Source organism: Alteromonas sp. KS69, from assembly GCF_003989595.1.
GTDB lineage: Bacteria > Pseudomonadota > Gammaproteobacteria > Enterobacterales > Alteromonadaceae > Alteromonas > Alteromonas naphthalenivorans.
Window position 1 is genome coordinate 1 of sequence record NZ_PYHU01000047.1, and the last position, 46,968, is coordinate 46,968.

The window sequence follows — 46,968 nt, forward strand, 5'->3', positions numbered from 1 at the left end:
TAGCAGAACATAGCCTTATTATTTTATGCTTTTAATCAATTGCGCATCTATCAGGCTGCGTTTAACGCTTTTCGTCTTTCTTCTAGCAATTGTTGTAATCTTAGTGCACTGGCTTTTAACGTTCGTTTTTGCGTATCGTAATCAACGTAAATAATACCGAAGCGTTTCTCATAACCCAGCGCCCATTCAAAATTATCTAACAAGCTCCAAACAAAATAGCCTGTTATATTAACCCCTGCTTCAATGGCATCAGCTACCGCCTGCAAATGAGTGGTTAGATATCGAATACGCTGCTCATCGTTTACTGCCCCATCTTTTGTTAACGTATCATCACTGGCCAAGCCATTTTCAGTGATAATAAGCGGTGGTAGTGGGTAGTCATTATGCAACTGTAGCAGCAAATCAGTTAACCCTTGCGGGTAAACTTCCCAGCCCATTGCGGTAGTTTCACTTCCCTCTGGGGCTGGCAACTGACAAGGATCTTCAGAGCCATCATCGGAAACCTTAGCGCGAGTGTAATAATTCACACCTAAGTAATCTATTTTCTCAGAAATGATATCCATATCGCCATCGAGAATATCTGGCCGGTGCGCTGCCGGAATGTCATCGATAAGAGCAGGATAACAACCATGCATTAACGGTTTAATGTACCAGTCGTTGTGATGATCGTGCGCTAATTTTGTGGCACGAATATCTTTTTCATCATTAGAGTTTGGGTAAAACGGGGTAAAGTTAAGTACCACGCCAGACTCGATATTGGGTACATTTTTACGCAGTACGCGCATGCCTAAACCATGAGCCAGCAACAAATGGTGTATGGCTTTTTTACCAAACTCTTTACCCACTTTCCCTGGAGCATGAATGCCGACTTCATACCCTAAATAAGCACTACAAAAGGGTTCATTTAAGGTGGCGTATGAGAAAACGTTATCACCGAAAGCTTTACTCACCACATCCACATACTCAGCAAACGCATAGGCCGTTTTTCTATTTAACCAGCCTCCTTCATCTTCTAAATACTGCGGTAAATCCCAGTGATATAGAGTGACGTAAGGCTTTATGTTGTTTTGCTTTAGCTTGGCTAGCAAGGCAAGGTAGAAATCGAGGCCTTGTTGATTAACCGAACCATCTTTTTTAATAATTCGTGGCCAGCTAATGGAAAATCGATAAGCGTCTACATTTAACGAATCGATAATGCTTAAGTCTTCTTCCAAGCGGTTTACATGATCACATGCCACTAGGCCATGACTACCATCGGCAATCTTTCCAGGTGTATTGCAAAACGTATCCCAAATGCTTGGCTCTCTGTTGTCTGCATCGCCCTCTATTTGAAATGACGATGTCGCAACCCCCATAGTGAAATTTGATTGCATAAAAGGAGAGCCAGGTTGGGCTAAAATTTCCATGTGTACAAAACCTTATTCGAATGTGTGTATCAGCGCCTGTCTACAACAGACAATAAAAAATGAATATCACAGGCACTAACAATACTTAGATTGTGCAAAGCCAAGGTGTATTAGCGCTTTATATAAGGTGCGCTATTGGCAACTTATGTACAAAGCCGATTATATGGAACAAAGTGTAGCATTTTATGTAAGCGCTTTCATATAGAGACAAGGAGTAACAGAGAAGAATTTTACATTTTATTCACAGAAGAACACCCAGCTAAGCACTTCGCTGGGTGTCCAATAAAAGTAGGATATCTAGCACTTGCGGCGATAAAAGAACACGACGTTTCGATAACGCGAATCTTTTAGCTCGCTTTGGGTATGTTCAATGCCGTGCGTGCATCGTTAGTCAGTTTGACAAGGGCTTTTCGAACATCGGTGGAAGTTTCACAAATGGATTCAAATGGAATGAACCAGGTCGCTTCCTCGCTACCGCAATGCATACCTTCTGGAAATGCACTGTGCATAATAGGATGCTCAATATTCACGCCGATTTTATGCTGTAAAATTAACTGCATGGCATCTTGATGGTCTTCATTCATATGCGTGATCATACCGTCTGGCGGCTTATGCCACTCTTGCTCTTCAACCTGCCAGTACGCTTTATCTATCCAGTGGATTTTCCCGAACCCGCCAATAAATCGCACTCGCTCAGCGCGGATAACATAAAAGTTAAAGTCATGGGTTTGCTCATAACCCTTAGCCTGTGGAAACAATCTTAGATACTGTGCTTTCACATCCGTTTTGTTAGCGAGTTCTGCGTTGCCCATAATAGTCACTCGACCATTGGCTTGAGAATCATCTTCAGCAGCATCGAAGATGGTTAAACTGACTTTATCGTTCGCTTTAATATTACGAGTGTGCAGGGCAATATCACTAATGTAGATAATGGCATCACCGGCGGGCGTAAGGTAATAAGGAACGACCGAACCAAAGGGATACCCAGGCATTGACGTTGAATGGGTTCCTAGCACACCACTATGGTGAGTTCGGCTTAATTGTTTTGCTGAAAATGCAATGTCTTGCATGCTCATAAGAAACTCCGTCTTTTTAAATTAATGTGTAACAAACACATCGTGCTCTTGGTTACGAATAAGGTTTAATTGGGTGTGATAGCAGCGAGCTAATGTGTCTATGGTTAGCGCATTTTCAGGCCTATCATCGGCTATACACCCCTGCTCAGCCAGTAAAATCATTCTGCTGCAATAAGGTGAAATTAAATTAAGGTCGTGACTCACACATATTATGCAAAGCCCCTGTTTACTAAGACTGACCAATTGCTGCATCACCAACTTTTGATGCCGTAGGTCTAGTGCAGAGGTTGGCTCATCAAGCAGCAACAGTTTTCCAACTAAGCTGTCCTTTGGGTTTACCGGTAGTAACTGCAATATTGCTTTGCTTAAAAATACTCTTTGCCGCTCGCCCCCTGACAAGGTTTGAATATTTCGCGACAACAAGTGAGTAATGTCAAACTGCTCAGCAATCTTGCCGATAATATGATGTCGATTGTCAGGCGACTCAATAATATGATGACGCGCTAACTGCAATATTTCATCTACTACAAAGCCAAAAGGGGTAGACGCACTTTGCGCCATGACCGCGCGATAGTTTGCAAGCTTTCGCAAACCTATTTCACTTAGGGCCTCACCGTTAAACAAAAGCGTGCCTTTATCAAGCGGCGCTAGGCCGCCTATCACAGTAAGCAGGGATGATTTCCCGCAGCCGTTTTCGCCCGCAAGGGCAATAAATTCCCCCGCATTAAACACAAGATTAAGGTTGCACAGTAGCTGTCGTTTTCCCCTAATAACATCGACATCAATGAGGGTGAGTAGGGTTTCATGCGTCTGTGATTCAGCGTGGTTACAGCGAGCCATTAAATACCCCTTTTTGTTGCCATAGCAGATACAAGAAAAAAGGTGCTCCTATGGCGGATGTGACAATACCTATAGGGATTTCCATTGGAGTGAATAATGTACGAGCCAACGTATCGGCAACCGTTAACAACAGTGCCCCCATTAATGCACAAGCAGGAATGAGTACATTGTGATTGACGCCAAATAATGTGCGGCACATGTGCGGCACAACTAAACCCACAAACCCGATAATGCCGCACAGAGCGGTTGCTAAGGCGACAGCAAATGCCACCAACCACAGTATAATTTGCTTATAACGCGCTACATTCAGCCCCATGTAAGCCGCCTCGTTTTCACCTAGCGCCAATAAATTAAGCGCATTACGAGACATCATTAAACCTGTAATAGCGATAATGCCGGCTGCTGCCACCAGCGCGCATAAGGTCCAACTAGCGCCTGCTAAACTGCCCATAGTCCAATAGGTAATTTGGCGAAGTGCATCGTCGCTGGCCACATAGCTAATGGCGCCAATAATGGTGCCGGTGAAAGCATTTATTGCTACCCCTGCAAGTATTAGCGTAGCCACCGAGACACCTTGCGCACTATTAGCAAAACGTAACACGGTCCACACGGACAATAACGCCCCGCCAAACGCCCAAAGTGCCACCCAAACAGAGGCGAGCGCGGGTACGAGTGGCGGCACTATAGCCATGCTGACTGCTGCTGCAGCCGCGGCGCCACCGGCAATACCGATTAAACCTGGATCCGCCAATGGGTTTCTTACCAAGCCCTGCATAGCACAACCTGACACTGCCAATAGCGCCCCAATAAATAAGGTCATAATAACCCGTGGTAGTCGCAGTTCAGTAAGTACGTACCAATGCGTACTATTAAATGTAGTTGAAGCGCCAAGTGGCGTTGCCTCTCGATTAACGCCGCTTTCCTCAATAGAAGCCCCTTGAGAAAAAAACGGCCCTGTTAGCTCAGAGAGTTCATGCCACACCAACTCTCCCACATTAATCGATAAGCTGCCGCTCACAACGCCTACGTAAGCGCTTAGTACCAACAGTGCACCAAGAAGTGTTAGGCCATGCCGATTGCGCCTTGCTCTTGTTGAAAGCAGGTTTACCATGACGGCTGATACATTATTTTTCTGCATCTTTTCAGGCAGCGGGTTATTTGTCACCGGGGGCTTTGTCGGCGACGCTTTTGCCAGCGGCGAGCTAGTGGCAGAGCCGTGGGTTGAGGTAGACGCTGTCACTCGAACCTTCCCATACCCTGGGTGTCTGTCTTTGTGCTTTTATCTACGCCGGTACTTTCTGCAATAGGGCTTTTAGCAATACTCACTTGAATAGCCTGCTCTTGAATGACACCATTTTGAATTGCAGACTGGGAGCTCACCGGTTCTTGCATTGGGGTATCTGCCGCTTTGATAGATAAAGCACGTAAGCCATGTTCAGCAACGGCTTTTAGCGCAATCGCAAAACGGGGGGACAATCCTAGACCAATACTGCTATCCATTGCTTTGACCAAACAATGTTGGCCCGCAAATGTTGCGGCAATAGCATGGTGTGAACACAGAGAACTCAGGGCATTTTCGCCATGCAACATATGTCCTGCTGCAAACACGACATCGGGATTTCGCATAAGCACTGACTCGGCATCCATCAATTTGTAGCCATTGAGATCGCTTGCAATATTGGTCATACCCAAGGTATCAAACAGTGCTTGCGGTACAGTTTTGGCCCCTGCCACGGTAATGCCTCTATCATTATTCGCTACCACGAAAAGCGCATTAATAGTGTTGGGGTAACCTGTACTTGCGTAAGATGCTATTGCTTCGGAATATTGCCTTTGCTGAACGTCCACTTGACGATGTAAGTCAGTAACAAGCTGCTCGGCTTTCTCTACCGCCGACACTCTGTGACCAATATCAAACACCATCTCGCTTAAACCGTCTATGTCTTTTGAGACATGATAAACGTGTACATCAACCCCTGCTTTGGCAACTTGCTCTAACATGGGTTCTGGGCCTGTGGCACTCGCTCCTAATAGCAAAGAAGGCTGTTGGGCAAGCACGCCTTCTGTACTAAGTTGACGAAAATAGCCTAGTTTTGTTACCTCAGTCGCCGCCGCGGGAAACATACTTGTGCTGTCTGTTGCCACCACCCAATCACCCCGCCCTAGCGCGTAAATAATTTCCGTCACACTACCGCCCGCAGCAATAATTCGAGGCGTGTCAGCTTGCTGGTTTTCATGTACCGAAGATGCGGACTGTGCTGTGTGGGTATTAGGTGCTGAGGATGTAGCGGCAGCATACGCGCCGCCACTACCTAAACACCAAAATACACTTATCACGCTTAGCCTATGTAGCACCTTTTTCGTGCTAACTAAGCTGGGTAATTTGGTTTTAGCCATTAATTACTCCTCGGTAACAGGATCGGCGCGGAAGCTGTAAGCGCCGGACGTTCCGTCTTCATCGTAGTAGCTAGTAATTTGAAATTTAAATACGCTATCACCTGCCGATATCAGGTATACCCCGAACTGTGAGTACAACAAGTGACTTGTGCTGTCATAGTAGTACCAGTTGTTAGCGGTAAACGCGTAGTCACTGACAGTTTCAGCACTGAAACCATAAAATGCAGCGGCTTCGGTATCTATGCCTGCATAGGTATCAGCATCGGTGCGAAGTACGGTTGCATCTTCGGCAATAGATAAGGCAAATTCACCTGCGCCATCAGCACAAGGTATTGTGATGTCCCATGCATCGGTTTCTGTTACTTCTTGCTGCAAATCGAAATCGACGTAGATAGGCGACGTACACCCTACTGCGTTAACACTTAGCGGTACTTCTTCTGCAAACGTGGTTTGCCCATCAAGTACACTTTGATGCATTACGCCCAATGTAATTTCGCCGATACCACGCCCTTCAGTCACAATGTCAGTCACATGGAATTTGGTGTAATTTTCATCTGATGACACCACGTAGTAAGTATCGCTGGCCGCGGTCACTACATGGGTAGTGGTATCATAATTATAAAAAGTATCGCCAATAACGGCAGACTCGGTATCGGTAGAAAAAGCGTCGGTATCTGGCACATCGCTCGTTGTTACGGCTAAATAATCATCAAGCTCGCTATCAGCGGTCGCACTTAAAAATAAGTCTGCCACAGCTGCCCCACTATCATCGTAGAAGTCACTGTTGTTGGCAGTAAAGTAGACACTTACTGGCGTCTCTTGTGCTGTATTTAAAAATACCGACGTGCGTTTAAAGCCGATATCCCAAGTGGTGTCGCTCGCGGCTTCTTCTTCGGTAAGCGTAACCTGGGTTTGTGTATCTAAATCAAAATACACGGCAACCGGTTCAGATGTACTACCTGTGCTGTACGGCCCATAAATTGTAGCCACTTCATTACTGGTTTCACCTTCATCACCCGCGCTGTCATCGGTTTCGTCACCTGAATTATCGGCGCTGTCTTCACCACTATCTTCACCACTTTGATCAGGGGTTTCAATAACTGGATCGCTACTATCAGAGCCACCGCAGGCTACAAGCCCCAATGTCATCGCAAGTAATAATGCTAAATATGTTTTATTCATGTGTATGTTCCTTTTTAAGTGGTGTGTTTAGCCGTTGTTATTAATCGATTAAACGGCGCCTATGCTTACTTCTCTTATTTGCTTTTTTATTGTTAGGTTTTTCTGTCTTTAGGTAGTTGTTCTTAAGTGCTCGGTTTCTACAGACGAATTAGTATTGATAACTCACGCCTAAATAAACTCGGCGAGCTGAAATAGGCCGAGCATCAAAAGCCCCCGCCGAAAGTGAATCGGGTGAGCGATGTTCATCGGTAAGGTTTTCAACCCCCAAGCGGGTTTGCCAGTGGCGAGAAAAGTCATGCTGCACCACGGCATTTAAGGTGGTGTAGCTGTCTTTCGCGGTAACGGTGTAACCAGAGGTGGGAGAGACGTCGTTTTCATGCACGCCATACAATTGAACGCTGGTATCACTTTTATCAAATTGGTAGGTCACTGAGGCTTTCACTAAATGAGTGGGCCGTTCGGGCAAGCGCTCAGAATCACCATCTTCGGCATGTAAGTAGCTATAGTTAAGTTGCCACTGCCAGTTATCGTTTTGCGCGCTTACGCTCAAATCAGCACCGTAAAGCGTGGCTTCATCGAGGTTTTCGTACATAGAGATATCAAGTCCGGCCTCTTGTGATGCTTCTACATCTACCGCGGTGGTAATAAAGTCTTCTGCTTCTGTGTAATGAAAATCGATATCGGCCTGATACCACCATCGACTTTGTTTCGGAGTTAATCGCCCATTCAATCCTACATTGGCGCTCAGCGCCGTTTCTGGCACAAGGTCTTCATTGCCCAATACCATGTAACCTAGGTTGCTGTGATCGAACACGTAGTAACGCTCTTTTAAATTAGGTACTCGATAACTGGTACCACCGCCGCCACGTACTTGTAGTGTGATTTCATCAAGTTTCCAGCTTTGACTACCACTGAGCTTTGCCGCCGTATGCCAACCAAAATCAGAATCATTTTGTACTCGAAGGCCCAATAAGGCTTGAGTATCGTTTTGCTGCCAATTAGCTTGCAAGTACGCTTCGGTGCTTTCTCGGCTAACATCGTTAACTTCTACCGTTCCCGTTGCCACATTTTGCTGGTCTAAGTTATCAGCATGGGCTACCAATCCCCCTACCCACTCAACATCACCCAAAGATAGAATTTTCTGCGCCTCAATTTCCGCTAATTGAATATCGGTTTGGCGCAAGCCATTGGTATTACCGCTTTGTTCATCGTGAGACAAATAGCGCCCATTAACATGCCAATTCTGCTGTTCAGCAAGTTTTACATCGTGCTGCCATTGGGTAACGCTAGACACATAACTGATAATGCTAACTTGCCCTGGAATAGCGGACTGAGGTTTGTCTTTCTGTTCATCTAGCCATTGGCCTTTGTAACTAAAATCGAGGTCATTGATACCTGTTGATAAGGAAAACTGCACAAAGGATTTATCCACCGCACCACCATCTTGAGACACGGTATTAGGGTCATAATCGAAGCCGGGGTTCGTAATATGCTGTGCGGTCAATCCTAGCTGCCAGTGCTTTATCTCTTTAGCCGCACTAACCTTAGCCGTGTGCCCTAGGGTATCGCTGTCGAGCCCATCATCACTGTAGTGAGAAAGTTCATAGTCGGCGGATAACTGTGAGCCTTCTGGCACATCAGTAATAATATTGATAACGCCCCCCATGGCTGAACTACCGTAAAGAACCGATGCTGCGCCGCGTACAATTTCAATCTGGCGAATGTTGGCAACACTAATTTGGTCTAAGTCGACTGAAGAGCCTGTAGGAGAGATAACTGGCTGTCCGTTAATTAACACCAACACATGGTCGCCGTTAAACCCATTCAGCTGTACGTTGTAGCCGTCTTTTTGGCTGCGCCGAACTACCACACCGGGCATCACTTCTAACACTTGCCTTAACGTTCCCTTGCTAAGCCTGGAAATTTCCGCTTTATCTACCACATCGATTTTTACCGGTGATGCACCTAAAAGCTTGGGTGTACGTGTTCCCGTTACCACAACGCGTTCAACCGGCGCCTCGGTTTCGGCTAGGGCGTATGTTGGCAGTAGCGTGCTCGCTAATAGCAAAGTAACAGTGTAAGAATGATTCATTTAATTTACTTTCTAATCAATAATGCAAATGATAACAATTTGCATTTGATCTTATTTATTTGAAGAGAAAAAGCAAGTGCTATTGGTAAATAATATTAACTATGAAACGTCAAACTATTAAAAAGGCAGGAGAACACAGCAGGTATTTGTAATATTTAAATAAAAATGTAAACGCATACAATCAAACAATGTAAGCGCTTGCATTTTCATTTTCGCCCCCTATACTGACCAACAAAGTGTTAACAAATACCGAACCAATTCGTTAACGCAAAGTAACCAACAAGCCAAATGCGAACACGAAATTTCGTTTACTAACAAGTGAATTCAGGGCGTTACCTATGAATCAAACAATAAAAACCACGGCTGGGTCTACAACCACCAGTCAACTTGCGTTAGCTACGTTAACGTCGTTATTTTTTATGTGGGGTTTTATTACCGCACTGAACGACATCCTTATTCCTCATTTGAAAGCGTTGTTCTCGCTTTCTTATACTCAAGCTATGCTGGTGCAATCGTGCTTCTTTGGCGCCTACTTTCTTATTTCTATTCCAGCCGGAAAGTTAGTGAGTGCGACCGGATATCAAAAAGGCATTGGTGTGGGGTTAATTACTGCTGCAGTAGGCTGTGTGCTATTTATTCCTTCAGCGCTTTTCACTCAGTATTGGATGTTCTTAGGGGCATTGTTTGTATTAGCTTCAGGTATCACTATTTTGCAAGTGGCTGCAAACCCCTTGGTAACCATTATGGGTAACCCAGATACCGCTTCTAGTCGACTCACCATGACCCAAGGGTTTAACTCGTTGGGTACTACAGTCGCGCCAATTATTGGTGGCATCGTATTATTTGGTGCCCATGAAGGAATGGAAAACGCAGCAGTAGATGCAAATGCGGTAGTCCTTCCCTATTTAACATTGGCCGCTGTATTAGTGGCCATGGCTGTGGTTATGGTTAAAGTGAAGCTTCCCTCACCCACGCACAGTGAAATGGATGTCGCTACCACGACAGATACCGGTTTATTAAAACATCGCCACCTGTCATTGGGTGCGCTAGGTTTGTTTTTATACGTAGGCGCTGAAGTTGCGATTGGCAGCTTCTTGGTAAACTACTTTGGACTAGAAAGCATTAAAGGCATGAGCGAAAGCCAAGCGTCTAAATACATCGCCTATTATTGGGGTGGCGCTATGGTAGGGCGTTTCATTGGTGCCGCGGTAATGCAAAAAGTGGCCGCGGGCAAACTACTGGCCGTAAACTCATTTGCCTCATGCACACTTATAATTGTTTCGGTATTCAGCAGCGGTAATATCGCCATGTGGACTATATTAGCCGTTGGCCTTTGTAACTCTATCATGTTCCCTACCATTTTCAGCTTGGCATTAAAGGGCTTAGGCCAAAAAACCGCACAAGCTTCAGGCATGTTGTGTTTAGCCATAGTTGGCGGTGCTATTGTACCACTGCTGCAAGGTGTTATTGCTGACAACGTGGGTGTTCAACTTTCTTTCTTATTGCCGGTTATTTGCTATTTATATATTGCTTATTACGGGCTTCGTGGTGCTACCGTTAACTTGGCTGCTAGCCACAAATAAACAAGGGATTTTTATGAAACTAAGTTCATATTCATTAATTGCCGCAGCATTGGTTATGGCAGGTTGTCAGCCAGCGACAGACGAGGCTAGCACGCCGAAAACTGAGCTGACTGAGCAAGCATCACAAAAATCAGTACCCGACTTTTGGCCTGAAATTACCTTTAGTACAGAAAACAGCGAAGCGGTGGAAGCTAAAGTAGACGAAATCTTATCTACTATGACCCTTGAGCAAAAAGTGGCGCAAACTATACAGCCTGAAATTCGCGATGTGACTCTAGAAGACATGCGTACCTACGGGTTTGGTTCGTACTTAAATGGCGGTGGTGCATTTCCCAATAATGATAAGCACGCTACACCTCAAGATTGGATTGCCATTGCCGATGCCATGTATCAAGCATCAATAGACGACTCTGTTGACGGAAGCACCATTCCAACCATGTGGGGAACCGATGCAGTACATGGTCACAACAACGTCATTGGCGCTACCTTGTTTCCACATAATATTGGTTTGGGTGCGATGAACGACCCTGCCATTATCACTCAAATTGCCGAAGCGACTGCCAAAGAAGTACGTGCGACTGGCATTGATTGGATATTCGCGCCAACTGTTGCGGTAGCCCGTGATGATCGTTGGGGAAGAACCTATGAAAGCTATTCAGAAGACCCTGCCATTGTAGGCGCTTATGCCAAGGCTATTGTATCTGGCATGCAAGGCGATATTGCCAGTGGCAGCATTGACGATAACCATGTTATCTCAACGGTAAAGCACTTTATTGGTGATGGCGGAACACAAGGTGGCGACGATCAAGGTAACAACATTGCCGACGAAGAAACCTTATTTCGCATTCACGCACAAGGCTACGTTGAAGGCTTAAATGCTGGCTCACAGTCGGTAATGGCCTCATTCAACAGCTGGCATGGCAAGAAAATTCACGGCAGCAAATATTTACTTACTGATGTGCTAAAAGACAAAATGGGCTTTGACGGCTTTGTAGTCGGTGATTGGAATGGTCACGGTCAAATTGAAGGCTGTACTAACGAAAGCTGCCCACAAGCTATGAATGCAGGGCTTGATGTCTTTATGGTGCCTACCAGTGCTTGGAAACCTTTGTACGAAAACACCATTGCACAGGTCAAATCTGGTGTTATCCCACAGTCTCGTTTAGACGATGCGGTACGCCGCGTATTGCGGGTTAAAGTGCGCATGGGTCTGTTTGAGCAACCTTCTCCGGCTAACCGTGCGTTATCAGGCAATAGCGAGATTATTGGTGCACAAGCTCATCGCGATATTGCTCGTTCAGCGGTTCGAAAGTCGCTAGTGATGCTTAAAAACCAAGATAACTTGCTGCCCCTAGCGCCAAATATGAACGTGGTTGTTGCTGGCGATGCTGCCCATAATATAGGTAAGCAATCAGGCGGCTGGACTATAACGTGGCAAGGCACGGGTAATAAAAATAGTGACTTCCCAGGTGCAACCTCTATTTTTGAGGGTATTGAGCAAGCGGTTAGCGAAGCGGGCGGAACGGCTACGCTATTTGAAGGAACAGCGTTTGAAGCGGGTGTGATTGAAACCGCTTCAAAAGCAAAACCTGATGTGGCGATTATCGTATTTGGTGAAAATCCTTATGCTGAAGGCAATGGCGATATTTCAAATGTTGAATATCAACGTGGCGACAAGTCAGATCTTGCGCTGTTGAAATCTTTCCAGGGCCAAGGTATTCCTGTGGTGTCTGTTTTCATTACCGGCCGTCCATTGTGGGTAAACCCAGAAATTAACGCCAGTGATGCATTTGTAGTAGCCTGGTTACCTGGCTCTGAAGGCCAAGGTGTTGCCGATGTATTGTTCACCAAGAAAAACGGTGACATAAAATACCCTATGCACGGTAAATTGTCATTTTCATGGCCAGCAACGCCGACCCAAATTGTGAACAAAGATGATGGTGAAACTGCACAGTTTGCATATGGCTATGGATTAGCGTTCGGCGAGTCTGATCCTATCGAAGCGCCGCTGTCTGAGTCGACTGGCGTTGATGCAAACGCACCGTTACCTGCTCATGATATTTACGTACTTTCTACACAAAAGCCTTGGCAACTAATGATTAAAGACGCCTCGGGTGATACTAGGGTAGCAAGCAATACGGTGAAATCTGAAGGCGCAAGTGTACGTACCACCGACCGCATGGTGCAAGAAGATAGCCTATCGCTAACGTTTACTGACAAAGCGACTGTAGGCTTCTATTCGCCCTTCCCTGAAGATATGCGTGATTACAGTGAAGATGGATCGGCACTTGTGCTTGATGTGAAATTAGCAGAAGGCCTAGATAACCTTAGTGTGTCTATTGGTTGTAGTAGTCGTGATTGCGGTGTGTCGTTGCCGTTAAATAGCTTCGCGGCGAATTCAAACGAATGGCAAACGGTTGTTATTCCTTCACGCTGTTTCGTAGAAGCAGGCGCGTCATTTGCTGAGCTTTTCTCACCATTTGCGCTTAACGCTAACGCGTCGGCATCGTTATTGGTATCTAATGTACGCTTTGAAGCAAATGCTCCTAGTGATGATGCGCTAATGTCAGACATTGCGTGCCCATAGCGAGTGATTGCTGGGCTAGCGAGTTAATGTTTAGTTTAGCTGGGCTTAGCTTCGCCTATCTGGGCTTAAGTTAACCTTACCTAGCATCTAGATTACAAACATCAAAAACGGGAGCATAGGCTCCCGTTTTTGATGTTTGTAAACTAGGTGTTTTAGTTTTTAGCCGCGATGAAACTAGTCTGATCCTTGTGGCATTAGATGAGCTGGAATAGGTGCACGTCGACTTTGGATTTTGGGCCCATACCACGTCGTAAGGTAATCTAAGATGACAGGTTCAGCCTCACCTAAGGGCCATAACTTTTGTGTGCTTTGCATCCAGCGAATAGTTTCAAGCCAACGTTCGCGGCTCATTTGATTTTGCGAAATAAGCTTAGCGGAATGACAGGCAGTACAGTGTGCAGCCACCATATTATGCCCCGTAGCATCAACAAGCCCTGTCGCGGGGTTGAGCTTATGTTCGTTAGCTAGCGTTACTAGTGATGTAGCACATAACACCGATAGCATTAGCGCGCTTCTCTGCCTGCTCATTGGCTACACTACCTTTACTGCAATGCGATGACACGCATTGTTTAAGTAACCTTTGGGGTTCCAACCAGGTAACACCATTGGCTGAGAACGGCCATTTGCATCTTCAGCTCGCGCCCAAATTTCATAGTAGCCAGCCTGCTTGAAGTTAATTTCTGAATTAAAGTGCTGCCAAGCATGCCTATTAACTGGCTTCGACAAAGTACTTTGTTGCCAAGTTTGCCCAAAATCAATTGAGGTGAACACCTTGGCTATTGAAGCTTCGCCGCTCCATGCATGCCCGCGTACTGCCAACGCTTTGCCCTTGTTGTGCTCGGCACCGGACTTGGGGTGGGTAATCAAGGATTTCACCGGCATGGCTTCAATAATACACATTTCGTCTTCTGGCACACTCGTGCCTGGTGCGACTGGTTTGCACGGCACACGATAGGCATTGCCGCCCATTTTCGCGCCATCGTGTACCCGATCGCGAATAACAATTTTAGACAGCCACTTACCCGATGTGGAAGCAGGCCAACCGCCAAACATTAACCGCATAGGGAAGCCGTTCATAAGCGGTAACGGTTCGCCATTCATTTCAAAAGCAATTAACGATTCATCTTCTAGCGCTTTGCCAATAGGTACGCCACGAGAGATAGCTGCTTTGCCCGGCGTTCGACTCAAATGCAAGTCTTCACCGTAGTAACCAATGTAGACAGCATCATCTTTGATACCTACTGCGTTAAGTACGTCTTTTAAACGTACTCCCGTCCATGACGGGCAGCCTACCGCGCCGGTAGTCCATTGATTTCCGCTGGCCGCAGGCGAAAATTCAGCTCTACCATTACCGCCACACTCAAGCGTTAATTGATAGGTGTAGTGTTTAAAATTGGCTTTAAGCTCACTTAACGTGAAAGTGCGTGATGTTGCTGCCGACTCCCCTTCAATAGTGAGTGTCCACGCATTTTCATCAAAATCTTTAGGCGTTATTTCAGGTACAATCCCGTTGTTTCGCACAAATAATTTCGACGCTGGCGTAATCTTATCGTCAAGTAAATGCGCGGGTGTTTCGGCGTTAATAGGCCTGTCGTTTAATACCACTAACCCGTCTTTACCTTCAATGCTAAAGGGCGTTTCTGTCTGTGCTAATGCTGCGGGAATAAGCCCTGCTGGCATAAAACGGCCATAAACAATTTCTGCGCCTAGTAATAATGAGAGGGTTTTAAATCCTGATAGAAAACCACGGCGTGTAAGGCCATCGGTTTTTCTGCCAAATACCTGTTCGTCGGCGGCGATAGGATTTTCGGCGTAAAGGGCATGTATACCGGTTTTGTTTACTAAAGGCTGTTGGTCTGATGATTCAGAATGCGTGCTCACACCCTGCTTAGATTTGTTTGAGATAGGCACGCATTGCCTCCTTTACGAGTGCATTTTTGACGAAAAACTAACTTAAAAAAGCTAACTCAAGAACTAGTTCAAAAACAGATAACCTAAAATAAGCAAAGCTATCCACAGGGTTTCAGTCACAATAAGTACAATAGGTAACATGCCCACTTCAGCCAATTTACCTAAGTTTGATTTCATACCGATGGCAGTAATTGATACCACAAGGAAAAAGCGTGATATCTGTGAACCTGAATCGATAACCACTTCAGGTAGGGTAACAAAACTATTTAATAGCATAAGAGCCACAAAACCCACTAAGAACACGGGTAGTTTAGGCATCTCGCCATCGAGATCCTGCACGCTGCTGTGTGCACGTTTTACTATCACCATCATGATCATAACAACAGGCAATAACATGGCAACTCGCACGAGTTTAGTGAGCGTAGCCATATCGCCGGCATCTTCAGATACCGAATAACCGGCCCCTACCACTTGGGCCACATCATGAATAGTACCGCCTAGGAAAATACCCGCTTCGGTATCGTTCATGTTTAGCTGACCTGCGATAATCGGGTAAACAATCATAGCGATAGTCGACATGGCCGTTACACCAATCACCGTGAGCAAAGTATCTCGTTCATGGTTTTTGCCAGCAGGCAGAATAGTAGAAATCGCTAATGCCGCAGAGGCGCCACAAATGGCTACCGAGCCGCCAGTTAGTGCGCCAAAGCGTTTCTGCATTCCTACGCTTTTTGCCATTACCACGCCCAACACTATGGTTGAGAAAATAGCAAAGGCAAGCATTGCCGCAGTTTGCCAACCGAGTACGACTAAGTCGTCCAAAGCAATGCGCAAACCAAGCAGCACTACACCGGCACGCAATAGCGTGCTGGCAGTGAAATCAATGCCGCATTTGCACACCCCATCGGCCTGATACAAAAATGAGATTGCCATACCCAGTAACAGCGCGAACAACATGGCAGGGGCGCCATAATGCTCACTTAAAAAAAGCGCTGCCATACCGGTTATTGTAGCAATACCAAAACCAGGCCAAATCGATTTACACTTTGCGGCAAACTCGGTCATAACAATTAACGCTCAGCAGCAACAAGTGCCACTAACACTTGGCGCTTTCTTTCACCCGAGAAGGGACGGCGGCCATGCATCGCACGATAGTTATCAACCAAGGCAACATCACCGTCTTGCCACTCGAGGTCGAAAGTAAACTGCTGCGACAATTCAGCAATTCGCTCTAACCCTTCTTTTGGAATAGCAGAGCCATCGCCAAAGGTGATGGCTGAAGATGGATTTTCACGCACACCTTTCCACCCCATGTAAGCCGCGATTAATTGGTTATAAAATGAATGTGAACCATCGCCTAAATCAATAACCGCGGGTAACTCAGGAGTAACGGCGCGTAAGCTACCATCTTCCAACCATTCCCAGCTGTAGCCGAGCTCTTTTAATTTGGCTTCGCCTTCTGCTGTACTTTTTACACTTAACGTGCTTTTCCAGCTGCGGCCTTGACCAGAATTAGCATCATCGGCAGCAGGCATGGTGGTAGTGTACTTCAAGCCTTTTTCAGCAAAATCGCTAGCAAGCGTTGGGTTTTCAGCCTTTAATGCTTCAAACAATTTATCTGAACGGCATAAGGGTGTCGCACCACCCTCGTCGGCTGCTGACTGGCAGTAAAAGAATACTTTGCTAGGTGAAATTGGCGTTTGTGCCATTTCGTGATGTAAGAAAATTTCTACATCTTTAGGCGCTTCGTTTGCAGTAAAAACCCGTTCTGTGAAATTAATGCGAACTGCATTAGATAGCGACTCTTTGTAGGTGAAGTTTGCATAACCAAAACCGGCTGAAAAAATATCAAAGGTTTCCGCAGAGTTTAAAGGAAACCCTCTAAACAACAACGCCCCCGATATGGCGAGTTGTGCTTCTAGCTCAGCCTGATTTTGTTGAATAAACATCACCGTTTCTTCAACGGTTTTACAGCCATCGTTATTCACCACAATTTGCGGGAAGACTTGACCGTTATAGCGGTGTTGGGTTGGCACATTGGCATATTCGATTGCGTTGCTCATAGTACTCTCCTAGTCGTAAATAGGGTGGAAACGATTAAAGGCTGCTTCACAGAAGTGCCCCGGATCGTTAAAACGTCGATTCATGTTAAGCGCACAAATAGCCTGCATTTCTTCGTCGGTAAGTTCAAAATCAAACAACGCTAAGTTCTCACGCATTCTTTCAGGCTTCGACGTTTTAGGGATAATGGCATTGCCACGTTGTACGCCCCAGCGAAGTACCACTTGTGCAGGTGTTCTTCCATGAGCCGTAGCTGCTTTTTTCACGACGTCTTGCTCTAGTACCGACTCCGTTTTATCCGCCATTTCTAGCTCAAGATAAGACAGTGCACCAAGTGGCGAGAACGCAGTAACGTTCATGTCGTAGTCTTTCGCTAAACGAATCAATCGTTCTTGTGTTAGGTAAGGGTGTGACTCAATTTGCAACATGGCAGGCTTGATACGGGCATAGCTCATTAGGTCGTGAAGTAGCCCAGTGTTGTAATTACACACACCAATACGGCTTACTTTTTTGCTATCTACCAAACTTTCCATGGCTTCCCATGTTTTATAAAGTGGAACAGGCGCCAACTCCATCGTTGGGTTCTCTTGCGTAGTATCGTAAAACCACTCTGGTGGATAACGAGTTTCAATAGGTACAAACTTTTGCGCTATTGGGAAATGAATAAGGTACAAGTCGATATAATCTAGCTGTAAATCGCTCAATGTTTTTTCAAGTGCTAGCGGCACATGCTCTGGCGCGTGGAAGGTATTCCAAAGCTTAGATGTGATCCAAAGCTCTTCACGGGTACAAAGACCATCTTTAATAGCACGCTGAATACCTTCGCCCACTTCTTTTTCATTACCATAATCAGCGGCACAGTCTAAATGACGATAGCCTGCCTTTATGGCCTCGTATGCTGTATCAGCACAAATGGCGGTATCTACCTTCCAGAAACCAAACCCAACCTCAGGAATTTTCTCTAACGCGTTCATATCTTTAATCCTGTTTAATAAAAAAGACTTTAGTCTTGTATAAGACATAAGTTATTATAGGACGCATGCCATGTCAACAAAGTGTTAACAAAATAAATTGGGCACTCACTTTTTGATACTCGCGAAGTGGTTTTTGTGTTTATAACGAAGTGACGTTATTGAATGACGGTCTACCGAAGCCCTTATTTTGTAGGTATAACTTTAAAGGTCCCTGGTTTTAAAGGCATCGCTATTAAAGCGTAGAATGCTGATAGGAGCTGCATTAAAAGTAGCAGCAATATGTACAGAGTGTGGCGATTTAAAAAGGTTGTGCGCTAAGCGAGTAGAAGGGTTGCTAGCCCTGATTTAATCGAGCTCTACTTGGTAATGATAGTGATCGCTCCTACATTTGCTTTCGCGATATTCAATCAGTTTACCGTCTATAGACTCTGTCACCCGTGTTACCAGCAACAACGGCTCGCCGGCCTTTATTTGTAGTAGCTTGGCATCGTTATCTGAGGCCAGTACCGCTTTAATACCGTCTCGGGTTTTAAAGACGGTTTGATTAAAATCTGTTTGGTAAAAATGGTATAAGGTATGTGGAATATCTTTGCGTTCGTGCATACCGGCAAAGTATTTAGCAGGCAGGAAAATCGTTTCCAGCATACAAAACTCGTTATCTAAAATGCGGCGACGTTCAAGTTTTGTCACTCGCTCTTTACCGGATAGATTTAGCGCGGTTTGTACGTTTTTATCTGGGGATATGAGTTCTATGCCAAGCAGCTCGGCTTTGGGTAGGTCTGCCCCCTTGCCATCAGCTTGCAACGGGAAAAATCGAAACAGGGCATCTTGTGCAGTATGCTCGGAAACGAAGGTACCTACACCCTGGCGACGTGTTACAATTTTCGTGTCGGTAAGCAAGGTTAACGCTTTACGAACTGTGCCTTGGCTAACGTTAAATTCATCAGCTAGTCTGAACTCGCTTGGCAACATTTCACCAGGCTGCCACCGGCGCTCCACAATGAGCTGCTTTATATACTCGGCAACTTGCTGATAGAGCGGTTGGAACGCAAGACTGGGACCACTTAGTTTGTGGTCGAACTGAGATGAAGACATGAAACCCTAACCTAATGCTTAATTTTTGTTGTTATATCATACACAAGAGTTATAGCGCATTTTTGATGTAAATCACACTCAACTACAGGTGTAGATGCAAAATGTTACTTGAAACCCTAGTCCCTATGTTCATTCTATTGGGCTTTGCTACTGTACTGCAAACCTTAAGTGGGTTTGGCTTTGGGTTAATGGTGGTATCTAGTTTTACCTTGTTTAATTTACTTCCCCTTACCGCCACCACTTTTTTAATTAGCGCTTTAGGGTTAGTTAACTCAACCAGTATTGTCTTGAAGAATGTTCACCTTATCCACCGCAAAGCCTTCACGCTTGTGTTGATTGGTGGCATACCTTTTATCGCAGTAGGCTATGCTCTGCTTGAATACCTTTCCGCTGGATTGTCGATTTGGTTAAATATTCTGCTTGGGCTGGCAATATTAACCTGCTGTTTGCTACTTATTGTGAAAAGAAGCCAATCTGCTGCCTCAGGCAAAGGGTGGGGCTTTTTGGTGTCTGGTGCATTGGGCGGCATATTAGGCGGGTTATTTTCTACTTTTGGGCCACCTGTTGTATTTCAGTGTTATCGCCAGAATTGGTCTGTGCACGAAGTGCGATATACCCTGCTTGCAATCTTTAGTGTTACCGCGCTTATCCGTTTAGCCATGGTACCTTTTGGGACACTGCCCGATCATACTACGGTTGTATCTACCCTCTTTGCTATCCCCCTGATCTTAATCTTTACGCGCATTGGTAGGCTACTAGCTGCGCGAGTTGAACCAAGCGTGGTAAGATTACTGGCCATTAGTACATTAGCGCTTAGTGGGCTAACCTTGATTCTTCAAAACGTGCCCCACGTGTTTAACTAAACACAGGCTAGAAGCATCAACTGATAGCAATAACGCCATTCGCCGTTTCTCATACAACCCACACTTGTAATATTTTGCACTGAAAAGTGTAATTGCTCGTTGACAGCCAAGTTACATTTCATTAACTTATGTCTTATATAAGACACGAAGAGTGAAGTGATATGAGTAATGCATTTTCGGTAACCGAGCCAGACTGGAACAGCATAAAGGCGGCAGACATTACCGCGAGCCCTTATCTGAAAGACGATCATCACCTAGCGGTGCCTACCCAATATGGCAGTTTACTATTTTCTATCAGCCAATTCGGCCTACGTATTCAGTAAGGTGGAGAAAATGCCACGTTAGATGATGGCTTTGACTATGGCATGCTTATTACTACGCCAGATACTCAGCAACTGGTTTTCACAGGCGATGAGCAACACTGCACCGTTAATGCAGGAGACTATCGTTTAGCGCTTTTTTCTGCTCCACTTCATTTCAAACTTTATCGAAACGATATTGTAGTACAAGAATCGGCTACCGACGGTCACTTTGTGCGCCAACATCGCCTACCGCCTTTCGCGAAAACCGATGCGGGCTGGATTGTTTGCCTAGAACTTGGCGACGATGAATCCATATACGGCTTAGGTGAAAAGTGGGGCAAGCTAGATAAACGCGGCCAGTTGGTTCGTTCATATAATCATGATGCACTTGGCGTAAACACGGAAAAGTCTTATAAAAATACCCCTTACGCTTGGAGCCCTGAAGGCTGGAACCTTTTTGTTCACACGCCAACGCCGGTTACGCACGGTGTGGGCTATGCGCCTTGGTCGCAGCGGGCATACGTTTGCGTGGTAGAAGACACCTTGCTAGATATGTTCTTGTATCATTGTGATAGCCCGGCGAAAAGTATTCATACTTACAGTAGCTTAACCGGCTTTGCCCCTGTTCCACCAAAGTGGAGCCTAGGCGTTATTCTTTCCAAGGCCTACTATAAAGACTCACAAGAGCTATTAGCTGTTGCCCGCGAAGTGCGTGAAAAGAACATGCCTTGCGACGTCATTACGCTAGATGGCCGAGCGTGGCAAGACACCGATACCCGTTTTGCATTTGAATGGGACCCAACTCGCTATGCCGATCCTAAGCCGGTTCTTGATGAACTAAAAGCAATGGACTTTAAAATTTGCGTATGGGAATACCCCATGATTTCAGTGAAAAATCCACTGTACGCAAAGGCCGCTGAAAAAGGCTGGTTAATTAAAGACAAACGCACGGGCGAAGCTTATCGCTACGAATGGGATTTAAGCCCCTTCGGTGAAGTACTTACGCCACTACCTGATTCAGGTATTTTAGATTTCACCCACCCTGACGCTTACGAATTTTGGAAAGAATCACACAAGCCTCTGTTCGAATTGGGTGTTGATATGATTAAAGCCGACTTTGGTGAGCAGTTAGAAGATGACAACATGCTCTCTTACAGTGGTGACTCAGGTGACCGCCTGCATAACGTATACAGCATGCTGTATAACCGCTGCGTGTACGAAGCGGCTGAGAAATACTGTAAAACCGGGCCATTTCTGTTCAGTCGTTCAGCATGGACCGGCAGCCAACGTTTTCCTGCCCAGTGGGGCGGCGATCCTCAAGCAGACTGGCATGGTCTAGCTGCGAGTATCCGCGGTAGCTTATCTTGGGGCATGTCGGGTGGTCCATTCTTCGCCACCGACATAGGCGGGTTCTATAAAGATACCCGCGACGCTGAACTCTACGTTCGCTGGGCACAGGCATCAGTATTCTCTGCTCACATGCGCCTGCATGGCATTGGCCCTCGCGAACCTTGGTCATACGGTGAAGCAGCGTCTGATGCTGTCTTTAATGCGCTAAAGCTGCGTTACCGCTTACTGCCTTATTTAGAAAAAGCTACGCAACAAGCCAGTGAAACCGGCTTACCAGTGCAGCGTTCTATGGCACTCGCTTTCCCTAACGACCCACTTGCTAGCCAGTTTGAGCAACAATTCATGTGCGGCGAAAGCTTGTTAGTGGTGCCTTGTATTGTGCCTGGCGGTAAAGTGAAGTTCTATTTACCAGAAGGTGATTGGGTTCGTTTTAATGCTGCTAGCACTTCACCTACCGACGAAGACACTTACCAAGGCGGTAAGTACTACGAGCAAATCCTAGGTTTGAATGAGCTGGCGGTATTTGTTCGCAAAGGTGAGCAAGTGGTTTTAGGCCCTGAGGTAGAACATACCGAAATGGATATGTCTGCTACCACTATGTGGCCGTAATAGTCGTCGGAGTATTAGCATGAATGTGACGCTTACCTTACTGACCTGCATGGCCTTTATGGCCGTGGTCGCCATTATTTCGTACATGAAAACGAAAGGCGAAGTGAATACCCAAGACGGCTATTTTTTAGCAGGTCGGGGGTTAACCGGCACCTTCATTGCGGGCTCGATGATCTTAACCAACCTGTCTGCAGAGCAGCTTATTGGGCTTAACGGCTCTGCGTTTGGGTACAATTTAAGTGCTATGGCATGGGAAGTTACCGCCGGTATTTCTACCATTATCATGGCGCTGATATTTTTGCCCCGCTATTTAGCGGGCGCCTTCTCCACCCTACCCGAATTTTTACGTGACCGTTTCGACGATAACGTAAGAAGAATGACCGTGGTGTTATTTATGGTGGGTTACACCTTAATTACTATTCCCTCAGTGCTCTATTCAGGCTCTATTGCCGTTCTTCGGTTGTTCGATGTGCCTGGGTTATTGAATTTAAGTTATGAAGCCAGCCTTATTGTCACCATTATTATGGTGGGCAGTATCGGTGCCTTGTACGCCATATTCGGCGGTTTAAAAGCAGTGGCAGTGTCAGATACCATTAACGGTGTGGGCCTTCTTATTGTTGGGTTATTGGTGCCTATTTTAGGCTTAATTGCATTGGGTGATGGTAGCTTCGCGGCCGGCCTAACCACTATTGCAACAACCGAAACTGAAAAGCTTAATGCCATAGGTGGGGCGGATGACCCCGTGCCCTTCGGGACTATTTTTACCGGTATGATATTGGCCAACCTGTTTTATTGGGGTACCAATCAATACGTGATTCAACGCACACTTGGTGCTAAGAACTTAATTGAAGGTCAAAAGGGCGTGTTGTTTTCGGGATACTTTAAAGTACTCGTGCCCTTTATGATGATGTTACCCGGGGTTATTGCGTATCACTTGTACCAAAATGAAAACCTGCAAACTATCGACTTGGCTTACCCCCACTTAGTGAAAGAAGTGCTACCACAATACTTGTCTGGTTTTTTCTTAGCCGTATTATTAGGGGCGGTTTTTAGCTCATTTAACTCACTATTAAATAGTGCGGCCACGCTGTTTTGTTTAGACGTATACAAACCCTTTAAGAAAGATAAGGTGAGTGATTCTCAGCTTATCCGTGTAGCCAAAATTACCAGTTTAGTTATTGCTGTGGTGTCTTTCATTACTGCGCCGCTGTTAATGCTGGCGCCAGAAGGGTTGTGGCAAATCATCCGTATCTTTACTGGTTTTTATAACATTCCCGTTATTACCATTGTACTAGTTGGTTTATTTACTAAAAATGTGCCTGCCCTTGCTGCCAAAGTCGCCATTATCTTCCACGTAATTGCCTACGCTTTATTGAAATTTGTGTGGCAAGTAGAGATTAACTTTATTCATATTTACGCTATTTTATTTGCTATCGAGCTAGGTATTATGTTGGCCATCGGTCACTTCTACCCTATGGCGAAGCCATGGCGCTTTGTACCTAAAGCAGAGGTGGATATGACACCGTGGCGCTACGCTATTCCTTGCGCAATTATACTGGTTGGCTTAATTGTTACTTTGTACCTGATGTTCTCACCAGTAGGTTTCGTGGGCGGTATTAGCAACGCCTTTATTCCCTCGTTGGTAGGGCTATGGAGCACCTGCTTTGTCGCCATCGGCATAAGCCTTAAGTGGTGGCGTGCCAGATACGAACTAGGGTTAAAACGCTTAGCACACCCATAATACAAACAGGCGGCCTTGGCCGCCTTTGTTATTTAAGATGAACATGTTCATGGTGATGCGGATGAACATGTAAATTGTCACTTTCATCCCGACAGGGCTCCCCAGGCAATTCAAATTCGATAGTGGTATGAGCCAAATTAAACGGCGCTAACCGATGTGACACCTCTTGCTTTAGAGACAGAAGTTTAGTGTTATCAATGCTGCAATTAATTACCACGTGCGCTGTTAGCACATGCTGTTCGCCATCAAGAGACCAAAAGTGAACATGATGTAGCTCTTCAACATGCTCAATGCTTAACAAGACATCAGAAATAGCCTGCTTCTGGGTATCATCAGGCGACCCTTGCAAAAACAATTTCATGGTTTGCACTACGTATCTCAGCACGTTGAATAAGATAAATAGGGTAAATAGAATAGATAGGATTGGGTCGAGAATAGGCCAATCTACAAAATGTAAAACGATAGCTACAATGAGTACTGCTACCCAGCCCATAGTGTCTTCAACAAGGTGCCAGTTGAGCACCTTTTCATTCATTGAATGGCCGCCACTTAACTTATAAGCCGCAAATCCGTTCACGCAAATGCCCATTATTGCCAAGCCCATCATGCCCTCTGTCATCGGCATTTCAGGGTTCGCCAACCGAGGAATAGCTTCTGATAAAACCCACGCTGAGCCTGCAACAAGAATGAGCCCGTTGATCATAGCGCCCAAGAGGCTCAATCGCTTAAAACCATATGAGTATTTGTCGGTAGCCGATTTATTACCCAATTTACTTAAGCACCATGCAAGGCCAATAGACAAGGTATCACCTAAATCGTGCACCGCATCGGCCATAATGGCAACACTGTTAGTTAACCACCCACCGATAAACTCTATGATGGTAAAGCAGAAGTTTAGCCAGAATGCCCAGCCTATACGGGTGCTATCAGTTTCTGCATGGCTATGTCCGTGAGCATGACCGTGAGAATGATGGTGCATTATTTGTTACTCCTTTAATAGCATGTCCACTGCATACTGAAATTATAAACCGCATCCTTGAAAACACGATACTTGTTAAAAAAACATGCAGTTTAAAGTCAGTTCAACAACACAATAATAAATTTCCGTCAGCATTCAAGTCCGCAATAAAATACTAAAAACGTCTCTCTACCCCACACAAATAAAATTTTTTTTAAAAAATATTGAAAATTTAAAAATTTATGCTTGTATACAAAAGTATAACTTTAAAAAGTACCTTAAAAAAAACTTAAATATAATCAACACGTTGAACATCTGCTTTTTTTCATCTCGATAATAGTTATTAAATTCAATAAGTAAGCATAAGGTTTAACGCCTTTTAAAAGGGTAAAGACTGTGGTTATATATTTTCGCTGTCAATTGGGTTCGAATAATAACTTCAAAGCAACTCACTGATTTTAGAACAATTGTAATCTATTTCGTTAGACAGCCCCGACTAAAGGTATGAGAGGAAACAAAATGAAAAAAAGAATAATGACAATAGCGCTACTTTCTACTATCTCTGCGTCAACACTTGCAGCAAGTGAAACATTTCAAGCGAATGTAGACGCGATGTCCGATGCCACTATTGCAGAGACTGCTACGCTTCACTTCGGTGCAATGCAACCGACGGTAGGCTCTGTGTGTACCATGAATGATGCGGGCTTAGTATCGGGCGATTGCGATGTTTCTAATGCTAACATTGCTATTGGTCTAATTACGGTATCAGGCTTAGCTTCGAATGTTCCTGTGAATGTAACAGTGACAGGTGCATCTGGCACCAATGTGACTTTTGAAGCGAACTACGACATCAATTCAGCTGTGGCAACACACGACAATATCGCAGACGGCACATTGACTGCGGTTACTACAGACGCATCAGGTACAGATCTTACTATCGATGTATATGGTGACATGACTGTGGACTCGGCGTTATCGCCAGGCGACTCTTATACAGCTAACTATATAGTTGACGTTACGTTCCAGTAATCGTTCGAGGCGAGCGAGCTGCGTTCGCCTATTCTTTTCTATACTCGAAATCAGAAGTAAATATGATACTGATACGGCTGTTAACACCCATTCGCCTTTCTATTTTTCTTGTTATCTCTGTTGCTCTATTTTTTTCCAGTGTGGCTAATGCAGATGTTTCGCTATCTAAATTTCGCATTTATTTTGATTCAAAATCTCGCTCAGACTCTATCCAAATACGTAACACAAGCTCAACGCCAATGTCTTACCAAGCAGAGTTATCTATTAATGCGATGACTGAGGAGGGATTAGTGTACGCGGTCACAGAAGACCCGCTTACAGCATCAACGTTTATTAGATATTCTCCAAAACGCGGCAATATTCTACCCGGAGAGCGTCAAGCGCTGCGCTTCGCGTTACGAAAGCCTGCTGGACTTGCTGATGGCGAGTACCGCGCTAATCTTCGCTTAGTAACAGAAATAGCGCCTGGTACAAACGGGAATGTAAACCTTGCCAGCAAACTTGCATACAATATTCCGATTATAGTGCGTCATGGACGCATTACCGCTGAAGCTTCAATGGTGAATCCTTCCACCATTATTTATAACGGGAAGCCACACGTACAAGTTTGGCTAAAACGTTCAGGCAATCGTTCGCTATTCGGGAACTTCATAATAGAGGATGCGAATGGGGAAGAGATCGGTGTACTGAATAACGTAGCAGTCTATCGCCCTCTTGAACGTCGAAAAGTACTGATTCCCTTGCAAAACGCCAAAAAAGGGCCCGTTGTTATTCGGTTTACTGAAATTGATAAATTTGGTGGCGATATAGCGCTATCTATTGAACACGTTATAAAATAGCAGCCTGCTAACGTGTCATGAGGATACTATCCTTCATATTCTTGTGTCTTACGGTGTTCGTCTCTTGGGCGGAACCCTGTCCTCCCATTTCTTCAACGGCTCGGGTGGCATTGGACGAAGACCAATTATTAATCAGTGTATTACGCCTTAACGGTCGTCCCCTATGGGATGGCTTTGACGTTTACCCTGTTGGTGAACGATACCTAGTTCCCGCATCTCTGTTCGCTGACGCGCTTTCCCTAGACTGGGAAATATCAATGACTCAAGGAATTATACAATCTCAAGGTAATGACGATTTCTGCAGCTTCAACTATGCATTCAATCAAGCCTTGCCTACTCTTAGTAATACGCCGCCTGATACGTTTCTTTGGGCAGCCGATGATTTTGATATCTATATCGATACACGCATGATTGCGGCTTTATTGCAGATTGAACAAACGTTTAATTATACGTTGCTTCAGCTCAACCTCACTGGCCGTCTTCCCCTAAATTCATCTTCAAACGTAAGCGCTGATAATCCGCAGCTACACTTTAAGCCTAGCGTAGTGCCTGTAAGTAAAGTGGTTGAAGATCAATATCAGTTCTTCACTTCGCCACTGGTTACCTACCGCCTATCAAAACAAGATAGTGCGACCAGCGATAATCGTTTTTCAGCCAATATAAACGCAGGGTTCGATTTCTTATATCATTCAGCAAACCTACGTGTGAGCAGAGTTGATGACACCAGTGTCCATTACCTGCGATTTGGCAAAACCTTAAACGAAAACTACCAAGGTTCTGATAACGCCTTAGACAACTTTGCCTATGAGTTTGGCGATATACAGCTGCAAAGAGATGAACTGGTTACACGCTCTGGACAGTCACTCGGCTTGATTGTACATAATGGGGATACACGGCAGCGGCGCAGTTTTTCAAGCACTAGTATTGAAGAGTTCGTATTACCCGGCTGGCGGATACAACTTTTCAGAAATGGACAATTTATCGATGAGCAATTCAGTAACGAGGAGAATAAGGTACTTTTCGAAGATATAGAAACCTTCTATGGCGCAAACTTATTCGAGTTGAAGCTATATGGGCCTGAAGGTCAGCAAGAGGTTCGAACTAAAACCGTCAATGTGGGTAATAACCAGCTAAGGCAGGGAAAATTCGATTTTTTATTTGGGCTTACCGACAATCAATTTCGCTTACTGGATGGTCAAGTATCTACCACAGGAATAGGAAAAGCCACTGTCGCCCGGCTCGGCTATGGCCTCACGGATAGCGCAACATTATCTGCTAGCGTTCAACGTCTTTGGCTGGAAGATGAAATTGCCTCGTATGTCACAGCCGGTATCAATACCCAACTTTTCGGCTCGGCACTCAAATTTGAGGTGTCAGATAAGGATACGGGTGGTTATGGTATGTTTTTAGGTTGGAACGGCAGGTTCAGCAATAACCTCAACTTGAACTTTTCTACCCGTTACTTTAACAATTTTTATAGCGATGCATACTCACAAGGCGAGGATATTAAGCACATTTCCTCGTTACGTTTGAACGGTAAAACTGAGTGGTTTGGGCGCTTTGGTTGGAACGCCAGTATGACCCACCGAGCCTATGAATTCGATGAACCCCAAAGTGCTTTTAACGTGAATTTAAATGACAACTTTCTGGGGGGGACTTTTGCTTCAGGGGTCAGCGTCTCTAACAATAGTAGCGATGCGGTCACTGGCCGATTGTATTACGCCAAAGACGTTAATGGATGGAACCTTTCTAGTGCTTGGAACTTTATTCCTTCAGATCGCTTTTCAACCGACAATTTCTATGTGTCGATGCGGTGGCCACAATCGCTCACCCAACATCGAGAAACTCGCATACGTTATAGAAGAGATACTGACAATGTCTTGGAAATTAGACACCAACACAACTGGCGCTTTGAGTCGTTAAATATTGGGTTGGCAGCCAGCGTAATGGAGGGCGGAGATTGGTCAGTAAACCTTTCCTTAACCGGCAATACGAATGTTAACCCGTATACGCAAAGTTTGAATTTTGAACGCTCAGCGGGGGCCACCGCTGGACGCATAGATGCATTTGCCTACCTAGACGATAATAGAAATTTACGTAAAGACCCTAACGAAATGCCTATAGAAGGCGTTACGTTTACGGGAAGCTCACTATGGCGTGATAAAAGTACCGATGCAAATGGAATGGTTAGGCTCAATACTGGGGCCAGAGTACAAAACCTCACCTTAAAACCAGATTCGCTTCCTGACCCATATATGTTGCCAGCCTCTGGCAAAGTACAAATACTGACCCACGCCGGCGGGGTTAATAAAACTCAATTCCCAGTACATACCTTTAATGATGTTGAGGGCACTATTTACGTAATCGGTGATTCGTCTAGCCGTGGAGCGGGTTATGTTGACATAGCACTTATCGATAATACTGAACAAATCGTCGTTAAAACGCGAACAGAGAGCGATGGCTATTTCTATGTTAACGCTATTCCCCCTGGTGAGTATCGCATTGAAATAGATAAGGATTACCTCATTCAGAAAGGCTTAACGATTCAAACCAGTACGCTTTCATTTACCGCCCTAGCACAAGGCGATTCTGTTTTTATAGATGATATTTTGCTTGCGCGAGAAGCATCTTCATCTAACGAAAACCTTGCATACCATTCTGCAACCGTTGAGCCTGTTTCAAACCCAGATACCCTCCACAAATATGAAATTCAAATTGGTATATTCAGGCATTCTCGCTCTATTTTTGAAGTGATGAAGCATTTACCCATAGCACCTGAGTCTATTCAATTTCATCGCAATCATAGTGCAGCATTAACCTATGTAACGGTAGGCAGGTTTGACCTATTTAGCGAAGCCAAAATGATATTACAAAAACTCAATCAACACCCAGCCTTTAGTCACGCATTCATAAGCCCATCAGCGCGATATACCGGTGAGCATTGGCGATTAGAGTCTGTATTAGAGGATATACAAGAACTTATTCAGAGCTCACTTCGTCAAATAGAATCCAGTTCCGCCGAACGCCTATGTCAGCTTGCCGCCTATCAAGCCCTTAGCTCAATTAATCCCATGATTTTTATCGAGCACCCTGAACTGATGCTATTGCCTAATAACCATGCGTCTCCTTCGTTTTACCGCCTTGTCGCTCCCGCGGGCGCGACATCAGTTTGTGATGATGATTATTACGATGCAAAATACCGTAGCGGCCCGCTTTCCGTCACTCGTGAAAGCTTACTAACAAAACAATAGAGGCTTTAATCGAAGCAGCTAACCTACACGTTTTCTGATGCAATATTTCTAAGCAGTTTTTGCCAAAAACCTTTCGACTAAACAATTAACATTTTATTTTTATTCGCCTGAATACAAGGTTAATTTTTTGTACTAATTGCTGTGATTTTGCTTCACACCAAATAAAACTCATATATAACATAAAGTTAAAATCACTCCTCACGTAAACACACCCACATCAAGTAAACCAAATGTTAAAAATATCAAAGAGTGTTGTTGATCTTTCAATTAACGTGCATTAATCTTATGTAAGCGCTTTCAAACAGAAAAATAACAACTTTAAATGGAAGCGCTTACAAAGCATAACTCGACGTGGTCAACGCGGCGTTTTAGATAACCATTTACTTAGCATTAGGGCTGAAGATAATGACTAAAAATGTAACTCAACTTTCTCGGATTGCTGCCGCGTTAACGGTCACAACTTTGATTGGCTGTGGTGGTGGAGCAACCACTTCTACGGATATAGACGCCGTTGACACTAGCGCCCCTGCAACAGGCTGGGAACTAGTGTGGAGCGACGAATTCGAAAATGCGACCATTGACGATAACAACTGGACACGTGAAGTTAACTGCGATGGTGGTGGCAATAATGAAGCTCAGTGCTATACCGACAGCGAGGAAAACGCATTCGTTAGTGATGGTGCATTGAGCATTGTTGCATTACCCGCTGAAGAGGGTGCACAAAAGCCTTATACATCAGCCCGTTTAATTACTCGTTACAAAGCAGATTTTAAATACGGCCGCATTGAAATGCGCGCCAAAATGCCATCGGGTCAAGGCAGTTGGCCAGCTTTTTGGATGATGCCTACTGACGAAGTGTATGGTGGCTGGCCGCGTTCGGGTGAAATCGATATTTTTGAAGCGGTTAACCTTAAAGCAGCAGATGCAGATGGCAACCCTGAAGCGCATATCTACGGCACATTACATTATGGTCAAGAATGGCCAAACAACGACAGTTCAGGCCAAGCTTATTCATTGCCTGATGGCGCTAACCCAGCAGATGACTTTCATACCTACGCGATAGAGTGGCAAGAAGGTGAAATTCGTTGGTATATGGACGACTACTTGTATGCCACCCAGCGTCGTTCTGAAGTACGTTACAACAGTAATGGCGAAGCCACTGGCTTGTCACATCGTGGTTGGTACACCGAATACTTCGAACAAGGTACGGGTGAGCTAGTTACCCATTGGGATAACGCACCATATGACCAAGAGTTTTACTTAATTCTAAACTTAGCGGTAGGTGGAGAGTGGCCTGAAGCGGTCAACGAAACGGGCATTGATGCAGAAGCATTTGAAAATGGCCAGCGCTTTGATATCGACTATGTTCGGGTTTATGAATGTGCCTCAAACCCAGATACCGGTGCTGGCTGTGAAACGGTTCGTCCAGGCTACGACTCACTTGACGATGCGCTTGTAGAAGGTGCCGCTCCAATTCCATCACCACCTTCAACAGGTATTGCAGAAAACCTGACTATTTTTGACGGTACCACCAACCCTAATTGGCCAGTATGGGATTGCTGCGGTGGTTCAACACCTGCGTTAGTAGAAGATAGCGCTGAAGGTCAGGTATATGAATTCAGCATTGGTGCAGAACCTACTGTCATGGGCTTTATTAGTCGCGAGTTATTTATTACCGAGCCAGCAGGTCAAGCATCACCCTTCGATGCCTCGCCTATGGAAGAAAACGGTAGCGTAAAATTCGACCTGAAGATGATGTCAGCCCCTAACGACACCACTGCTACTTGGTTGTTTAAGATTGAAAGTAGTGAAGGCTCTACCGCCGTCGAGCTACCTTTAATGACTGGCTATGTCGGTCCTGCTGATACCGCTGGCGATACACCTGAGCAAGGCGTATGGGAGTCATATGAGTTTCCATTAAGTGCTTTAGCTGATGCCGGTTTAGACACCAGCGCTATTGATGTCATCATGATATTCCCAGCATGGGGTGCCGGTGAAGGTGCGGTATACCGTGTAAACAATGTTGAAATTTCGCAAGAGTCTGCGTACCCAGAGTTGGTGATATTCGAAGATGAAATGAATCCAGACTGGCCGATGTGGGATTGCTGTGGCGGTTCAACTCCTACAGAAGAAATCGATAATGAAGAACATGGTTTAACAGCCGAGTTTCGTATTGGCGCAGAACCTACTGTTATGGGCTTTATCACCCGTTCAGCGTCAGGCGGTGGCGACACGCCATTTGATGCTTCTGCCTTAGCAGATGGCGGTTTACTGCAATTCGATATGCGCGTTGTTAGCATGCCAAACGACGCAAGTGCCAGCTGGTTATTTAAAGTTGAGTCTAGCGACGGTGCCACTGCGGTTGAGTTACCTATCTCTGACAGCGTTGAAGGACAAGCGCCAACTGCTGGTGAATGGCAAACCTATACCTTTCCTATTGCTGACCTACAAGCTGCTGGCCTAGACCTAAGTGCCATTGATGTGATTATGGTATTTCCAACTTGGGCAGCAGGTGAAGGCGCGGTATATCGCTTAGATAATGTTAAGTTTTACCACCCAGATGGCGACACCCCTGCTGCAACCGAATTAACTATATTCGCTGATACAGCGGCTGACCAATGGTCAATTTGGGATTGCTGCGGCGGCTCTACACCCACAGAAGAAGTGGATGATGCCGACCACGGCACAGTGGCAGAATTCCGTATTGGTGCGACACCTACCGTAATGGGCTTTCTTGCCGACGACGATGTTTATTTTGATGCCTCTTCATTGCTTTCAACAGGCGTAGTGCGCTTCGAAATGAAAGTAAGCTCGGCGCCTAACGATGCATCAGCACCTTGGCTCTTTAAGATTGAATCAGGCGATACCTCAACCGCCGTTGAGCTTGCTATTTCAGAGAGCCTTGAAGGCGCAGATCCAATTACTGGCGAATGGCAGACCTACACCTTTCCACTTCAAACCTTGTATGACGCTGGGCTAGACATCAGCGCTATCGATGTTGTGATGGTGTTCCCAGCGTGGGGCGCCGGTGAAGGTGCGGTATACCGTATAGATAATGCTGAAATTGCAGCGCAATAACAAAGCTTCTGCCGCTTGCACACTCAAGCGGCAGCAATAAATTGATAAAGATTTAGTAGGTCAATTATGAAAAATACAACATTTAAAAAGACCCAGCTCGCCACATCAATGGCTTTGTTGTTGGGTTCAACTTTGGCATTTTCTACTTCTGCGCAAGAAGTAGAAAGACCAGAAACGCAAACGTCAGAAGCTGCGGCCTCTGACAATAGCGTACCAAGTGAAGTTGAAGTTATTCAGGTTAGCGGTATTCGCGGCAGTATGATTCGTTCAATGGACGTAAAACGCAGCTCAAGCGGCGTTGTAGATGCCATCTCGGCAGAAGAATTAGGTAAGTTTCCAGATACTAACCTTGCGGAATCGTTACAGCGCATTACCGGTGTGACTATCAGCCGTTCTAACGGTGAAGGTAGCCAAATTACCGTTCGTGGTTTTGGCCCAGAATTTAACTTGGTGACACTTAACGGTCGTCAAATGCCAGGTACCGGCTTCACCCGTTCATTTAACTTAGAGAACTTGTCATCTGAAGGGGTGAGTACTCTTGAGCTACACAAGACAGCCCGTGCTGAAAACCCAAGTGGTGGGTTAGGTGCTACGGTAAATATCATTACCATGAAGCCTCTTTCTCGCCCTGGTCAACAAGCCTCGTTTTCGGCGAAGGGCATTTACGACACCTCTAATGTTGAAGGCGATGATGTAACACCAGAAATTGCTGGGGTCTACAGCAACACCTTCGCTGACGATATGTTTGGTTTTGGGGTGTCTTTTTCTCATCAAGAACGTGATTTCCAACAACAGGCTGCCAGTGTTCAAGGTTGGGTGTTGCAAGAAAACGCAGATTTACCAGATTTAGATGCTGCTAACGTTATCGATAATCGTACCAATATCACTGATGCTGCCTTCTTTCCAAAAGATATGAACTACAGCATTAATGATATACAGCGCGAACGCTCAAATGGTCAAGTTACCTTTCAATTCCGCCCTGTAGATAATTTCACTGCTACTGTTGATTACACCGCTACTCGCGCCACAACTGGCACAAATACGGTTGGCTGGGGTATATGGAATAACTTTGGCTCTAACATCAATGCTTACGAGTTAGATGCCAATGGTACCGCCGTTTATGCTGATATTAGCGGCGACGATGCTTCATTTACTGCAAGCAGAAATACAACACGGGTTGATGCACGCTCTTTAGGTGTAAATTTAGATTGGGAATTGAATGACGACTGGTTTTTCACTCTTGATTACCATGATTCGTACAATGAAACCGACAATGGCTACGATGAAGGGTTAGGTAGTGCAGGCCAAGTTATTTTGGGTTCTGATCAACTTATCTCTAAGGTATATGACTACCGTGAAGGTGAAATTCCACAAGTTTTTGTTAACTGGAATAACGGCACGAACGAAATTAACCCAGGTGAAATTGATTCTAACTTCAGCCAGTTCATCTATTCTCCAGGCCGCTCTGACATCGAGCAGCTTCAGTTAGACGGAACCTGGTTCAACTCAGCCTTTGATATTCCATTGGTAAAAATTGATTTTGGTTATGCACGAACTGAGCAAACCTTAACAGGATTTACCGCATGGAGTGGCTTGCGTGGCGGGCCGGGCTTCAGCCCTTCTTACACTGAAATATTCCCAGACGATATGTTCGTCAGAAACGACACCAGCGGCTTCCTAGACGCATTCTCTGGTGGCGGCGCTAGCATGAATCCTGGGTACTATTACACGTTTGACTTTGATGAAGCCGTTGCTCGTCAGCTAGCTTACCTTACCGCTGACGTGGTAGGTGAAAGTAACGCTTACTCGATTGACCCTTATTTCAGTGGCGATCCGTCAGTGAGTAATGTTGAAGAGACCACCGACTCTATTTATGTACAATCAGAGTGGGAATTCGAAGTTAGCGATTACTATGTTCAAGTAAACGCTGGCCTGCGCTATGAAGAAACGGAAGTACCTAGTGCCGCAGAAGTTCGCGTGCCAACTCAAGTTAACTGGGTAGCAGCGTCAGAATGGATAACCCAATTTGAGGCTGACTTACAGCTTCAAGACTTTACGGGTGAGTACGATGTATTGCTACCGATGTTGGATATTAAAGTAGACGTCACCGACGACGTAGTAGCCCGTTTCTCATGGGGTAAATCGATTACTCGTGCGCCTATCGGTCTACTACAAGGTGGCCGTTCATTCAGCGGAAGCCCTAAAATTGGTTCTCGTACGGCAACAGAAGGCAATACAAGCTTGTTACCTTACGAATCAACTAACTTAGACCTTTCTTTTGAATGGTACTACGACGAAGCCAGTTACGCGTCTGTCGGTTTATTTAGAAAGTCAGTTAAAAACTATATTTCGTATTCAGCATCTGAAGAAACCTTCGAAGGCTTGAACGATATTTATCAAGGTCCTCGTTGGAACGAAGCAGTATCAGCGTTAGAAGCAGCAGGCGTGCAAGCAACTGACAGTGCTATCTATGGATACTTTGTAGATAACGGCTATGCAGATGCCGATGGCGTAGTAACTCCTAACGCAGATGACCCCTTAATTACATGGCGTGTAACCAAACCTCGTAACCTAAGCGATACACGAACGGTAGAGGGTATTGAACTCGCGGTTCAACATACATTTGGTGATACTGGCTTTGGTGTAGGTGCAAACGCAACCTTAGTAGATGGCGATGTGAAGTATGACCCTTACGACTTAAGCTCTGAGCAAAATCCGCTTGTGGGTATTAGTGATTCAGCTAACTTCCAAGTGTTTTATGAAAAAGAAGGCTTATCTGTGAAGGTGACGTATGCATGGCGTTCTGACTACATAGTTGGTATTGGTCAAGACCAAGGCTCTGCAGATAACCCAGCAACCCAGTTCGATACTTATGGACAGGTTGATGCCAGCGTAAACTACGATGTGAACGAAAACCTAACCGTGTTCCTTGAAGGCGTAAACATTAACGATGAAACTGAACAAGGTTACGGACGTTTTGAAGAGCAGTTCTTATTTGCTCGTCAATATGGTCCTCGCTACACTTTCGGTGCGCGCTACACCTTCTAATCCTTTACGCCTGAAGGCCGTATTTAGAGGTAATAGGTTAGAAGTTATAGTTTAGAAGTCATAGTTAAAAGCACTAACTAAAAAAATAAAAGCGGCGTAGAAATAAACCTCTACGCCGCTTTTTTTATTGTTAATTTTTCACGTGGCTACGCAAGAGCCGCCGTATAAACTTCGAGGGTACTATTGCCCCGCTGGCAGTTGCTCTAATCTCAAGCCTTTTGCAGTGCGATGAGGGAAGCCTTCCCAATAAGTATGTTCTGCCTTCGGTTTTCCATCTTCATCCATGGCCCACACGCCGTCATTTGATACTGGTACTAGGTCTAAATAAGCTTGCATTCCACTATCGTTTTTAAGGTATTTACCTAACCATGCGGTAACAAAGTGCTGTGCAATATTGTTCATGCGTGCGTTATTCCATACCGCGTCGATATAGTGTGAACTCACATCAAAACCTAGTGCTTCATCAAATACAAAAGACTCTTCAGGCGCTGGCATAACTGCACCTGCATTGTGGTTTGCGTTGTCGTAGGTTAGCAAGGTGCGATCTACGTTTTTTGCACCTTCCCAAATGGCTCGCACGCCTTTTTTATACCCTGACACATCATCTTGTGAACCTGCCACCAGCATCATAGGAATAGCCACACTGTCTAAATTAAACATACGGTAATTCATACCCCAAGGCGCAAAACCAATAATCGTTTTGACACGAGAGTCGACCTTGTCTCTAATACCAGTTTGATGGCGAGCCAAGGTACCAAAGGGCGCACTCAGCTTGCTATTTACCGCTTGTTCGGTAATGCCAGCACCCGCGTTAATTACCGCACCATATCCCCCCATAGAATAGCCAATAATACCTGTGTTACTGGCATCGGCTAATTGGTATAAGAATGAACCTTCCTCTTTTGCCATGGTTTCAATTTGCGATAGCACGAATAACTGATCGACAGAGCGATTCACTAACGTAGATGCAAAGGCCGCTTGTGTACGATAGGTAGAGTCGGTGTGGTCAATCGATACCACTACATAGCCTTTAGAAGCGATATTTTCCGCTAAATGCGCTAATAAAAAACGGTTACCGGGATATCCATGAGATACCAATACTAATGGAAAGGCTTTTTTCGTTTCTAAAGGCGCAGCATCTCTTACCGCTTTACCATGCAATTCAACCTGCTGTTTGCCATCGCGAATAAATGCGTTTAACACTGTATTGCCAGTACTACCCTGCTCTGCCGGATACCAAACCTCTAGGGTTAGTGGGCGGTCATAAGTAGGAAGTGGGTTTGGCTTAGCCTTAGTAGCATCAAGAGCAAGAATATCAATCTGCTTAGGGTTGACCACCTCAAGCTTGCGAACCCCAATAGCATACTCGCCATAGGCTGAAAGTGCTGGTGCATCAGAGCGTTGAGTATCAATTCTATTCTCTGCATAACTGCCTGTCGCACTACCTATGCATAACACAATACATAGGCCTTTAAACAAAATACTTTTACTAACACCCATACCTAACTTCCTTCCATACATTTTGATATTCCTAGTTAAATCAATAATTATGCTCACATAACTGTGACACTTTAGGGATAGCATTAAAAGCACATTAACCAAATTACGTATTAAATTTGGCCCACCCTACTTTTATGCCTCTACACCCCCTAAATTTACCGGTCTAATGCAAGACAAACCAGCAGCCTTATTGTTATAAACTTGTATAAATAAAACATATAACGACTATTTACGAACTAACAAAATCCACCACTAACAAACTTAACCCCATAAATAACATACACTTAACCAAAACAAATCAAATTCAAACTGACTTTGCATCCACCAAACACTTAATTAACAAAAAGATTCCAATTGATTTACTTTTTGGTTAAATTTTGACTATCTTCTGTCTTATATAAGACAAATGAGCAAGACAAAAAGATAAACAGGCATTACGCGTTAACTACAACGTAAGCGAAATTGAAGAGAAGACCGTCGGACACACGGCAAATATAACTGGACTAAACCCATAAAAAAGAATTCGTGGAGAACACCATGTTACTAAGACCTAGCACACTACATTCAAGTATTACTCGGGCATTAGCCATTGGTACTTGTATGACCATTGGCTTTGCTGCCAGCGCACAAGAAGCAGAACCTGCTGAGCCTAAAGGGCTCGAAAAAATAACCGTTACCTCACAAAAGCGTGTAGAAAGCTTAAATGAAGTGCCGGTTGCGGTTTCTGTTTTACGCGAAGACCAAATTAACGCTGCATTTTCTAACAACATTGAAGGTCTACAAGCATTAGTACCATCGGTCAGTTTCCGAAAAGGTAACACCACTCGGAACTCCGCCATTACCGTTCGTGGTATTGGGACTATTTCATTTAGTGTGGCTGCTGAGCCGAGTGTCTCTACAGTAGTAGACGGCGTTGTGTTAGGCCGTGCCGGTCAAGCGTTTGTTGACTTATATGACCTTGAGCGCATTGAAGTATTACGTGGCCCGCAGGGTACCTTGTTTGGTAAAAATGCGTCTGCCGGTGTGGTTAACATTACTACTAAACGCCCTTCTGATGAATTTGAAGGCACTGCGGAAGTATCCTTGTTTCAAGACAATGAATACCGTTTAAAAACCAGTCTATCTGGTGCGTTAAACGATAATGTAAACGGTAGCCTAACCGTACTTAAATCACAGTTCGACGGCTATATTAAAAACGTTTATAACAATGAAATGACCAACGGCTACGATAAAGAAGGCGTTCGTGCCATGCTTGATATGGAAGCGGGTAACGACACTGATGTGCTTTTCATCTTTGAAAACGTGAAATCTGATGATAGCTGTTGTGCCGATTTAGAACTTTCACCAAGTGGTCGTCACCCTGATTCTGAAGCACTACCTAACAGTACTGGTACTGGTGACTTAGATTTAGAACAGCGCCTTATTGATCATGACTTTGAAACTCGCACATTAGATGAAACCACAGGTTTCTCAATGCAAGTTGACACCATGTTTGGTGACCATCAGTTCACTTCAATCACGGCTTACCGCGATTGGGACAATACAGAATTCCGTGAAGGTGACTTCACCTCAACTGCGGGCACCCGTCCTTTCCCTGTGTTTGGCGAACCGTTTCAGTTACATGATATTGGCGCACAAAACTGGAAGCAAACGTCACAAGAATTCCGCATAGCATCGCCTGTGGGTGAGGCATTCGATTATCAAGTGGGTGCGTTCTGGTGGACACAAAAATCTGAACGTAACTTTACCCGTGATGCAAGTTGTCAAAATAACGATTTACAATTCCCTAAGGCTATCAGCGCTTACTTAACTGACACCTTAGGTATAGCTGATCCAACTGACGATCAAGTTAACCAGTTTATTGCTGATGAAGGTCTTAGCTGTAATTCAAACGATATTGTTAGCGCAACCGCTTACATGGAAACGCAGTTTGATAACTGGGCATTATTTGCTGATGGTAAATACCATATTAATGACGACTTGCGTCTGCTATTCGGTATTCGTTATACCGATGATGAAGTTAGCTACTCACATAACCGAAGCAGTAATGACCAATACAGCCGTACTGGTGTAGGTGTACGTAGCTTCGATACTGACTACAGCGGCAAGACTGACGAAACTAATGTATCAGGCAAGTTGGGTGTGCAGTATGACTTAACTGATAACAGCATGACTTATTTCACCTTCTCACAAGGCTACAAAGGCCCTGCGTTTAACGTGTTCTACAACATGTCAGACACAGATACCTTGCCTATTGGTGAAGAAACATCGGATGCTTACGAGCTAGGTTATAAGTACGCTAGCCGCAGCGTAATCTTTAACGCTGCTATTTTCAGAACGGATATCGATGGTTTTCAAGCAAATAACTCAGAGTTACTTGATTCAGTTACTATCACTCGCTTAACCAATGCAGGGTCGGTCACCACACAGGGTTTCGAGTTTGATTTCATGTGGCAAGCAACAGATAACCTCTCGTTAACTGGTGGTTTATCGAAAGTAGATGCTGAAGTAGATGAGTTCTTATGCCCAGTTAGTGACCCAACCTGTACTGGTAGTTCAGGCGCTGACTTGCCTTTCTCTCCAGACCTAAAATACTCTGTAACCGGTGAGTACATTTGGGAAATGGACAACATGGATATCATTTTAAACGGCTCGTACGTTTACACTGATGAAATGTTCGTGGGTGCACCTGGTGCATTTGCCGCCGAAAACGACCCGGCAGTATTACCTGACTACGCTATTGTGAATGCAAGCTTTGCGTTTTCGTTCCAAGATGATGACTACCGCATCAGCCTTATCGGTAAGAACTTAACTGACGAAAGCTATGTAACCACCTACAGCGGCGATAACTTCCGTTATCAAATCCCTCGTGATGCAGACCGTTACTTCGGTGTGCAGCTACGCGCTAAGTTCTAAAAACAAGTTATACATGTGTGTTTAAGGCGCCTATATGGCGCCTTTTTTGTTCGCTTTTCACCCTTTGGGCCCAGTTATTAAGAGTGTGCATACCTTTCAACTGGGGTCTTATTTCCTTCGCGGCTTAAAACCAAAAGCCGTGTTGCGCTCGTGGTGTTGCAGCTCTGCCAAAGCCTGTTGCTGCTGTTCACTAGGCGTTAGCGTCGTGCAATTCGGCGACGTTACCTGCCATCCACCTTCGCCAACCGTGTTTTGGTGGGCATGATCTATTTGGTTATGACTTAGTTGGTTGTGTCTTGGTTGGCTATAACTTAGCTGGGTGCCATTTAGTTGAGTATGAAGACTGGGGGGAGATTTACTCTGATAACCTTTTTCATCAAGCGAGAAGGTTGTATTAGGTTGAAGGGCCGCAGGAACAACATGGGTAGCAACAATGACTAACCGCGAATGCGCACTCTCATTAATGACCTCTGCGACGCGCTGCTGTGCTTCGTAGTCTAGCCCTTCAAAAGGCTCATCAATTAACAACACATCGGGCATCGCTAGTAAGGCTCTGGCCAATGCTAAACGCTTACCTTCACCGCCAGATAACGCCCTTCCTCCTTTACCAACCCATTCAGCCAAGGTAGTAAGGTGCTGCAAACCAACCCGGGCTAAAACATTGTGCATAGCATCTTCGCTTATTCCAGACGCTGCCGGATCTAAATTGAGTTTAATAGTACCGGCCAAAATGATGGGTTGCTGTTCAACATAAATCCATTTTTCTAGCATGCCTTGCGGGGTGGCAACATTGTCTATAGAGCGTCGACCTTCAAAAGGAAGGAGCCCGCATATTGCTTGTAGTACGCTCGACTTACCGCACCCCGAATAGCCTTTAATCACATTCAGCCCTAATGCCTCAAACTGCATATTGACCGCTGGTAGGTTTCTTTCTTTAGCGATAAAACCCGTTAAAGAAAGTGACATGCTGGGTTTATGGGCATTTAGTAAGGGCAAAGGCTGGGTGTGCATTGCGTGTAGCTCTGCCTTGCTATGTCGCCACTTAGCAAGCTTCACGACACTGCTGAAAGTGGCGCTCGCCCAGTCCGGCGCAGCCAACAGCACCATTGGCGTAATGAGTGCTAGCGGAACAAAATAGGCTGCCGTATTGGCAGTCAAAACAACCAGCGCCACTAAAGTGAACACGCCACCTTGGAACAGCCACATAGCTTTAGACACTAGCGCCTGCTCTTTTAGTTGTGCATCTTGTACGCGCTGAGTAGAGGGTGCATTAAACAAGCCCTTTACCGTTTTTGACTTAAGGTGCCATAAACTACTTGCTTGAAAAAACGTCGCGCTTTGTTGCCGAAATTCAAGCTCTGCCTCAGCCGAACTAGCCACAGCTTTCAGTCCGTAAACCGCAGTAACAACGCTAATTACCAACCACACTATGGCTAGGGCTATGAAAAAACCATAACCTGGCACATTAATGAAATACCCCGTGAGCAACAAGCCTGTCATTAGCAACATAAATGAGGCTAATGGAGAAACCCACGCAATAAAAGCTGAGGCAAGTTGCTCAGTGTGGTTCGCGAGCGCTTCAACTGTCCATGCTTTGCTTTCAAGGCGTTTTGCCGCTAATTGCTCAAACACAGCTAACCGTGCTTTGGCAATTCGGGTTAATAAATCCTTGTGTCCTAGCCACATGGTGGTGTAACCAGAAGCGATACGAAGTAGTGCGAGCCCACGAATCACCACCGCAGGGATCACGTAGTTAAACCCTAAAGGAGCTATTGCGCTAATGGCAATAAACCAAGATGAAATGATAAGAATACTCAAACCCGCTATACCATGAAGCAAGGCTAAGCCCAGCGCGCCATACGCAGCCATTGATGTCTGCCCGGTGAGTGACGAAGACGCTTTTGATGTAGCTATACCTTGCGCAGATACAGCAGGCTTTATAGATTTGGGGGTAGATTTCATTTCACGGTTACTTCGCCATCTGCAATACGCCAATGGGTGTCAAACCAATGCGCAGGCAATAATTTATGCGACGCCCAAATAACGGTTTTGTCTTGTGTGACGCGAGCAATAAGTTGTGAAAGACGGTGGTGCTGCTCATCGGGGATATGCGCAGTGGGCTCATCTAACAACCAAATATCAGGGTTTCTTAACAGTCCGCGAGCTAACGCAAGCCGCTGCGCTTCGCCACCAGAGAGGCTGGGATACTCGGTCATCAAGGTATCTAGGCCATTAGGCAGCGACGAAAGCCAATCCGCTAACTCAACTGAATTTAGCACCTCGCACAACGCACTATCGCTATAGTGGGCATCCAGTAAAAGGTTGTCTCTCACACTGCCAGGTAAAACAACTGGGGTTTGACTCACCCATACATAGCTTCCGTCAAAGCTTTGGGAAGCTTTACGCTGACCCGCTAGGGCCTCAAGCAATACCGTTTTACCGCTACCAGAAACGCCGTTTAGGCGAATATGCTCTCCTAAAGCAACCTTCAGGTGTTCGGCTTTAAGCAAGTTAGACACTCGAAAATCTTGCGCATCAAACCCCACAAACGGTTTGTTCTTCATTTCGCCTTTAGTCACTTCTCTTTCCTGGGCAGGCGCATTGTCGTTCAACGTAGTAAATAAGGGAAATAAACACTCGCTGGCCGCTTCAGCTTCAGCTTTTTGGTGATAAACCTGCCCGAGCTTTTTCATTTCGCTCAAAATCAGTGGCACAGAAAGCAACACCCAAAGCCCTTGCTGTAAGGAAATTTCAGGCCCCAAGTTAAGCTCGCCGAGCAGTGAAAAACCAATAAATACCGCAACTAAGGCTACCGATAAAGTGGCAAAAAAATCCAATACTGACGATGATAAAAATGCGACGCCTACCACCCGCATGGTGCGCTTGTTAAGTTGTTCACTGGCGTTATTAAGTAACCGCATTTGCGTGTTGTGTGCACGATAACTCGCCATTAAAGGCAGTGCATTGAGTCTATCGGTAAATAACCCGCCAAGCCGCTCAAGTGCCACAAAATGCTTGCGATGTAAGCTCGCGGCACCTTTCCCGACAATGACCATAAACAAAGGAACAATCGGCAGGGCTACAGCTAACCCCATACCTATGACAGGGTTTACGTAAAAAATAACCACTAGCGCCATCAATGGGACAAGCACAGCAACATATTGCTGTACGCGGTAATCGAAAGCCCAGTTGGCGATAGCGCGAATATGCTTCACCCAAAGTGTTTGCCAGTAAAAAAGGGAATGTTGACGAATGAGGGCGTGCTGTTGCTCGGCGAAGATAAGTTGTAAGTTTTGCTCCATAGCCTGCATTAACTGGCTTTTGTATGACAACGTTAGCGTGTTCACTAACCCTTGAACTATCCAACAAATAAACAGCGCAACGCATAAACCTTTAATATGAAACAGGCTTGCTCTATGAGTATCGACCACCCATTCGTGCATGGCATGAGCGAAAAAATAGAAAGCGACAATCAGTGAAAAAAGAGACAGACACTTGACTAAAGTAATTATTAAAACCCGTCTGCGCACGCCAAGCTTGTGCGTATTATCGAGTTGATTAAACTTAGCTTGAAATGTCTGCCTGTCTAACTTTATCATTGACTTTATCGCACTGCCTATCTTTTAAAATAGCGGGTTAAAATAACTGATTAAGTAAAGACAACGAGCCTTGAAAACACAAGGTCGTTGCCTTTTACGTTTTATATTACGCTATGAATATTAATCAGTTATTCGGCGTCTTCTGGACGGTCCATGTCTTCGGTAGACTCAAGCCACATGGCATTTAAAATACCGAATGAACATGCTAGCAGTACGCCGAGGATCCAAGTGAAATACCACATATGCTACTCCTTAATAAATAGTGTGAGATTGATCTAAGTCGCTATTTTTGACTCGGCCACGCATTACATAATAGCCATAGGCGGTATAGCACAAGATGATAGGCACAAAGATACAAGCCACAATGAACATGATATTTAGAGTTAAATGACTAGAGGTGGCATCCCATACCGTAAGACTAGCTTCTGGCATAGTGATACTGGGCATTAAGAACGGGAACATTGAGAAGCCCGCAGTTAAAATAACGCCAGTAATCAGTAGTGCACTTGAAACAAATGCCATCCCTGCATTCCCTTTGCGAGAAAACATGGCACATGCAAGCCCTGCTACCACACCTAATACAGGTGCAAGCATCATCCATGGATATCGTGAGTAGTTCGTCATCCATGCACCCGCTTCAATAGCGACTTCTTTTTTCATTGGATTTGAGGTGGCTAAGGTATCTACGGTAGAGGTAATGACAAAACCATCTAACCCAAAGGCTACCCACGCACCGGCAATCAAAAACAAGGCTACTGCCACTAGGCTTAATATAAACGACGTTACACGTGCTCTAGATTCAATGAAACCATCCGTTTTCATTTGTAACCAGGTAGCGCCGTGATTCAGTAAGATAGCCACTGACAATAATCCAGATACAAGCGCAAATGGAGTAAGCAAACCAAAGAAAGAGCCGGTGTACGTTGATTTAAGTGTGTTGTCGAATTCAAACGGCACACCTAATAACAAGTTACCAAAGGCCACGCCAAAAATAAGCGCAGGAATGAAACCACCAGCAAACAATGCCCAATCCCATGCTTTTCGCCACTGAGCATTTGGCAGTTTACTGCGATAATCAAATCCAATTGGACGCATCCAAAGCGCAATTAGCGTTAGCGCTAGGGCTAAGTAAAACCCTGAGAAAGCAGTAGCATAAATCATCGGCCAGGCTGCAAAAATGGCACCACCTGCCGTAATAAACCACACTTGATTTCCATCCCAATGCGGCCCAATGGTATTAATCATTACGCGACGTTCTTTGTCTGTTTTACCAATAATGGTCAGCAGTGAACCTACACCTAAATCGAACCCATCTGTTACTGCGAAACCAATCAATAGCACACCAATAAGGCACCACCAGGCTACGCGAAGAAATTCATAATCAATCATGCGTTTGCTCCTTTTGCATCAAAGTCGATTAGGTCGTCATCTTCATCACTATGATTATCTTCAGGCGGTACTGGCCCTTTTTTGGCGAACTTCTTCATCAAGTAAAAAGCAACAATGAACATTACAGTGTAAAACGCTGAGTAGGCGACTAACGTAGTAACAATGTCAGAAATAGACAAATTAGACGTTGATGCATGCACTGGCAGAATCTCTGCAATGGACCAAGGCTGGCGACCAAACTCAGCCACAAACCAACCGGCTTCACACGCAACCCAAGGCAGCGGCAAGCTATACAATGATGCTTTCAACAACCAGCGAGGCTGCGTAATTTTATGTTGAGTGCTGTAATAGAAGGCAGCCAAGAATACGGCTAGCATAATAAAGCCTGATACCACCATTAATCGGAAACTCCAAAATAAGGGGGCGACTTTAGGAATACTGTAATCTACTGCTTTTTTTAAGGCCGCTTCAGAAGGCTGTGTGACATCATCCGTAAATGGCTCTAATAACATGGCATAGCCCATATTATCTTTATGTGCGTCAAACAGGGCTTGTTCGTCTGCAGAAGCCGTTCCATCTCGAACACTATCGAGCAAACCGTACGCTTTAATACCATCAAGAATACGTAAGCGGTTTTCTGCTTTAATATCTTTTAAGCCTTTCACTTCCTCGGTAAGTGAACGAGTAGCAATAATGCCCATCGCCCAAGGAATTTGAAGTGCGTATTCGGTTTCCTCTTTTTCATCATTAGGAATACCAAATACGGTAAAAGGCGCAGGTGCTGGGTGGGTCTCATATTCCGCTTCAACCGCAGCCAATTTCACTTTTTGCACTTCACCTAATTCGTAACCACTTTCGTCACCAAGCACAATCACTGACAAGGTAGCCGCTAGGCCGAAGCTAGCCGCAATAGCGAAAGAACGACGGGCAAATGCGATATGCTTGTGGTTAAGTAGGTAATAACTAGAAATAGCCAATACAAACATGGCACCTGTTACGTAGCCCGCTGAGACGGTATGCACAAACTTTACTTGCGCGACAGGATTGAAGATAACCTCGGCAAAACTTGTCATTTCCATGCGCATGGCTTCAAAGTTAAATTCTGCGCCTACAGGGTATTGCATCCAACCATTGGCAATGAGTATCCATAGAGCTGAGAAGTTAGAACCAATAGCCACCAACCAAGTGGTCATTAAGTGTCTTCCCTTCGACATTTTATCCCAGCCGAAGAAGAACAATCCAACGAAAGTCGATTCTAGGAAGAACGCCATCTGACGTGGTCAACCAAAATC

29 protein-coding genes and 2 pseudogenes are annotated in these 46,968 nt (G+C 45.1%); 11 read left to right on the plus strand and 20 right to left on the minus strand.

Features of this window, described 5'->3' with window-relative positions:
* Positions 1-50: 50 nt before the first annotated feature.
* The 7 genes from C7Y69_RS19135 to C7Y69_RS19165 all read right to left on the minus strand — a co-directional run bounded on the left by C7Y69_RS19135 (position 51) and on the right by C7Y69_RS19165 (position 8,993).
* On the minus strand, positions 51-1,406 hold the full coding sequence (locus C7Y69_RS19135; RefSeq protein ID WP_013786406.1) for a GH1 family beta-glucosidase: 1,356 nt from the start codon (positions 1,404-1,406) through the stop codon (positions 51-53).
* A 347-nt stretch (positions 1,407-1,753) separates the two neighbouring features.
* A complete protein-coding gene (locus tag C7Y69_RS19140) occupies positions 1,754-2,482 on the minus strand; it encodes a HugZ family protein (RefSeq protein ID WP_126873845.1) in 729 nt (242 codons plus the stop codon).
* A 21-nt stretch (positions 2,483-2,503) separates the two neighbouring features.
* Positions 2,504-3,322, minus strand: a complete 819-nt coding sequence (locus C7Y69_RS19145) for an ATP-binding cassette domain-containing protein (protein WP_126873846.1) — start codon at positions 3,320-3,322, stop codon at positions 2,504-2,506.
* Positions 3,309-4,562 (minus strand): FecCD family ABC transporter permease, encoded by a 1,254-nt coding sequence (locus tag C7Y69_RS19150; RefSeq protein WP_126873847.1) that lies wholly within the window; start codon positions 4,560-4,562, stop codon positions 3,309-3,311. Before C7Y69_RS19150 ends, C7Y69_RS19145 begins: the two co-directional genes overlap by 14 nt.
* On the minus strand, positions 4,559-5,719 hold the full coding sequence (locus tag C7Y69_RS19155) for a hemin ABC transporter substrate-binding protein (protein ID WP_126873848.1): 1,161 nt from the start codon (positions 5,717-5,719) through the stop codon (positions 4,559-4,561). The genes C7Y69_RS19150 and C7Y69_RS19155 overlap by 4 nt, the downstream gene beginning before the upstream one ends.
* Before the next feature lie 3 nt (positions 5,720-5,722).
* Complete coding sequence (locus C7Y69_RS19160; protein WP_126873849.1) at positions 5,723-6,901, minus strand: HmuY family protein; 1,179 nt, start codon at positions 6,899-6,901, stop codon at positions 5,723-5,725.
* Between the two features lie 148 nt (positions 6,902-7,049).
* Positions 7,050-8,993 (minus strand): TonB-dependent receptor plug domain-containing protein, encoded by a 1,944-nt coding sequence (locus tag C7Y69_RS19165; RefSeq protein WP_126873850.1) that lies wholly within the window; start codon positions 8,991-8,993, stop codon positions 7,050-7,052.
* Positions 8,994-9,331: 338 nt separating this feature from the next.
* Here C7Y69_RS19165 and C7Y69_RS19170 point away from each other — a divergent pair, with 338 nt between their 5' ends.
* Together C7Y69_RS19170 and C7Y69_RS19175 are read left to right on the plus strand one after the other, a co-directional pair.
* On the plus strand, positions 9,332-10,576 hold the full coding sequence (locus tag C7Y69_RS19170) for a sugar MFS transporter (protein ID WP_013786414.1): 1,245 nt from the start codon (positions 9,332-9,334) through the stop codon (positions 10,574-10,576).
* Between the two features lie 13 nt (positions 10,577-10,589).
* Entirely contained in the window at positions 10,590-13,163 is a 2,574-nt protein-coding gene (locus tag C7Y69_RS19175; RefSeq protein ID WP_126873851.1) for a glycoside hydrolase family 3 protein, read from the plus strand.
* Between the two features lie 174 nt (positions 13,164-13,337).
* Here the strand turns inward: C7Y69_RS19175 and C7Y69_RS19180 are convergent, their stop codons facing one another.
* The 6 genes from C7Y69_RS19180 to C7Y69_RS19205 all read right to left on the minus strand — a co-directional run bounded on the left by C7Y69_RS19180 (position 13,338) and on the right by C7Y69_RS19205 (position 19,204).
* The gene (locus C7Y69_RS19180; protein WP_126873852.1) at positions 13,338-13,691 is read right to left on the minus strand and encodes a hypothetical protein; all 354 of its coding nucleotides are present in this window, start codon (positions 13,689-13,691) and stop codon (positions 13,338-13,340) included.
* Positions 13,692-13,694: 3 nt separating this feature from the next.
* On the minus strand, positions 13,695-14,963 hold the full coding sequence (locus C7Y69_RS19185; protein ID WP_409513442.1) for a sulfite oxidase: 1,269 nt from the start codon (positions 14,961-14,963) through the stop codon (positions 13,695-13,697).
* A gap of 174 nt (positions 14,964-15,137) precedes the next feature.
* Positions 15,138-16,139: a YeiH family protein gene (locus C7Y69_RS19190; protein WP_126873854.1), complete on the minus strand. Its 1,002-nt coding sequence runs from the start codon at positions 16,137-16,139 to the stop codon at positions 15,138-15,140.
* 5 nt (positions 16,140-16,144) lie between these two features.
* The gene (locus tag C7Y69_RS19195; protein WP_126873855.1) at positions 16,145-17,137 is read right to left on the minus strand and encodes a TauD/TfdA family dioxygenase; all 993 of its coding nucleotides are present in this window, start codon (positions 17,135-17,137) and stop codon (positions 16,145-16,147) included.
* Positions 17,138-17,146: 9 nt separating this feature from the next.
* Positions 17,147-18,109, minus strand: a complete 963-nt coding sequence (locus C7Y69_RS19200; protein WP_126873856.1) for an aldo/keto reductase — start codon at positions 18,107-18,109, stop codon at positions 17,147-17,149.
* Between the two features lie 345 nt (positions 18,110-18,454).
* Positions 18,455-19,204, minus strand: coding sequence for a GntR family transcriptional regulator (locus tag C7Y69_RS19205; protein ID WP_013786422.1), 750 nt, complete (start codon positions 19,202-19,204; stop codon positions 18,455-18,457).
* A 101-nt stretch (positions 19,205-19,305) separates the two neighbouring features.
* On the opposite strand from C7Y69_RS19205, the gene C7Y69_RS19210 reads away from it, so the two are divergent.
* The 3 genes and pseudogenes from C7Y69_RS19210 to C7Y69_RS19220 all read left to right on the plus strand — a co-directional run bounded on the left by C7Y69_RS19210 (position 19,306) and on the right by C7Y69_RS19220 (position 24,069).
* Positions 19,306-20,067 carry a sulfite exporter TauE/SafE family protein gene (locus C7Y69_RS19210; protein WP_126873857.1) on the plus strand — a complete coding sequence of 254 codons (762 nt, stop codon included), beginning with the start codon at positions 19,306-19,308 and terminating at the stop codon, positions 20,065-20,067.
* Between the two features lie 161 nt (positions 20,068-20,228).
* Positions 20,229-22,328: pseudogene (locus tag C7Y69_RS19215) on the plus strand (alpha-xylosidase).
* Between the two features lie 19 nt (positions 22,329-22,347).
* A complete protein-coding gene (locus C7Y69_RS19220) occupies positions 22,348-24,069 on the plus strand; it encodes a solute:sodium symporter family transporter (RefSeq protein ID WP_126873858.1) in 1,722 nt (573 codons plus the stop codon).
* Between the two features lie 28 nt (positions 24,070-24,097).
* On the opposite strand, the gene C7Y69_RS19225 is transcribed toward C7Y69_RS19220, so the two are convergent.
* Positions 24,098-25,048: a cation diffusion facilitator family transporter gene (locus C7Y69_RS19225; protein ID WP_126873859.1), complete on the minus strand. Its 951-nt coding sequence runs from the start codon at positions 25,046-25,048 to the stop codon at positions 24,098-24,100.
* Positions 25,049-25,546: 498 nt separating this feature from the next.
* On the opposite strand from C7Y69_RS19225, the gene C7Y69_RS19230 reads away from it, so the two are divergent.
* From C7Y69_RS19230 to C7Y69_RS19250, 5 genes are all read left to right on the plus strand, one after another.
* A complete protein-coding gene (locus C7Y69_RS19230; protein WP_126873860.1) occupies positions 25,547-26,056 on the plus strand; it encodes a hypothetical protein in 510 nt (169 codons plus the stop codon).
* Between the two features lie 62 nt (positions 26,057-26,118).
* Positions 26,119-26,895: a molecular chaperone gene (locus tag C7Y69_RS19235; RefSeq protein WP_013786428.1), complete on the plus strand. Its 777-nt coding sequence runs from the start codon at positions 26,119-26,121 to the stop codon at positions 26,893-26,895.
* A gap of 110 nt (positions 26,896-27,005) precedes the next feature.
* Positions 27,006-30,146, plus strand: coding sequence for a carboxypeptidase-like regulatory domain-containing protein (locus C7Y69_RS19240; RefSeq protein ID WP_126873861.1), 3,141 nt, complete (start codon positions 27,006-27,008; stop codon positions 30,144-30,146).
* Positions 30,147-30,551: 405 nt separating this feature from the next.
* Positions 30,552-33,224 (plus strand): glycoside hydrolase family 16 protein, encoded by a 2,673-nt coding sequence (locus C7Y69_RS19245; protein ID WP_126873862.1) that lies wholly within the window; start codon positions 30,552-30,554, stop codon positions 33,222-33,224.
* A 66-nt stretch (positions 33,225-33,290) separates the two neighbouring features.
* Positions 33,291-36,272, plus strand: a complete 2,982-nt coding sequence (locus C7Y69_RS19250) for a TonB-dependent receptor (RefSeq protein ID WP_126873863.1) — start codon at positions 33,291-33,293, stop codon at positions 36,270-36,272.
* A gap of 180 nt (positions 36,273-36,452) precedes the next feature.
* On the opposite strand, the gene C7Y69_RS19255 is transcribed toward C7Y69_RS19250, so the two are convergent.
* Entirely contained in the window at positions 36,453-37,772 is a 1,320-nt protein-coding gene (locus C7Y69_RS19255) for an alpha/beta hydrolase family protein (RefSeq protein WP_126873864.1), read from the minus strand.
* 537 nt (positions 37,773-38,309) lie between these two features.
* Here C7Y69_RS19255 and C7Y69_RS19260 point away from each other — a divergent pair.
* Entirely contained in the window at positions 38,310-40,688 is a 2,379-nt protein-coding gene (locus C7Y69_RS19260; RefSeq protein WP_126873865.1) for a TonB-dependent receptor, read from the plus strand.
* A gap of 108 nt (positions 40,689-40,796) precedes the next feature.
* On the opposite strand, the gene C7Y69_RS19265 is transcribed toward C7Y69_RS19260, so the two are convergent.
* The 5 genes and pseudogenes from C7Y69_RS19265 to C7Y69_RS19285 all read right to left on the minus strand — a co-directional run.
* Positions 40,797-42,650 carry an ATP-binding cassette domain-containing protein gene (locus C7Y69_RS19265; protein ID WP_260563866.1) on the minus strand — a complete coding sequence of 618 codons (1,854 nt, stop codon included), beginning with the start codon at positions 42,648-42,650 and terminating at the stop codon, positions 40,797-40,799.
* Positions 42,647-44,287 (minus strand): ABC transporter ATP-binding protein/permease, encoded by a 1,641-nt coding sequence (locus C7Y69_RS19270; protein ID WP_126873866.1) that lies wholly within the window; start codon positions 44,285-44,287, stop codon positions 42,647-42,649. Before C7Y69_RS19270 ends, C7Y69_RS19265 begins: the two co-directional genes overlap by 4 nt.
* A gap of 128 nt (positions 44,288-44,415) precedes the next feature.
* Positions 44,416-44,529, minus strand: coding sequence for a cytochrome bd-I oxidase subunit CydX (cydX, locus tag C7Y69_RS19275; RefSeq protein WP_013786436.1), 114 nt, complete (start codon positions 44,527-44,529; stop codon positions 44,416-44,418).
* 10 nt (positions 44,530-44,539) lie between these two features.
* Positions 44,540-45,676 carry a cytochrome d ubiquinol oxidase subunit II gene (cydB, locus tag C7Y69_RS19280; protein WP_013786437.1) on the minus strand — a complete coding sequence of 379 codons (1,137 nt, stop codon included), beginning with the start codon at positions 45,674-45,676 and terminating at the stop codon, positions 44,540-44,542.
* Positions 45,673-46,947: pseudogene (locus tag C7Y69_RS19285) on the minus strand (cytochrome ubiquinol oxidase subunit I); the annotation flags it as partial. The pseudogene C7Y69_RS19285 and the gene cydB, both read right to left, overlap by 4 nt.
* Between the last annotated feature and the right edge of the window lie 21 nt (positions 46,948-46,968).

Coding starts and splice junctions, on each gene's coding strand:
- C7Y69_RS19205 (WP_013786422.1), bottom strand. CDS start 19,204: ATGTCTTCATCTCAGTTCGACCACAAACTAAGTGGTCCCAGTCTTGCG.
- C7Y69_RS19210 (WP_126873857.1), top strand. CDS start 19,306: ATGTTACTTGAAACCCTAGTCCCTATGTTCATTCTATTGGGCTTTGCT.
- C7Y69_RS19140 (WP_126873845.1), bottom strand. CDS start 2,482: ATGAGCATGCAAGACATTGCATTTTCAGCAAAACAATTAAGCCGAACT.
- C7Y69_RS19270 (WP_126873866.1), bottom strand. CDS start 44,287: ATGATAAAGTTAGACAGGCAGACATTTCAAGCTAAGTTTAATCAACTC.
- C7Y69_RS19225 (WP_126873859.1), bottom strand. CDS start 25,048: ATGCACCATCATTCTCACGGTCATGCTCACGGACATAGCCATGCAGAA.
- C7Y69_RS19230 (WP_126873860.1), top strand. CDS start 25,547: ATGAAAAAAAGAATAATGACAATAGCGCTACTTTCTACTATCTCTGCG.
- C7Y69_RS19135 (WP_013786406.1), bottom strand. CDS start 1,406: ATGGAAATTTTAGCCCAACCTGGCTCTCCTTTTATGCAATCAAATTTC.
- C7Y69_RS19200 (WP_126873856.1), bottom strand. CDS start 18,109: ATGAACGCGTTAGAGAAAATTCCTGAGGTTGGGTTTGGTTTCTGGAAG.
- C7Y69_RS19170 (WP_013786414.1), top strand. CDS start 9,332: ATGAATCAAACAATAAAAACCACGGCTGGGTCTACAACCACCAGTCAA.
- C7Y69_RS19245 (WP_126873862.1), top strand. CDS start 30,552: ATGACTAAAAATGTAACTCAACTTTCTCGGATTGCTGCCGCGTTAACG.
- C7Y69_RS19265 (WP_260563866.1), bottom strand. CDS start 42,650: ATGAAATCTACCCCCAAATCTATAAAGCCTGCTGTATCTGCGCAAGGT.
- C7Y69_RS19190 (WP_126873854.1), bottom strand. CDS start 16,139: ATGACCGAGTTTGCCGCAAAGTGTAAATCGATTTGGCCTGGTTTTGGT.
- C7Y69_RS19175 (WP_126873851.1), top strand. CDS start 10,590: ATGAAACTAAGTTCATATTCATTAATTGCCGCAGCATTGGTTATGGCA.
- C7Y69_RS19260 (WP_126873865.1), top strand. CDS start 38,310: ATGTTACTAAGACCTAGCACACTACATTCAAGTATTACTCGGGCATTA.
- C7Y69_RS19220 (WP_126873858.1), top strand. CDS start 22,348: ATGAATGTGACGCTTACCTTACTGACCTGCATGGCCTTTATGGCCGTG.
- C7Y69_RS19255 (WP_126873864.1), bottom strand. CDS start 37,772: ATGGGTGTTAGTAAAAGTATTTTGTTTAAAGGCCTATGTATTGTGTTA.
- C7Y69_RS19195 (WP_126873855.1), bottom strand. CDS start 17,137: ATGAGCAACGCAATCGAATATGCCAATGTGCCAACCCAACACCGCTAT.
- C7Y69_RS19155 (WP_126873848.1), bottom strand. CDS start 5,719: ATGGCTAAAACCAAATTACCCAGCTTAGTTAGCACGAAAAAGGTGCTA.
- C7Y69_RS19235 (WP_013786428.1), top strand. CDS start 26,119: ATGATACTGATACGGCTGTTAACACCCATTCGCCTTTCTATTTTTCTT.
- cydX (WP_013786436.1), bottom strand. CDS start 44,529: ATGTGGTATTTCACTTGGATCCTCGGCGTACTGCTAGCATGTTCATTC.
- C7Y69_RS19145 (WP_126873846.1), bottom strand. CDS start 3,322: ATGGCTCGCTGTAACCACGCTGAATCACAGACGCATGAAACCCTACTC.
- C7Y69_RS19250 (WP_126873863.1), top strand. CDS start 33,291: ATGAAAAATACAACATTTAAAAAGACCCAGCTCGCCACATCAATGGCT.
- cydB (WP_013786437.1), bottom strand. CDS start 45,676: ATGATTGATTATGAATTTCTTCGCGTAGCCTGGTGGTGCCTTATTGGT.
- C7Y69_RS19160 (WP_126873849.1), bottom strand. CDS start 6,901: ATGAATAAAACATATTTAGCATTATTACTTGCGATGACATTGGGGCTT.
- C7Y69_RS19165 (WP_126873850.1), bottom strand. CDS start 8,993: ATGAATCATTCTTACACTGTTACTTTGCTATTAGCGAGCACGCTACTG.
- C7Y69_RS19180 (WP_126873852.1), bottom strand. CDS start 13,691: ATGAGCAGGCAGAGAAGCGCGCTAATGCTATCGGTGTTATGTGCTACA.